53 protein-coding genes and 4 pseudogenes (1 of these 57 running past the window's edge) are annotated in these 57,671 nt (G+C 54.3%); 27 read left to right on the forward strand and 30 right to left on the reverse strand.

Annotated elements, in window-relative coordinates; genetic code table 11:
- The 4 genes from RA27_RS17110 to RA27_RS17130 all read right to left on the reverse strand — a co-directional run.
- Positions 1-1,136 (reverse strand): hypothetical protein (locus RA27_RS17110; protein WP_039541876.1); only part of this gene is annotated, 1,136 nt, incomplete at its 3' end.
- 16 nt (positions 1,137-1,152) lie between these two features.
- Positions 1,153-1,572, reverse strand: a complete 420-nt coding sequence (locus tag RA27_RS17115) for a hypothetical protein (protein ID WP_039541878.1) — start codon at positions 1,570-1,572, stop codon at positions 1,153-1,155.
- A gap of 212 nt (positions 1,573-1,784) precedes the next feature.
- Complete coding sequence (locus RA27_RS17120; RefSeq protein ID WP_152610724.1) at positions 1,785-2,261, reverse strand: hypothetical protein; 477 nt, start codon at positions 2,259-2,261, stop codon at positions 1,785-1,787.
- A gap of 1,189 nt (positions 2,262-3,450) precedes the next feature.
- A complete protein-coding gene (locus RA27_RS17130) occupies positions 3,451-4,383 on the reverse strand; it encodes an IS5 family transposase (RefSeq protein WP_039542028.1) in 933 nt (310 codons plus the stop codon).
- A gap of 201 nt (positions 4,384-4,584) precedes the next feature.
- Between RA27_RS17130 and RA27_RS17135 the strand changes: the two genes are divergently transcribed.
- Entirely contained in the window at positions 4,585-5,700 is a 1,116-nt protein-coding gene (locus RA27_RS17135) for a hypothetical protein (protein ID WP_039541888.1), read from the forward strand.
- Positions 5,701-6,420: 720 nt separating this feature from the next.
- Here RA27_RS17135 and RA27_RS17140 read toward each other — a convergent pair.
- The gene (locus tag RA27_RS17140; RefSeq protein WP_039541891.1) at positions 6,421-6,948 is read right to left on the reverse strand and encodes an ATPase AAA; all 528 of its coding nucleotides are present in this window, start codon (positions 6,946-6,948) and stop codon (positions 6,421-6,423) included.
- A gap of 49 nt (positions 6,949-6,997) precedes the next feature.
- Here RA27_RS17140 and RA27_RS23765 point away from each other — a divergent pair.
- Positions 6,998-7,755 (forward strand): IS5 family transposase gene (locus RA27_RS23765; RefSeq protein WP_152610725.1). Its coding sequence is split into 2 segments (ribosomal slippage): positions 6,998-7,319 and positions 7,319-7,755, totalling 759 coding nucleotides; the frame shifts between segments, so codons are not numbered across the junction.
- Between the two features lie 102 nt (positions 7,756-7,857).
- Positions 7,858-8,886: pseudogene (locus RA27_RS17155) on the forward strand (IS110 family transposase).
- Between the two features lie 1,535 nt (positions 8,887-10,421).
- Here RA27_RS17155 and RA27_RS17160 read toward each other — a convergent pair.
- From RA27_RS17160 to RA27_RS17230, 15 genes are all read right to left on the reverse strand, one after another.
- A complete protein-coding gene (locus RA27_RS17160) occupies positions 10,422-11,411 on the reverse strand; it encodes an NAD-dependent epimerase/dehydratase family protein (RefSeq protein WP_039541900.1) in 990 nt (329 codons plus the stop codon).
- 9 nt (positions 11,412-11,420) lie between these two features.
- Positions 11,421-12,665, reverse strand: coding sequence for a beta-ketoacyl-ACP synthase (locus RA27_RS17165; RefSeq protein WP_206539998.1), 1,245 nt, complete (start codon positions 12,663-12,665; stop codon positions 11,421-11,423).
- Positions 12,662-13,387: a 3-oxoacyl-ACP reductase FabG gene (fabG, locus tag RA27_RS17170; protein ID WP_039541903.1), complete on the reverse strand. Its 726-nt coding sequence runs from the start codon at positions 13,385-13,387 to the stop codon at positions 12,662-12,664. Before fabG ends, RA27_RS17165 begins: the two co-directional genes overlap by 4 nt.
- Positions 13,380-13,850, reverse strand: coding sequence for a hypothetical protein (locus RA27_RS17175; RefSeq protein WP_052265338.1), 471 nt, complete (start codon positions 13,848-13,850; stop codon positions 13,380-13,382). The genes fabG and RA27_RS17175 overlap by 8 nt, the downstream gene beginning before the upstream one ends.
- A complete protein-coding gene (locus RA27_RS17180; protein ID WP_039541905.1) occupies positions 13,847-15,058 on the reverse strand; it encodes a beta-ketoacyl-ACP synthase in 1,212 nt (403 codons plus the stop codon). The genes RA27_RS17175 and RA27_RS17180 overlap by 4 nt, the downstream gene beginning before the upstream one ends.
- Entirely contained in the window at positions 15,055-15,666 is a 612-nt protein-coding gene (locus tag RA27_RS17185) for a DUF3261 domain-containing protein (RefSeq protein WP_039541908.1), read from the reverse strand. The genes RA27_RS17180 and RA27_RS17185 overlap by 4 nt, the downstream gene beginning before the upstream one ends.
- Positions 15,666-16,901, reverse strand: a complete 1,236-nt coding sequence (locus RA27_RS17190; RefSeq protein WP_039541910.1) for an NAD(P)/FAD-dependent oxidoreductase — start codon at positions 16,899-16,901, stop codon at positions 15,666-15,668. Before RA27_RS17190 ends, RA27_RS17185 begins: the two co-directional genes overlap by 1 nt.
- Positions 16,898-19,177 carry a hypothetical protein gene (locus RA27_RS17195; RefSeq protein ID WP_039541913.1) on the reverse strand — a complete coding sequence of 760 codons (2,280 nt, stop codon included), beginning with the start codon at positions 19,175-19,177 and terminating at the stop codon, positions 16,898-16,900. The genes RA27_RS17190 and RA27_RS17195 overlap by 4 nt, the downstream gene beginning before the upstream one ends.
- Positions 19,178-19,179: 2 nt before the next feature.
- Entirely contained in the window at positions 19,180-19,776 is a 597-nt protein-coding gene (locus tag RA27_RS23230) for a hypothetical protein (RefSeq protein WP_052265339.1), read from the reverse strand.
- On the reverse strand, positions 19,773-20,192 hold the full coding sequence (locus tag RA27_RS17205) for a thioesterase family protein (protein WP_039541915.1): 420 nt from the start codon (positions 20,190-20,192) through the stop codon (positions 19,773-19,775). Before RA27_RS17205 ends, RA27_RS23230 begins: the two co-directional genes overlap by 4 nt.
- 2 nt (positions 20,193-20,194) lie before the next feature.
- Positions 20,195-21,739: an aromatic amino acid ammonia-lyase gene (locus RA27_RS17210; RefSeq protein WP_039541918.1), complete on the reverse strand. Its 1,545-nt coding sequence runs from the start codon at positions 21,737-21,739 to the stop codon at positions 20,195-20,197.
- On the reverse strand, positions 21,736-23,409 hold the full coding sequence (locus RA27_RS17215) for a glycosyltransferase family 2 protein (RefSeq protein ID WP_039542038.1): 1,674 nt from the start codon (positions 23,407-23,409) through the stop codon (positions 21,736-21,738). Before RA27_RS17215 ends, RA27_RS17210 begins: the two co-directional genes overlap by 4 nt.
- The gene (locus tag RA27_RS17220; RefSeq protein WP_052265341.1) at positions 23,409-23,816 is read right to left on the reverse strand and encodes a hypothetical protein; all 408 of its coding nucleotides are present in this window, start codon (positions 23,814-23,816) and stop codon (positions 23,409-23,411) included. Before RA27_RS17220 ends, RA27_RS17215 begins: the two co-directional genes overlap by 1 nt.
- A gap of 2 nt (positions 23,817-23,818) precedes the next feature.
- The gene (locus RA27_RS17225) at positions 23,819-25,168 is read right to left on the reverse strand and encodes an AMP-binding protein (RefSeq protein ID WP_152610727.1); all 1,350 of its coding nucleotides are present in this window, start codon (positions 25,166-25,168) and stop codon (positions 23,819-23,821) included.
- A gap of 116 nt (positions 25,169-25,284) precedes the next feature.
- Entirely contained in the window at positions 25,285-25,848 is a 564-nt protein-coding gene (locus RA27_RS17230; protein ID WP_152610728.1) for a hypothetical protein, read from the reverse strand.
- Positions 25,849-26,004: 156 nt separating this feature from the next.
- Between RA27_RS17230 and RA27_RS17235 the strand changes: the two genes are divergently transcribed.
- From RA27_RS17235 to RA27_RS23240, 6 genes are read left to right on the forward strand one after another with little or no spacing between them, the layout of a single operon-like run.
- Positions 26,005-26,487, forward strand: coding sequence for a hypothetical protein (locus RA27_RS17235; protein ID WP_052265342.1), 483 nt, complete (start codon positions 26,005-26,007; stop codon positions 26,485-26,487).
- On the forward strand, positions 26,418-27,197 hold the full coding sequence (locus tag RA27_RS23235) for a beta-ketoacyl synthase chain length factor (protein ID WP_082025173.1): 780 nt from the start codon (positions 26,418-26,420) through the stop codon (positions 27,195-27,197). Before RA27_RS17235 ends, RA27_RS23235 begins: the two co-directional genes overlap by 70 nt.
- A gap of 55 nt (positions 27,198-27,252) precedes the next feature.
- The gene (locus RA27_RS17245) at positions 27,253-27,984 is read left to right on the forward strand and encodes a lysophospholipid acyltransferase family protein (RefSeq protein WP_193746538.1); all 732 of its coding nucleotides are present in this window, start codon (positions 27,253-27,255) and stop codon (positions 27,982-27,984) included.
- Positions 27,965-28,240 (forward strand): phosphopantetheine-binding protein, encoded by a 276-nt coding sequence (locus RA27_RS17250; RefSeq protein WP_241484098.1) that lies wholly within the window; start codon positions 27,965-27,967, stop codon positions 28,238-28,240. Before RA27_RS17245 ends, RA27_RS17250 begins: the two co-directional genes overlap by 20 nt.
- Positions 28,233-28,484: an acyl carrier protein gene (locus tag RA27_RS17255; RefSeq protein ID WP_039541926.1), complete on the forward strand. Its 252-nt coding sequence runs from the start codon at positions 28,233-28,235 to the stop codon at positions 28,482-28,484. The genes RA27_RS17250 and RA27_RS17255 overlap by 8 nt, the downstream gene beginning before the upstream one ends.
- Positions 28,485-28,506: 22 nt before the next feature.
- Positions 28,507-29,067, forward strand: a complete 561-nt coding sequence (locus tag RA27_RS23240) for a hypothetical protein (protein ID WP_052265345.1) — start codon at positions 28,507-28,509, stop codon at positions 29,065-29,067.
- Positions 29,068-29,320: 253 nt separating this feature from the next.
- Here the strand turns inward: RA27_RS23240 and RA27_RS23770 are convergent.
- Positions 29,321-30,109, reverse strand: a pseudogene (locus RA27_RS23770) (IS5 family transposase).
- 299 nt (positions 30,110-30,408) lie between these two features.
- On the opposite strand from RA27_RS23770, the gene RA27_RS23245 reads away from it, so the two are divergent.
- Positions 30,409-30,930 carry a transposase gene (locus tag RA27_RS23245; protein WP_052265346.1) on the forward strand — a complete coding sequence of 174 codons (522 nt, stop codon included), beginning with the start codon at positions 30,409-30,411 and terminating at the stop codon, positions 30,928-30,930.
- 557 nt (positions 30,931-31,487) lie between these two features.
- Positions 31,488-31,868: a hypothetical protein gene (locus RA27_RS23250; protein ID WP_052265347.1), complete on the forward strand. Its 381-nt coding sequence runs from the start codon at positions 31,488-31,490 to the stop codon at positions 31,866-31,868.
- A 631-nt stretch (positions 31,869-32,499) separates the two neighbouring features.
- On the opposite strand, the gene RA27_RS17290 is transcribed toward RA27_RS23250, so the two are convergent.
- A complete protein-coding gene (locus RA27_RS17290; RefSeq protein WP_039541934.1) occupies positions 32,500-32,724 on the reverse strand; it encodes a hypothetical protein in 225 nt (74 codons plus the stop codon).
- A 1,264-nt stretch (positions 32,725-33,988) separates the two neighbouring features.
- Here RA27_RS17290 and RA27_RS17300 point away from each other — a divergent pair.
- The 5 genes from RA27_RS17300 to RA27_RS24110 all read left to right on the forward strand — a co-directional run bounded on the left by RA27_RS17300 (position 33,989) and on the right by RA27_RS24110 (position 39,213).
- Positions 33,989-35,044 carry a tyrosine-type recombinase/integrase gene (locus RA27_RS17300; RefSeq protein ID WP_039541940.1) on the forward strand — a complete coding sequence of 352 codons (1,056 nt, stop codon included), beginning with the start codon at positions 33,989-33,991 and terminating at the stop codon, positions 35,042-35,044.
- A gap of 363 nt (positions 35,045-35,407) precedes the next feature.
- Complete coding sequence (repA, locus tag RA27_RS17305) at positions 35,408-36,592, forward strand: plasmid partitioning protein RepA (RefSeq protein ID WP_039541941.1); 1,185 nt, start codon at positions 35,408-35,410, stop codon at positions 36,590-36,592.
- Positions 36,592-37,560, forward strand: a complete 969-nt coding sequence (repB, locus tag RA27_RS17310) for a plasmid partitioning protein RepB (protein WP_039541943.1) — start codon at positions 36,592-36,594, stop codon at positions 37,558-37,560. The genes repA and repB overlap by 1 nt, the downstream gene beginning before the upstream one ends.
- Before the next feature lie 177 nt (positions 37,561-37,737).
- Positions 37,738-38,787, forward strand: a complete 1,050-nt coding sequence (locus RA27_RS17315; RefSeq protein WP_052265348.1) for a helix-turn-helix domain-containing protein — start codon at positions 37,738-37,740, stop codon at positions 38,785-38,787.
- A gap of 141 nt (positions 38,788-38,928) precedes the next feature.
- Positions 38,929-39,213, forward strand: coding sequence for a hypothetical protein (locus tag RA27_RS24110; RefSeq protein WP_152610730.1), 285 nt, complete (start codon positions 38,929-38,931; stop codon positions 39,211-39,213).
- Positions 39,214-40,086: 873 nt separating this feature from the next.
- Here RA27_RS24110 and RA27_RS17325 read toward each other — a convergent pair.
- Positions 40,087-40,809, reverse strand: a complete 723-nt coding sequence (locus tag RA27_RS17325) for a WYL domain-containing protein (RefSeq protein WP_039541951.1) — start codon at positions 40,807-40,809, stop codon at positions 40,087-40,089.
- Positions 40,810-40,897: 88 nt separating this feature from the next.
- Between RA27_RS17325 and RA27_RS17330 the strand changes: the two genes are divergently transcribed.
- The 4 genes and pseudogenes from RA27_RS17330 to RA27_RS17345 all read left to right on the forward strand — a co-directional run bounded on the left by RA27_RS17330 (position 40,898) and on the right by RA27_RS17345 (position 44,759).
- Entirely contained in the window at positions 40,898-41,293 is a 396-nt protein-coding gene (locus RA27_RS17330) for a RidA family protein (protein ID WP_039541953.1), read from the forward strand.
- 209 nt (positions 41,294-41,502) lie between these two features.
- Positions 41,503-42,123 (forward strand): recombinase family protein, encoded by a 621-nt coding sequence (locus tag RA27_RS17335; RefSeq protein ID WP_039541955.1) that lies wholly within the window; start codon positions 41,503-41,505, stop codon positions 42,121-42,123.
- A 14-nt stretch (positions 42,124-42,137) separates the two neighbouring features.
- A pseudogene (locus tag RA27_RS24750) lies at positions 42,138-43,783 on the forward strand (IS481 family transposase).
- Between the two features lies 1 nt (position 43,784).
- On the forward strand, positions 43,785-44,759 hold the full coding sequence (locus RA27_RS17345; protein ID WP_039541957.1) for an AAA family ATPase: 975 nt from the start codon (positions 43,785-43,787) through the stop codon (positions 44,757-44,759).
- A gap of 157 nt (positions 44,760-44,916) precedes the next feature.
- On the opposite strand, the gene RA27_RS17350 is transcribed toward RA27_RS17345, so the two are convergent.
- The 7 genes and pseudogenes from RA27_RS17350 to RA27_RS17375 form a co-directional block, all read right to left on the reverse strand.
- Positions 44,917-45,222, reverse strand: coding sequence for an AbiEi antitoxin N-terminal domain-containing protein (locus tag RA27_RS17350; RefSeq protein WP_039542070.1), 306 nt, complete (start codon positions 45,220-45,222; stop codon positions 44,917-44,919).
- A gap of 414 nt (positions 45,223-45,636) precedes the next feature.
- Positions 45,637-45,858, reverse strand: a pseudogene (locus RA27_RS24755) (IS5/IS1182 family transposase); the annotation flags it as partial.
- Between the two features lie 204 nt (positions 45,859-46,062).
- Positions 46,063-47,037 (reverse strand): hypothetical protein, encoded by a 975-nt coding sequence (locus RA27_RS17355; RefSeq protein ID WP_039541959.1) that lies wholly within the window; start codon positions 47,035-47,037, stop codon positions 46,063-46,065.
- A 59-nt stretch (positions 47,038-47,096) separates the two neighbouring features.
- Positions 47,097-49,127 (reverse strand): hypothetical protein, encoded by a 2,031-nt coding sequence (locus RA27_RS17360; RefSeq protein WP_039541961.1) that lies wholly within the window; start codon positions 49,125-49,127, stop codon positions 47,097-47,099.
- On the reverse strand, positions 49,124-49,612 hold the full coding sequence (locus tag RA27_RS17365; RefSeq protein ID WP_039541964.1) for a hypothetical protein: 489 nt from the start codon (positions 49,610-49,612) through the stop codon (positions 49,124-49,126). Before RA27_RS17365 ends, RA27_RS17360 begins: the two co-directional genes overlap by 4 nt.
- Before the next feature lie 24 nt (positions 49,613-49,636).
- Complete coding sequence (locus RA27_RS17370) at positions 49,637-50,128, reverse strand: hypothetical protein (RefSeq protein ID WP_039541967.1); 492 nt, start codon at positions 50,126-50,128, stop codon at positions 49,637-49,639.
- Entirely contained in the window at positions 50,125-51,333 is a 1,209-nt protein-coding gene (locus RA27_RS17375; protein ID WP_039541970.1) for a DNA cytosine methyltransferase, read from the reverse strand. Before RA27_RS17375 ends, RA27_RS17370 begins: the two co-directional genes overlap by 4 nt.
- Positions 51,334-52,000: 667 nt before the next feature.
- On the opposite strand from RA27_RS17375, the gene RA27_RS17380 reads away from it, so the two are divergent.
- From RA27_RS17380 to RA27_RS17410, 7 genes are all read left to right on the forward strand, one after another.
- Positions 52,001-52,924: a zincin-like metallopeptidase domain-containing protein gene (locus tag RA27_RS17380; RefSeq protein ID WP_039541972.1), complete on the forward strand. Its 924-nt coding sequence runs from the start codon at positions 52,001-52,003 to the stop codon at positions 52,922-52,924.
- 103 nt (positions 52,925-53,027) lie between these two features.
- Positions 53,028-53,417 (forward strand): DUF3768 domain-containing protein, encoded by a 390-nt coding sequence (locus RA27_RS17385; protein WP_039541974.1) that lies wholly within the window; start codon positions 53,028-53,030, stop codon positions 53,415-53,417.
- Positions 53,418-53,565: 148 nt separating this feature from the next.
- Entirely contained in the window at positions 53,566-55,539 is a 1,974-nt protein-coding gene (locus RA27_RS17390; RefSeq protein ID WP_039541977.1) for a ParB/RepB/Spo0J family partition protein, read from the forward strand.
- Positions 55,540-55,615: 76 nt separating this feature from the next.
- Positions 55,616-56,209, forward strand: coding sequence for a hypothetical protein (locus tag RA27_RS17395; RefSeq protein WP_039541980.1), 594 nt, complete (start codon positions 55,616-55,618; stop codon positions 56,207-56,209).
- Positions 56,210-56,310: 101 nt separating this feature from the next.
- Positions 56,311-56,967 (forward strand): hypothetical protein, encoded by a 657-nt coding sequence (locus RA27_RS17400; RefSeq protein ID WP_039541984.1) that lies wholly within the window; start codon positions 56,311-56,313, stop codon positions 56,965-56,967.
- A 97-nt stretch (positions 56,968-57,064) separates the two neighbouring features.
- The gene (locus tag RA27_RS17405; RefSeq protein ID WP_039541988.1) at positions 57,065-57,307 is read left to right on the forward strand and encodes a type II toxin-antitoxin system prevent-host-death family antitoxin; all 243 of its coding nucleotides are present in this window, start codon (positions 57,065-57,067) and stop codon (positions 57,305-57,307) included.
- Positions 57,297-57,671, forward strand: the 5' portion of a protein-coding gene (locus tag RA27_RS17410; protein ID WP_039541989.1) for a hypothetical protein. The gene runs 45 nt beyond the window's last position; the window shows 375 of its 420 coding nt (coding positions 1-375); it begins with the start codon at positions 57,297-57,299; its stop codon lies off the right edge, out of view. Before RA27_RS17405 ends, RA27_RS17410 begins: the two co-directional genes overlap by 11 nt.

A 57,671-nucleotide genomic window follows, 5' to 3' on the forward strand; every position in this document is an offset into this window, starting at 1 on the left:
AAACTGCCGTCTCGTTGGCTTAAACCTTCATTTTGCAAGTATCGCTCGTAAACGTGGTTAAAAATACCGCTAAAGCGCTCATAAGCGCCGTCAATATTTTCGCCAACTTCACTCAAATCAAAATGAAACAATCCGCCTGGAGCGAAGAGATTTCCGTCTTTATAAATAGTGTCAAGGAGTATCTGCTTTTGATCCTCTGAAAGTGGTAATTGAATTAAATCGGAGACAGAAAGGTTCTCAGATACCACACTTTCTGCGTACTCTTCAACGAGTGCCCCGCCAACAGAGAAGAGAGACAATACTGCAGCGGCGGCATCGCTGGCCGCATCTGCGGATTCAATTCCAGAAATTGCTAAACGTTCATAAGTCTCCACAGCATTTCCAAATCCATCTCCAATATACGGATTTAGTTCATCAAACTGACGGGACGCCAAATCAATTTGAGTTTGAAGCGACATAGAAAGCCGATTCGTGGCGGACTGAAGCTCCTCTAGGTTTTCACCGATGTATCTCGCCATTTGGGACATCGTGCTAAAACCGTCCCTAAGTTGACCGGCATTAACCACAATGGTGAGCGCGCGATCTAACTCTTCCCGGTTCTCAATGTTGAAGCTTGGATCGTCAATCAATTCTCTCAAAACACTAGCTGAATCATCTAAATTCCTAAACAATTGCCGCCGACTGAGTAACAGCGCCGTTTCTTCTTCAAAAGAGGGGATTGAAAAACTCGTTGAAACCGAACCGAAATCAACTTCCGCCAAAATATCTGTGTCAAATATGGGTTGTATTCCAGCTTCTTCTAATTGGTTATTCCTCAAGGTGCCCGCAGAATAATAGCTGAGTGAAGAACTCCAACTTGTAGCTACGGACGCCAAACTTGTGACGACTTTACCTAGCTTTCCGGTAGTTAATACAGTATTTTCTACGGTTTCAGCCAAAGTTGATACAACTGCGGAAGTAGTAGGGTCATTGACAAATCTTTGGTTAATTTGTTTTGCTAGTTTCTCTGTACCTAGTTCTATAGTTGCACCTGTGGCTTGGGCAACGTCGCTCAGTTTGCTAGCTACATAACCAACACCAGCAAGCGCCCTTTGGGTTATCGTGGTTTTCGGTATTTCTATTTCTTGTTGTGTCATTTTACATTCCAGTATTTCATCTTAAGATCTTGATTGTCTCTATAGCGGTCAAAGATGCCGCCCACGTAAGTAAAATGAACTGAAGTCCAATATTGACGCATACATCAGTATGAAACCCCGCCGCTTCAGTAAAATCTCCATAATCTAATGATTTTGGATCCACCAAAATGATCGTAAACGCCAAAATAGTGAAAATAAGGGCTATTATCTTTTTGGCGCTGAACTGGTGGTATCTAACGACGATGAAAAATAGGGGAATGCTCACCATAATAATCAATAAGCGCTGGGTTGAAAAAATATTCTGGTAACATTGGCCCGGGGCGTCGCCAAATGATGAAATAAAAATCCCTGATGCCAATAAGACTAATGCCGATGCAAACAATAGATACATTGGCATGGCCAGTACCCTTACGGTAAGTTTCAATAGAAGGAACATCAGTTAATTCATATTATGAGTTGGCGCCAGGTAAGAGTACACTGGCAGTTTATTCGAGAATTGAGGGTCTAGAAGCAAAGCACACCATTTCTGTATCGGCTTCCTAAGTGACCACAACACCAAATCCATATTGTGATAAGGTGTCGAGAGTACCAATTTCCCTGATGCGTAGAGCGAAAATGCCGCTGAGTTATTTAATATGCCAAATTCCACTATCTAACCCTTATTTTCACGGTTCTCACTGCCAGCAACTCGCCCTCAACATTCTCTTCGGAAGGCTCGAAGCCGCGTTCAAAATACAGACCAATCATGTGTTGTTGGATGTCATGCAAGAAGGTCCCGCCATCATTGCTAATGTTATATTTAAGGCTAAACCAACCTCTAAAACGCCGGGTCAATTCAAACGGAGCAAAGGGGTAGTCTTCTGCTTCTTTTGGAAGCAAAAGCTCTACGTCTGGTCGGCTAAACCAATCTTGCAGCCACTGTCCTTGTTCAAGCGCAGCTTGAAAAACCTCGTCGGTGTTAAACAAGAGAAAGACAAAATGCTCAGCAACATCTAGATCAATGGATCTTTCTCGGTACGGCTTGATATCGGTTAAAGGAACTATGGGCGCGTCGTTAGCGAGATGTTCATACTCAGCCTTCCAGTTCACAGGCGCGGAGTGTGAGTTATTACCCTGACCAGTCACAATGATCGTCCAACCTCATCTTGTAATTGTCGATATTCTTTCAGAAGTAATCAGAACACCCAATGAAGCGCTGACAGGTTGCTTTAGCTCTGAGCACCAAATTGAAGGCGACCATGCCAATCGCTACATCACAGCGGGAGCGCCTGTGCACTTGCGCCTTTCGTGCCACGTTAGAACTGGAAACTGGAGCGTCAACGCAAATCGCATCACGCCAATAGCGACCAAGCAACGCCGGGAAAATTCCGCCCGCGTTCAGGTTGGAACAATAAGCCTCGTCGATTCCCAGCCTTGTATCGTGCCTGTAAAACACCCCAATGAATGCAGCGGTCAACCTGCGAGATTGTAACTTCACTATATAAACCCTGTAACTTACTGCTTTTCCTTGTTAAACAACGTGTTTCCAAATGGTCAACAATAAAGTGAACCTCTCAGAATGCACCACCCAGCTTTTGTGCCCTTAGATTTCTGAAAGCCGCAGCGCAACAACTGCTACCCCACATGAGTTCGGCGATGGATTCAAAGGGTCGCCGTATCGGTTCACGTCTGACTGACGCGCAAAGTACCCCCAGCTTTCACATTTCCGTTATTGAGGCACGGCCTGCAATCAAGGAATCGGTTTACAGGTGGTTTTACTCCTCGTGTTTGAACTAGCGCCCTACAGTTAAGAGTTCCGTGACACAGACACCTTCAAGTTGTCTATGAAGAGCTTCCTTGGGAAAGACTTGGTATGCGAAGAATTTCCGGACGCTGGATGCCAGTTGCACCGGGCTGAAGAAACTGCCGACGAGGCAGATGCTCTACAATTCGATACTGCGGGATTTATATTCAAAAAAGTGACAACGCCGGATGCCGTGCAGAAGGCAGTGTTACTTCTGACGAAGGTTTTTCAGGTGAGCAGGTCAGGATCGTTAGGCAAGGCATGCGCAATGCCACGGAGGTGGTCACCGAGAAACATCGCTGGTTAAATTGTCGGAGGCCGCATGTTATGATCGAACCTCAGGACCGCCAAGTGAACCACAGGAATTTCCGGCGGGCATGTCACAAAGAGAAGCTCCAACCGCCACGCAGGGGCAGCAGAAAGCGGGCTCGACAACTTCGAACTTATTGGTCGCTTTCGTCATTTCCAGGTACCGGTGGCTCTGTTGCACGAAACGGGTGAAGATCGAGCTTCCCCTTTCCCCGGAGGTACTTATCCTGCGGGCTCTGTGACGGGTATGCCAAGAGCTGTGTAGCGGTTGAGAACCGCGATCGGGACCTGCAGCTCAGCAACTTGCCGACCGAAGTCCCTCGCCATGAGGCCTTGGCCAAGTCGTTCGACGCAATTCATCTTTGCCTCTGCGCGGCTCCGGCGGTGATAGCCGGTCAGCTTTCGCCATAGGGCCCGTCCGAGATACTTGCAGGCTCTCACGGCTTCGTTACGCGCGACGGCACCTTCTGTGGTTGGCCTCCAAGGTTGGGCATTTTTGCGCGACGGAATGATGGCGGCGGCTTCCCGAGCGGCGATCACGTTGTGGCACCTGCGTGTGTCATAAGCCCCATCGGCCGTGACTGTGGCAATCTCCTGATCGGGTGGGATCTGTTCCAGCAGATCGGGCAGCATTGGGGCGTCGCCGACGTTGCTTGTTGTGACCCCAACCGCGCGGATCTCCAGTGTTTCCTCGTCCATTCCGAGATGGAGCTTGCGCCAAAGGCGTTTCTTTGGCCCGCCATGCTTGCGGGCGTTCCACTCACCTTCACCTTCCGCCTTGATCCCGGTCGCACCGATCAGCAGATGGAGCGGCCCGGACCCACTACGGGAGGGAATAGCGAGGTTCAGTGTCTTCTGGCGGCGGCACAGAGTGCTGAAGTTCGGCACTTTCCAGTCGATCCCCGCCAGACGCAGCAGGCTCTCGACAAAACCGGTCGTCTGGCGAAAGGGCATGTCGAAAAGCACCTTGATCGTCAGGCAAACCTGAATTGCAGCATCGCTGAGCTCGGGCTGGCGACTGCGCTTGCCGGTCGGGGCCGCATGCCAGGGCATCGCAGGATCAAACCAGATCGATAGCGAACCATGCTGCCTCCGCGCAGTGTTATACGACCGCCAGTTCTTTGTCTTGTACTTCGTGGGAGACCAGCTGCTCATGACCATCAGCTACCACCCTGGATGCAAACAGTGAATCCCTCACGCCCTTTGTGCAAAAAGGCCCAGAAAACAACCAAAGTGATCTGACCGAAGCGTATTCCGTGTCTCGTCCAACTGTCTACAGGTCCCTCAACCGGCATCAGACTTGATTATCGTGGCACGATAATCGAACTGGAAAGGCGCGGGGCAAAGCGGGAATTGATGTTCTTAGAATTACAGCGCATCAATAATAGCATGAGAATATTCAAGTACCTAGGCTTCATTGCGATTCTAACAGGTTTAGCGTTGTTGGAGCAGTGTTCTACGATAGATGTTTCAAATCCCGAAGCATTCCGAAGCAGCCGCTTGAGCAACGCCCCATTGTTGAGCCAAGTCAAAGGGAGCAACAACTATGAGTTTCACTTCATCGCCGGAACAAGGCACCCCACCATAACATTTCATCCCAATGGAAGTTTCTATCTCGTTTCAGAAGGTATCGATACGTCGACCGGAACAACGACAATACACCGGTATGATGCGGCCGGGCGTCGAACTGACTCTATGGAGCTGCCTGAAGATGCAGAACTGGTTCCGTTCTCTCACTACGTTGTATCGCCAGAATTTGTCTACGACCTTTCACAACGCAGCTTCAACGCAAGCCCTGTACTGGAAATTCTGAACAATGAGGAGACTCGGGTTCTTACTCAGAGTTCATGGGGGAAATACATTGAGAAATTTGCCCAGGATGCAGAAGTTATTCTACACGCTAATTCAATACATTACTATGACAGGCAAGCCAGCTTTATCAAGATTCACGGCAGTTGGCTTAGGTTCCATACTCCCCGCCGCAGCGCAGAAATTAAGACGAACTGGGATTATGACGTGAGAATTTCGGGTTTCCCTGATCGTTTTGATAGAGCTATTCCGCTCAAAGCCGTTGGTGCTCCAGAGTTCGCACTAGGTTATTATGACGGCACTCACAAAGAACCAGATCACTACCCTGATCCACAAAACGACAAAGCAATTAACTTCCTGCGCTTTGACAAGACAAGTTACATCACCTACGCCTATTCATACATCCCAAGCTATTTGATTGGGACTGCGTTTTATGAGCTCGACATCAACGGCGATGCAATTCTGTTCAAGGAAAAAAGTGCTCGACCCTCTACCGCATTTGATCATCTTGAAAGTATTTCGGTTTTTCAACCTCCGCCAAAGTTCCCGAACGCCGATGACATCAGGTTCCTCTTGTTTCACCCATTCTGCAGTTGTGCGAGCGAGGGGAGTGATGGCCTTTATTTGATCCGCCCTCGGAACCTCAATGAAGTAGGATTCTGAATTATTTTCCGAAATTCGCAATAACGAACAGCCATCTCGCCAAAATATTTGCTTAAAGGTAGATCGTGGCAGGTTGGTTCGAGAAGGCAGCCCGCGCAACTGGCTGGCGCGTAGCAAGCAGTTCGGGAACTGGACGCCCCGCGGCCAGGTTCCGGATTTGCCCAACTACACCCGATCATTGATCGTTTGTACAACAGCCATTGGTGAGCAATGAGCTATAAATACTTATATCTTAATTTGAAAAGCGCCCACCAAGGCATTCCATTAGGAAGTAACAAGAACCGGGCTGCCGTGGCGGGCGTTGAGTGATCAGCTTCAAAAGGGTGATCGAAGCTTACGGTCAATCTATGTGTTGGCGGCGGGTTTACCAAGCGCAGGGAGTGGATCAAACGCAGTTGTGACCACCTGTGAGCGGTTGTTGGCTGGATAGGTGGAAGGGGCGGTAGTACCGCCCCCTTCTGCGTCAGGTCTGCGGTGACGGTTTCGTCACCCTCTCAAAATCGACGAACTTCTCGTTCACGCTATGACAAAACAATCGGCTTTGCTCGATACGTCCCAAAGGCGAGAAGTAACTGACCAATGAGAACGACCGTTCGGTGTCTCTGTTGGGCTCACAGAAGTTTTCCGGTCGTGTAGTGAGGATCACAAAAAGGAACGTGACCCGCGCTCCTGTGCAAAAGGTGAAGGGGATGGGCGTCTTAGTCTGGCATTTCGGCTTTTTTAAACATCTAGCAATGCAGGGAATTCGCTCCGCTTCGAAATCGTTGCGACAGGAACGTGTGGGCCGAAGCGATCAATGGCACTCACCAAGCGAGGCGCAACTCTTGTCTCAAATGTCCAGATAAAGGTCAGGAACTCGCGATCAGGCAATTGCTCGGGACATCCTTCAGCCATGTCGATCCGAACCCTGCCGTAGTTTGCAAGAACTCTTCGCGCAACGCCGCCCAGTGCGACGTGTCTTGGAACTCGAACCCATATCAAAAGATCGGCGCGAGGAAGAAGCAGGTCGAATGTAGATACAGTTGTGCCGTCCATGACCCACCGATCCCTTCGCACCAAATCGGCAACAATTTGGCGCTGCTCCTCGCGGTCGCGAACTTGCCAGCCGGGCAACCAGCGGACGTCGCGGTCATACGATAGATATTCCAGATTGAAGCGCTCAGATATTTTGAGAGAAAGCGTGCTTTTTCCACCTCCTGAACACCCCACCACGAGCACACGTTTCGCCCTTCTAGGGTCAGGACCCATTGATTTCCATTTTGCGGCGTGATTCACGGCTCAAAAACGAGCGGTGAACATGTCTGATCTCTTCTGGCTTACGGATGCGCAAATGGCGCGTCTGGAGCCCTTCTTTCCGAAGCCCCACGGCAAGCCGCGCGTCGATGACAGGCGTGTGTTGAGCGGGATTATCTTCATCAATCGCAATGGTTTGCGGTGGCGGGATGCCCCTGCTGCCTATGGACCGCACAAGACGCTGTACAATCGATGGAAACGGTGGAGCGACAAGGGTATCTTCGCGCGAATGATGGCTGGCCTGGCCGCCGAGCACGGCGAACAGAAGACTGTGATGATCGACGCGACCTATCTGAAGTCTCACCGGACAGCGACCAGCATGGGCGTCAAAAAGGGGGGCGTGGACGCCTGATTGGCCGAACCAAGGGCGGCATGAACACCAAACTGCACGCCATCTGCGACAGTCTGGGACGCCCGCTGAACCTGTTTATAGCCGCAGGACAGGTCAGTGACTACATCGGTGCTCGGGCTCTGTTTAGCGGCATACCGAATGTCGATTGGCTACTCGGAGATCGCGGATACGATGCCGATTGGTTCCGAGAAGCGTTGCAAGACAAAGGGATACACGCTTGTATCCCCGGTCGGAAGCAGCGCAAAACAACGGTGAAGTACGACAAGCGCCGATACAAACGCCGCAACCGGATCGAGATCATGTTTGGCAGGCTCAAGGATTGGCACCGTGTGGCAACCCGATACGACAGGTGTCCGAAGGTCTTCCTCTCTGCAATCGCCCTCGCAGCTCTCGTCATCTATTGGCTATGAGATGCTGTAACGGGGCCTGCGTCACGCACGTCCGTTGCCACTTGCCAGGTCAGCACCGCGCTGTCGCCATTCCCGTATTGTGCCCACATGGACGATGACGGGATGGAATTATTTGTTGGATTGGATGTATCGCTTGCGAAGACCTCTATTTGCGTGATCAGCGAACACGGCCAGATTAGCTAAGAAGCAGAGACTGAAAGTGAACCCGAAGTTCTGGCGCGTTGGTTTGATGAACTTGACGGCAGCATCGCTGCGATTGGCCTGGAGGCCGGGCCACTGTCGCAATGGCTGCACCGTGGGCTGACCGAAGCTGGCCTTGATGCGGTACTCATGGAAACGCGCCAAATGAAAGGCGCATTGAAGGCCATGCCGATCAAGACGGATCGGCGCGATGCCGAGGGGATCACTCGGCTGCTTCACCTTGGCTGGTTCCGCCCGGTTCACTGCAAATCGGTCTCGGCTCAAGAAACCCGCGCCGTTCTCGGTGCCCGCAAAGCCATTCAACAAAACATGATCGCCCTGGAAATGTCGCTGAGAGGACTGCTGCGGAACTTTGGCCTCAAGGTGGGCGCGATCTCTTGCGGCAGATTCGAGGCCCGCATTCGGGAATTGGCAGATGGAAATCCCATGCTGGAAACCGCGACAGCACCAATGCTGCGTGCCAGAGCATCTCTGCGACAGGAACTGGCCGGTCTCGAAAAGCGCGTGCGCCAGTTGGCTGGGGATGATCCAGTATGCCTACGCCTTATGTCGATGCCTGGGATCGGTGCAGTAGTAGCGTTGACATTCCGTGCTGCGGTCGATGATCCGGCTCGCTTTCGGTCGTCAAAGAGAGTTGATCCCTGGGTGGGTTTGACGCCTTCGCGCAATCAGTCCGGTGAACGGGACGTGTCAGGCGGTATCACCAAAGCTGGTGACGTGAATCTGAGGCGGGCGTTGTGCCAAGCCGCAACCGTCATGATGAACCGTGGCCGGTCGACTTGGTTGCGAACATGGGGCGCCCAATTGGCTCAACGTCGCGGTCGCAAAATCGCAATGGTTGCTCTCGCGCGCCGCATCGCTGTTATACTTCATCGGATTTGGATCGACGGCACCGAGTTCCAGCCCGATGAGGCACCGAAAATGACCTGACTTTGTCATTGCCTTACCCGTTGCCTGCTTGAGCGCGGGCTTTCGAGGTCCCCCAGGGACGTGGTTCCGATGATGCCGTGGTCAGGACTGTCGCTGTTCTTTGCCAAGCACGCCTATGAGATGGACACATCGGAATTACATCGAACCAGCATCATGTTGGCAGCCATCGCGCTGACCACGAACCGAAGCAAGTACCCGAAGGATCTCAGCCGAAAGCCGCGAGAAAAGGCGGAACGGACACTAACAATACCAAGGTACCCGCTCCGGCGGATCAATTGTTATATCCAAAACCGCTTGACTGAAGCGACCCCGTTACCGAAGTCCTGACCCTAACAATCAATTTGGACAAGTCAGATGAGGCTGCTCACGTGCAATGCTGCAACGGCCAATATGCATGTGGTAAGAGCGATGCGCATTTTTCTTTTCAATACTTCACTACATTTGAACAATCACCACATGCACTCCTCGCATAAATATTGAGGGCAATCATCTATAACGAATTGTATTTCCGTTAGCCGCGCTCTGAAACCCGATTTTCCGGTCATTTGTGATTAGGGTTTCCCCCGACGAATCCCTGGTTGGGAGCAGCGCACAATACGTAAAGCTCTTTGCCCAAGTGGCACAAGATTGTGTATCATAACAAGTTTGATCAAACTTAATGCCAGAACGAAGAACGTCTGCCACTCACACACGCTGTTGCGACGCTCATCTGAAATGTACCTATTAGGCCGCCTGAGAAATACAGTTTCTAGACCCTGCAGGAAGTGATTGAAAAAGCGTTGCTTCGCGCTCTTTGACACCGATAGTACTGCAACGACCACTCTGTTTGCGGCTACATTATCCACTGACGTTTAGCCCGATGCATCATGAACCGCTGCCGATTGGCAAGATTTCTTTGAAGGGGGCGGCGTAGGCATCATAGACTTCAACTTGGTCATCGTTATTGCTACGCTCAAGAATTTCATACTCAACGCTGACCTGAGCCTTTGAAGCTGAGAGGGCATGTTGTGTAGAGACACAGCGCCTTCAGGTCCTGCTTCACCACTTCCATTGTCACAACATCACCGGAATTCTTGGTTTGCAAAGGCGTAGCCAAGCACCTGCAACCTCAACCCGATCTGTAAACATTTACCGCAGTCCCGACTGCCGCGGGCCGCGTTGTCGATCGATAGCGCAACCGGGCGCGCTCTACGGCTGCGGGCCAGCCGCCTCTGTTGGAACGTCGCTATGACCCTGCAATTGCACTTGCCACCCAAGCATTTTGCATCTCAAGTACTCATCTATTCCAAATTCCCGGAGGAAGGGTATTTTTCGCGCTAAAACTTGGACGACAAAGCGCTTAAGTTGGTGCTTCTGCAAGAAATTCAAAGATACAAGTGCTTGCACTTGTATGGGGATCTACGATCGTCAATGTTATCAATAAAATACTCGCTGAGGTCTGGATAATAGGCAATAAGTGCATTCCCGGTACGATCCATCTCAGACTGATTAAGAATGACGTGCCTCGCGCAGAACAGTTGGCGGCGCGTTATTCTTTACGAAGAATTCGAAATAGAAACCAGAATCCTGTCAAGCTCGCTGTTTACTGGCTCCCATCCCGTGGCAAGTTTAAGAGCGCTGATGTCCGCACAGATCTTTGCAATGTCACCATTACGTCTGGGCGCGTAGACCGGTGTGATCGACGGTGCATGCCTGTCCCGAAACCGGTGCACAATTTGTTTCACGGAGCGACTTGTCCCGCTGCCACAATTGACGACGAGGTTTTTGCCGGTCTCAGAGATGTACTGAAGGCTGCGCCAGAACGCCTCGGTAGCGTCGTCAATATGTATAAGGTCGCGCTCGCAGGTGCCATCTTCCGTGTCATAATCATTGCCCAAAATCTGGAATTCGACGTTGCCGGCATTGACCGCCCGCACCCGACACGCGGCCAACGCGTCCAGAAGGCTGGGTTCACTTCCAGCACTAACTTCGTGGGTCATGAACGTCCCGCGGCCTGCGACATTGAACAGGCGCAAAATGGCGCAGGTCATCCCGTAATGCTCGACCGAAGACAGAAGCACGTCTTCGAACATCTTCTTGGATAAGCCATAGGGGGATTTGGGCAAAAGGATGGCGTCCTCGGCCACGATCCCTCCGGGCACATCGCCGTAAACAGCCGCTGAAGACGCGAACAGGAACTGACGGATATCTGCTGCTGCACTGGCCTCCATCAGCGCAACACTGTGGGACAGGTTATTACGATAGTGAACCAGAGGATCGCGCACCGACTCGGCGACGGATTTCGATGCTGCCAAATGCACCACCGTGCGGCAGTGATGCTTGTTAAGAATCCGCGCAATCTCGTCTACCCGGCTGATGCAGGTTTCATAAACTGGCACGTCACCAGGTAGGCGCGCGCGCCGACCGTTGGACAGGTCGTCCACCACCACGACGTCGCAGTTGCGGGACTGAAGATGCCGGACCAGATGAGCCCCAACAAAACCCGCTCCTCCTGTCACCAGAATCGGTGAGAGTGCATCTTGCATGAGTTCCGATCAAACCTTCTTGAAAATAAGGGACGTGTTGATCCCGCCAAAGGCAAAGTTGTTGGACATCACAAATTGGGGTTGGATGTCACGCGCCACGCCAATCAGGAAGTCGGGCGTCGCAGCGCTGACTGCCAGGCATCTTGGATCAGTATCTGAGAGATTTGCGGTCGCCGGGAACCAGCCATCATTCATCATTTCAATCGCCAGCCAGGCTTCGATGGCGCCACAGGCACCAAGCGAGTGTCCGAAATGCCCCTTGAGCGAGTGCATGGGAACGGCACGGTCAAAAACGGCCGAGGTCGCATGAACTTCGGCAATGTCACCGGCATCCGTTGCGGTTCCGTGACCGCTGACGAAACCGATACTTTCAGGTTCCAGCCCGGCGTCTTGCAAGGCCAGTCGCAGGGCGATCTGCATCGTGTCGGATTGCGGTCGTGTCGCGTGACTGCCATCCGAATTGGTGCCAAAACCGACGATTTCAGCAACGACGGGTGCGTCGCGGGCGGCGGCGTGTTCAAATTCTTCAAGAATCAGTGTCCCAGCACCCTCGCCGATCACCAGACCGTCTCGGGCGCTGTCGTAAGGCCGGGGAGTCTGACCCGGGTGGTCATTCATCGCGCTGGTGGAAAACAGCGTATCAAAGACGGCACTCATGCCGACGCTCATTTCCTCGGCCCCGCCGGCCAGCATGATGTCCTGCTGCCCATCCCGAATCGCCTCATAAGCAAACCCGATACCCATACTGCCCGAGGTGCACGCCGATGATGTCGGCAGTACCCGCCCGGTCAGCCCCAGATGGATGCCGATATTGACGGCCGAGGTGTGGCTCATCATACGTACATAGCTTGCCGCATTCAGGTTGCGCGCCGTGCGATCCGTCAGAAGGCGAGCAAAATCGATAACCGGATCAACGTTGCCGAAGGATGAGCCATAGGCGACCCCGGCACGCCCTGTGTGCAGGCGCTCCGGGTCGTCCTTCAGACCTGCCATCTCAAGTGCTCTCTCCGACGCATACATCGACAGCGCGGCCACCCGCCCGGCAGTTCTGAGAGCCTTGCGGTTATAGTGGTCGCGCGGCTCGAACGTGTCGATCGGCCCGCCCAGCCGGGTGTTCAGATCCTGACAGTCATCCCATTCGTGCATGTACCGGATACCGGTCTGCCCCTGCTCCATCCGCTGCCGAATTTCGCCCCATGTCTCGCCCAGAGACGTGACGCCAGACATGCCTGTTACGACGACCCTGCGCATCATTGCAGACCTCCGTCCACGGCAATCACCTGCCGCGTGATGTACGAGGCACCGTCGGAACACAGGAAAGACACCAGATTTGCCACCTCTTCCGGCAGACCCGCGCGCTGCATCGGAATCAGGGTTTTGACCATATCGCCGGGCAGTTCCGAGGTCATGGCAGTCTCGATGACACCCGGCGCCACGCAGTTCACAGTGATTCTGCGCTTGGCCAATTCAATGGCCAGAGACTTGGACGCCCCAATCAAGCCGGCCTTTGAAGCAGCATAATTGGTCTGCCCCCGGTTGCCGATAATTCCCGAAACCGACGTCATCGTGACAATTCGTCCGGGCTTGCGGCGCTGGATCATCGGCATCAACAGGGGATGCAGCACGTTGTAAAAACCATTCAGGTTGGTATCAACGACCCCATCCCAATCCTCACCGGTGAGGGCGGGGAAGGCACCGTCCCGCGTCACTCCAGCATTCAGAATGGCCCCGAAATAGGCCCCGTTTTGCGCGATATCCTGTTCGATGATTTTCCGACATTGGTCGCGATTAGAGACATCGAATGACAGTAAATTGCAAGTGCCACTCTGACTTTGTATCACTTCGGCCTGAGCTTCTGCACCAGCGAGGTCGCGCCCGTAGTGCAATGCGATTTCGAATCCGTCGCCCGCCAGCTTTTGGGCTATCGAAGCCCCCAGCCCTTTGCTCGCGCCTGTGACCAGAATACGTTCAGGCATCCCCGGCCTCCTTCGTCACTTCGGTCCCGTCCGGGCTGTATACATTCAACGTGGCAGAGGCGACGGTCTCGGCTCCACTGTCTATACGCCCGTCGAAAGACGCCATGTTTCCGTCATTGAATCGTTCTTCAACGGTCACGGTCAGCACTTCTCCGACGTCAAAAAAGGGCCGAGACAAGGACATCGCACGGGTTCCCAGCAAAAAGCCGATGGCTGGCGCACAGCCGCGCTGTGCCTTCCAGAAACCATCCAATGCCGCAACCGCTTGGGCCATGTATTCCAGCGACAGATAGCTCGGCACGCCTTCGTCTGGCCGACAGAACATTGTATCCGAGTCAATCCGAACCTCAGCCTTAAGGCGGCCGTTTTGGGCCTCGACCAGTCGATCCAACAGCGCCATTGGCCGGTCATGCGGCATGAACTGAACGATATCCTCGGACGTATCAGGTGCCGCGCTTGTCATGACTGCTCGCTTCTGCCCAGAACAAGGCTGCAATTATTGCCTCCGAAAGCGAATGAGTTGCTGATCATCGCCGAGGCCTGCTGCATGGTGCGGCCAGGATCACCGGGGGCCACGAAATTCAACGGTTCGCAATCCATTCCCAATTTCCCATCCCATAGGTGTGGCGGCAGCTCTGTATCCGACGCAGAGCGGGACAGCAACAACCACAAAAAACCGGCCTCAATAGCGCCAGCCGCCCCAAGCGTGTGACCGGTCATGGGCTTTGTCGAACTGACCGGGACGCCCTGCCCAAGCGCCTGAGCAACTGCCAGAGACTCCATCGCGTCGTTAGCTCGCGTTCCGGTTCCGTGCAGATTGACATAAGCGATATCACCGACATCGCAACCGGCCATATCCATCGCAATATTGATAGCGTCTATCGCCCCCTGCCCTGACGGGTCCGGCGCGTTCATGTGATAACCGTCCGAAGTTTCACCCCATCCCAAAAGCGCCACGTTTGAATGCTGGCGCGTCATAAGGAAGACCGCCGCACCTTCTCCGATATTGATGCCGTTACGATTGACCGAGAACGGGTTAGACAGCCCCGGTGCAATCGACGATAGCGCGTCAAACCCGTTCAGAGTCAGACTGGTCAGCGCGTCGACCCCACCGACGACAACTGCGTCACACTGCCCGGTCGCCAGTAAGCGCGCGCCGCTGGCCAGTGCATTGCCCCCTGATGAACAAGCGTTTGACACCGTGAAGGACGGACCCTGAAGCTGGTAAAGCGTGGAAACGAAGTCCGATGGGTTGCCCAGTTCCTGCATTTCCAACCGAAAATCGGACGCAAACGCACCATCAGCATGGGCAGTTGCAAGAGCTAAACGGCCTTCTTCAATTCCGCTTGTCGTTGCGCCGATTACAACGCCTACACGCTCTGGCCCGTAGCGTTCGACCGCGCTGGCAATCGAGTCCTCGACCTCCATCAACGCACCACACAGGATGCGGTTGCTGCGCGTTGCGAACTTGTCCGACTGCGGCAAGGGGGGCAAGTCCTCGGGCAGGTCCGGCACGATGCCAACAACCGCCTCTCCGCGCTGCAAGTAACCCGGATCTGGTTGCATTCCGGATTGATCCCCGGCCAAAAGCGCCGCCCGCACGACCTGCTTCCCCTGCCCCAATGCGCAGGAGATTCCCAGATCGTTCAGGAAGTACGGTTGTGCGGTCATGACAATTCTACAGAAGAGATTCTTAGGGTGTAGCCGTGTTGTTGGTCCTTGATCGTCAGCTCAGTCGAGTCAGACGGTTTGCTATAGGTGACGGTGACCAGAGGCTGCAACCCTTCACTGACCTTGCGGTCATGGCTGGTCACCTTCAAATCCAGATCTCGCCGCATCAAGGGCCCTAGAGCTTCCGTCGGCCAAAAGGCCAGAACAATGTCATCCAGGATATGGCGGTCCGATATCTGGGCGGGCAGAAATTTCGCGCCATTCGGCTCAGCCTGACCGTTCACCCATTTCAACGACCCAATCGGCAATCCAAGCGGGTCAAACAGCTGTATTTCGACCACCTCCCCCGACAGGCTGAGAAAAGCCATCGCCTGCCGCGTCTGCCCATCGACCTCCAGCGTCAGTTTTTGCTGAAGCTTCAGTGGCGGTTTCGGCCAGACCAACTGGTTCACCGTGATCACCTGCGTGCTCTCAGGCTGCGGTTGCTTTGATGCAACTTGAGGTTCATCCGGCAGAACGGACACCGGCGCGCCCTGCTGCACTTCAGTCTCCGGACCCCCGCAGGCTGCCAGAACCAATGCAACTAGGCCTGCCAGAAAACGGCGCATCAGGCGACCATCTTTCTGATCGCAGCCAAACCACTTGCCGGTTTTTTGACCAGAGGATTGTCGCGGTTCCAGGCGTATCCAGCCAAAATCGACGTAACCATCCGGGTGACATTGTTGATCTCAGCGGGGTGGTTGAAGATCACCTCTTGTAGGCTTTGATCGTACCAACCGGTCACAAAGGTTCGGAAAACATCCACTCCGGATCGCAAGGGGACCGCGAAATCGCGATCCCAATCCACTTCAGCGCCTTCGAGTTGTCGCAGCAGAACATCGCAGGCCAGATCGGCCGAATGCAGCGCGATTGTTACGCCGCTTGAGAAAACCGGGTCCAGAAACTCGGCCGCATTGCCAAGCAAGGCGAAGCACTGGCCATGCAAGGATTTGACATTCTTGGAATATCCCCGAATACACCCCGTCGGTCGAACCGCGCGTGCATCCTTTAGTAAACGTCCCAAATCGGTATCGTTGACCCATTTCCACATCAGGCGCGTATGGTCATCACCGCCCTCCCCCAAGTCGTGTTCTTCCCCAAGCACAACACCAACCGAACTGGTCCCGTCAGAAAAACAGATCAGCCAGAACCAGACCTCGGGGTGCTGCGGATGCACGGTGATCACGATCTTGCTGCGGTCAAAATCCGGATCGGTGATGCCATCCTCGATGTGGGTGAACAACGCCCCCCTGAACGGCAAGTCCGACGGGGTCTCAAGCCCCAGAAGCCGGGGTAAAACCCGCCCGAAGCCGCTTCCGTCCAGTACAAAATCGGCATTGAGGTACGTGATTTGACCACCCTCATCGCGCAGCGTCAGCGATGCATTCTGTGCTGAGATATCGGCGTCCACCACTTGCGTATCATAGAGCATCTCTGCCCCCGCACGTTCGGCCGCTTCTGCCAGAATTTGGTCAAATCGGGCGCGCTGTACCTGAAATGTAGTCCCCCAGCCTGGTTCGTATTTCTGACGGAAGTCGATGTCTGTCGTCTGCACACCCCGCACGAACCGCGCCCCGGTTTTAATCTGAAATCCGGCCTCTTCAATCTCGGGCAACAGCCCTGCACGTACCAATGGGATCATCGAAAAGGGCAGAAGACTCTCACCGATTGAAAACCGTGGGTGACGAGCGGATTCAACCACTGTCACCCGGTGCCCGGCATCAACCAACCGCTTGGCCGCCAGCGAGCCCGCAGGCCCCGCTCCAATGATCGCAACACCGGTGGTTGTCGAATTCTGCGTCATTTATTTGTTCCTATGACATGTGTTGAAAATGGTGAAAGAAGCCACGCGACGGTCAGACCAGCACATAATACGGAGCCAATCTGGTGGATGGCAGGAAGGCTGCTGCTCCCGAGGATCGCGAACGCACCCACCGAACTCAGAGCGGATAGGGACACGGCGCGATAGGTCTCGGGATGCGATCCAATATCCGGGTCGCCAAGGAAAATCGCATAATCCGCACCGATCGCCAGCACCAGAAACAGAGACATCACGGTCAGCAGGTTCAACGGCACCCCGACCAGCGCGGCCAAGGCCGGGGCCGCCACAACCGCCGCAGCAGGCACCAACGCCAGCCGTGTGCCGTGCGCCACACCGTCGCGCATACAGAACAACGTCCAGAGCAGAACCAACGCCGCCAGCAAAGCGTATTGGGCGCCCCTACGGGACTGTTCAAAGGCTCGGTTCGCACCGTCGACCGGGTCCATCAAATACACGCCCTCAAAACGCTGCGCCAATTCAGAGACAGCGGTAGTGGTTCCTCCGACAATCGGGACAGCTGCCCAGACACGCCCGTCGTGCGTATGATGCACGACCTGCAGGGCGCGATGCTGTGGCGCGACCGCCTGAACGCTCTCAATAGTAAGCAGCTCTGGCTTCGGTACGACAAATGGCAGGCCCGTTACTCTTGCCCAGCGTGGCGCCAGTCCATTCTTCACAAGCGCGGCGGTTTCAGACTGCTGAGACAGGCTGGGGATCAGGTCCGAAATCACAAAAGCCGAGGTAATCTGACCTAACTGCTGAAGACCGCGCAAGGCAGGAGCGATGCTTTCAAGCTGTTCCAGCAATTCTTGGCTGTCATCCGCCTCGACCACAAGAAATCGGCTGATCTGAGTTGAGGGGAACAGTTCAGCCCCCAATTCGGCATCACGCAACAACGCCTCGGGTGCGTGGCCCAACGTTCGGACATCATCGGAAGGTGGTTGTAGACTAAGAAAACCACCGGCCAGCAGCGCCAAACCCATGACCGAGTACCCCAAGAAACCGGCAATTCGGATGTGCTGCCTCCGTAACTTCGCGCTGAACAACGCCTGTTGCTGATTTGTCGGGATGGGCAGCAAGCCAATTGCAGGAAACAGGATCAGGATCGTCGTCATTGCCGCAGCGATACCAGCACAGGCAATCACGGCGATTTGTGCCAACAGATCGAACGAAGCGAACAGCAAACTGGCGAACCCCACAGCAGAACTGAGGGCTCCGAACAGCAAGGCTTTGCGCGTGGCCAATGCCACGCACTTGTCGCAATCTGGTCGCGCCAGAAAATAGTGAAAGATGTAGTCTGCCACCACGCCCAGCAATCCCCCGGCAAAGCCAAGCGCGACGGTGTTCACACTGCCCCAGATCAGCGCGGCAGCAGCCCCGCCCCAGAGTAACCCGAGGCCAAGAACCAAAGCAGTTGCAATCAGGATTCGAACCGATCGCATGGATGCAACAATTACGGCCAGCACCCACAAGGCGGACAGCAGCGTCAGGCGTTCGGTCTCGGCCCGCGACGCTTTGGCGATATCGGCGGAAAAGAAAACGCCGCCCAGAAAGTGGACTTGGACCTGTGGCCGGTCCTGCAGCGTTTCAGCAACGACCGCACGAACTGCTGCGGCTAAATCGCTTTCACCTTCCAGATCGTTGACACCATCAGCCTGAAACGGGACCCGCACGTGGGATACGCCATCCGCAGATCGAAAAACCGGCACGCCACCAATCAATTGGTCCGGAATTGCTGGATCAAAAGCCGAAATCAACGCTAGCCCGGTCAGGTTGAATGGGTCGCGCGCTGGATCTGTAAAAGACAAGGCCATGCCCGGTATCGTCAATCCGGCTAACGCGCGGGCCAGAATTCCCTCGCCTTCCGACTGCTCAAGATCCTGACGATCCTTACGGCTCACAACGCCCGGGAAAGCCTGCAACAACAGCTCGGATAATTGCTGGTCCTCTGGGTTTTGTCCCGTCAGCTCCGCTGAGAAAAGACCAGGATGAGCCATCAAGGCAGCCTTTAGCGCAAGCGCCGCACCCACGGCGCGATCCGGGTCCTGATGCGACAGAAGTACACTTCCTTGCCCAGTTTGCTGGCCGCGCAACTCGGTCCAAACTGCGTCAAGTTCCGAACCTTCACTGTTGCTGTGCTCAAAGGTCGAGATGTCACCCCGGATTTGAAACCGCCCGTCGGCAATGCCCATAAAAAGGACAACGGCACACACCGCCTGCGCAACGATCCACAGTAGAACCCGGCGATCAGGAATCACAGTCAGCGCGCCTCTTGAAACTGCTGCCACAGGGTCAAAAGCTCGGCCCGGTCAGAACTGTCCACTTCCAGTCGCACAGCATTGGCCTCATAAGATTGCCCTTGCGCATCTTTCGCCCAGAACACGATTTCTCGAAGCACCGGATCTGCCCCACCCGAAACGCGCAGCGTGACCGGTTCGGATTTGCCGGACGGTGTTTTCATGACGCCGCGTATCTGCGTATCACCGTTAGGCATCTGCCTTTCGTCGCTGAGCGTAAATATTCCTGTCTTGACCAGCGCCTGCGGATCGCCCGAGAGCATCCGGTCGAGTATAGTCAACTCCAGCGCCCCACGCCCTTCGTCAAGCGCAGAAAAATCACCGGCGGGGTTCAATTGATACAACCCATCCCGCACCACGATCAGCGTTGTTTCAAACGGAGTTCGGGTCGCCCAGATCAGCCCCTCACCGGGTAACAGGGCAAATGAACCAGTTGTTTCAAGCGTCACGTCATGCTCGGGCAAGTAACGCGACTGATGGAACGTCCCACCCAAAGGCGCTGCTGCCGCCAGACCAGCAACCAGACACATCAAAAGGACCAGAACAACACGTATCATCATGCGGCCCGGTCGCCGTGTTTTTCGACTTTGGCGTGGAAGGAGGCCGGAGTTTCAAACTGCATGACACCGGTGTCCGCTGCAACACAAACCATCGTCGTCTGGCCCTTGGTCAGGCGCGCATCGGTATCGAAATCAACAACCTGATAATCAATGACCATGCGGTTGAGGTACTCCCGCAGCGTCGCCGTTACCCGAATCCGCATCCCGAACCGCGCAGGTGCCACATATTTCACCCGGAGATCGACCACCGGCCAGCCAAAGCCGTCCTCTCGCATCTGCGGAAAGTTGTATTCCAGCTTGTCCAACAGAGCGCAGCGTGCCTCTTCGAACAGTTTTACATAGTTGCCGTGCCACATGATCTCCATCGGATCGAGATCGTAGAACTGCACGCGGGTCTCGATGCTGGCCGAGATCATCGTCAAATCTCCCACACGCGTTTGTGGATGTCGTCGGTCAGCTGGCGCAAAACAGCGTCCAACGGGTGATCTTCATCAATCCGCGGGATCGTTTCGCCCAATTGGTCCAAGAATGTCCGGGTTTCTGGCGTCAGCTGATCTTTCCGCAATTCTCCACATTCCAATCGCAACAAGACGGCCTGATGGACCGAAATCAGCAAGGCGGCTGCCACCTGCTCGGTCAGCGTGCAGACCCGCAGCGCGTCCCGCGAGGCGATGGTTCCCATACTGACCTTGTCCTGGTTGTGACACTCGGTTGAACGTGAAAACACGCTGGCGGGCATCGTGTTCTTGAGCGCCTCTGCCGTCCAGGCCGAGGCTCCGATCTGCAAGGCTTTCAGACCGTGGTTAATCGATGCGCGCGCCTGCTCTGCACCGGACAGGTTCGAGGGCAGACCGTGGTTAAACTTGGTGTCCACCAGCAACGCCATCTGGCGGTCCATCAGGTCGGCCAGATTGGCCACGAGGTTCTTGAGCGAGTCGGCAACAAACGTCATGTGACCGCCATAGAAGTGACCGCCATGCAAGATACGGTGGTCATCCGGGTCGATCAGCGGATTGTCGTTGGTGCTGTTGATCTCGGTCTCTACCATTTGCGTAAACTGCGGCAGCATGTCGAACAGCACACCGATCACATGTGGCGCACAGCGGATTGAGTACCGGTCCTGCAAGCGTGCAGGTTCGTAATCAGCGCCCAGATTGACCAGGTCCGCACGAATACGGGCCGCTGCTTCGGCCTGACCGGGATGGGGTTTCGCCTCGAACAAGCGGGCGTCGAAATGGGCGGGATTACCAATCAGGGCGATCGCCGCCAGCGACGTGATACGTGTTGCCAATCGGCCCAGATAAGTCGCCCTCTCCATCGCAAGGGCGGTCAGCGCCGTCATCACCGCGGTCCCGTTCATGATCGCCAACGCCTCTTTCGGGCGCAGAGTGATCGGATGCAGGCCAGCCTTGTCCAAAGCCTGTGCCGCAGGCATCACTTCGCCCTGATAGGTGACGTCCCGCTCGCCGATCAGGGCCGCAGCAACATAGGACAAGGGCGTCAGGTCACCGCTGGCCCCCACCGACCCTTCAGAGGGAATACGGGGCAGAATGTCATGGTTTAGCAACCCGGCCAGTAGATCCACCAGCTCTTCGCTGACACCTGAAAACCCGTGGGTCAAGGAGCTGAGCCGAACGGCCAGTACGGCGCGGGTCTGTTCCGGCGTCAACATCTCACCCAGACCGCAACCATGGAACCGGCTCAGATGCAGGGGCAGTTCGGGGACCAGAGCGGGAGGGACGGCCCGGATAACACTGTCTCCATACCCGGTTGTCACACCGTAAATTTCACCGTCTTCTTCCAGCAAGCGGTCCAGATAAGCAGTGCTGCCCCGCAGCTTGCCGCGATAGGTAGGGCTGGTGTTGACCACCGCGGTCACCGCAGGCTGGCGCGCGATGCGAACGATGTCCGAACAAGAGATGTTCCGGTCGCCAAAAGTGATGCTCGCTATTGGGAAATTCATTTTGCTTTCTGCTCCGATGCCCAGAAGTTGAAAAAGTTGAACCACTGATAGGGTGCTTTGCGGATCTGTTCCTCAAGAAAGGCAGCGTAGCGGCCCGCATAATCCCTAAGCCCCTGCCCCCGTTTCGCCCGTGGCAGATGCACCCGGTCGGCCAGCTTTTCCCAGCTGACTTCGAAGCGCCCATCACGCCGGTGGCACCCCATCATGTAGACCGGGCATTCCAGCAAATGTGATATCAGAAACGGCCCGGTGGGAAAGGCAGCCTCATCGCCCAAAAATGGAATGCGAACCAAATTGTCGCGCGCCTCGACGGGCGTCCTATCCGCCGCGATGACCAGCCATTCCCCCCGTTGTACACGGTCATAAAGCTCACCCGCGACCACAGGGTTCAGCGCAGTTACCTCGATCAACCGGGCCTGAGAACCGGGGTCCAGCTTTCTGAGAACGCTGTTGAAGTTTTCGGCGTGTTTGGTGTGGGCAAAGATATTGACCACAAAGGATTTCTGTTTCGACGCCACCGCCCGTAAGACCTCGGGGTTGCCCTGATGCGATACCAGAACGACGATACCCTGCCCCGCCCCGACCTGATCGCGCAATGATGCAACCCCGTCGCCCAGCCACACATCTTCGGCCCCGATATCGCCATTCCAGGCGCTGGCCTTGTCCAAAGCCGCGCGGCCGAAATTCAGAAATTGCCAGAGGCTGTGATACCACGCGCTGCCACAGCTAATCCCCGCCTGCCGTGCCCGGGCCAAGTACTGGCCCGACGCCCGGCGCGCGTCGCCCGAGCACAGGAAAGCCACGGCAACAACCGGAGCGATCAGCACCATCGCTGCCCGTGCGCCCAGCAAGCGATATATGGTGGCCACGCAGCGAATGCCCCAATAGGTTCCGCGTTCCCTTTGATCCGCCCAATGCGCCGATCTGACCGGTCGCAGCCACCCGAACAACCGTCGGTACAGCATCGAGAGTACAAGCCGTGTGTGCATCTTCGAGATCGCGATATTGTCACGCAACGCATCGAAATTCGAATGGTTCTCAGCTGGGTAATTCACTTTTACCGGAATTTGGCGCACCGGTGTTCCGTTCCAGAACATGCGCACCATCACCTCGATGTCGAAATCCATCCGGCGGCCCTGAACCTCGGCCTCGCAAACTTCAAGTGTTCGGGACACAGGATAAACACGCAGGCCGCACATCGTATCCTTGATCTGAAAGGACAGCGTTTCCACCCAGACCCAAAAATGCGTGATATAGCGCCCGATCCGGCGACCCCAAGGGGCGTCACTTTCATAAATAGGGCGACCGCTCCATAACATTTCGGGCTCGACGCGCGCATTGTCCAGCAACTCCTCTACCGCATCCAGATCATGCTGTCCGTCAGCATCCACCTGAACAGTGTGCGTGAACCCAAGGGCCTGAGCCTCTTGCAAGCCACGAATGACCGCTGCCCCTTTGCCGCCGTTTTGCGAGTTGCGAAACACGCGTACCGAACCGTCAGATTGAGCCACCTGTGCAATCGCCGAGGCCGCCGGTTCCGCTGACCCGTCATCCACAACAATCACCGGCAGGGCAAGCTGCGTCAGACGTTCCACAATTGTTGGCAACCCTTTGTAATGATTGAAGCTGGGAACCAGCGCACAGGGTTTGAACTCGGAAATAGAAGCCATCATGCAGACACCAGTTCGACAATACCGCTGGCATGTTCACCAAACGCCGACGCAATGGTGAATTTGACTCGGTCTCGTTCAGGATGGTGTTCTAGTGTCAGCTCTAGTTGCGTCTGCGGTTCAACCACCTTTTTGAATTTCAGGTTCCGCGTACCGGCGACCGCACGGCCACAGCCAAAAACCTGATCGGCCAGTTGAACCGCCCAATCAAGCAAGGCAATACCCGGAACGATCGGCTTTTCTGGGAAATGCCCTTGTAGGCATGTCAGCTCCGGCACCACATCCAGCCACAAAACCGCCTGCGGGCCTTCAGATTTGACAATCCTGAACGACGGCAAAACGGTGGCGCGAGGGTCCTGTCCACTCACATCCAAGTCGTAGATATCTTTGTGATTGAGCGTTGCCATCTTCACCCCGAAAATAGTGCAGCCAAGGCTGCAGCCTGTCTTTTTCCGCGCTCATTGGTCGGAATTTCTCGGACAAACCGCCACAGCTTTGGCGCGGATGCAGCGTTTTCCGCCGTCCTGATCGCGGTTGAAAGGTCGCGTTCGAGGCGGAACTTGCCTTTGCTTTGCAGCAAATGCTCGCCCTCGGGCGTGAGGGTTGCCACCATTGCCAGCTTTTGGCCCTTGTCCGTATCCAGACCAAGTGCGGCGGCTTCCAGAACACATGAGTTTGCTTGCGCAAGCACCTCAATCCGAGGCAATGAGACGCGTACCCCTTCGATTTTGAGGACACGGTCATTTCGCCCACCCAATTCGAAACTGCGGGTGTCATCTGACAAGGTGCATAAATCTGACGTCTCGAACCAATCACCACCGGGCGTCACCGCCGACCGGACGGCCAGACAACCTGAAGACGTTTGCCTAGTATCAACCCCGGGGAACACGGTCCACTGCTGCCCCAAGACAGCCTGGGTTCGAAAGCCAATGCCGCCGGTTTCCGTGCTGCCGTAAACTTCAACCGGAAAGGAGCCGGAAATCTTGGCCATAGCCCTTGCACTGTCCGGCATCAGCGGCGCGCCAGAGGAAAACACCATCATCGGTCCCCTTTCTGATACCGGTCTGGACCCAAGGCGCATCATATGCGCCGGGCAGGAGACGATGACGGTTGGGCATTGCTCGGCGTAGTCCAGCGCCGCATCGACGGATATCTGGCGCGGTACAAACAACGCTCGCCCGGTGCTCAAGGGCCAGACAAGGTTAAACAGGATGCCATAGATATGGTGATGTGGAACCGTGGCCACGACCCGAGTCCCGGCAACGTCGGACCCAAACTGCTGGTGCAGGATTTCGGCCTCAGCCTCAATCTGCCGCCAGGATTTCGGAATTGGCTGCGGTGCGGCAGTTGAACCGCTTGTGAAGAATACCAGGTTGCACGCGGCCGCCTCAGGCAGACTTAGCGCGCCATCTGGAATCTGAGCGGCAGAACTCAGGCGCGAAATTTCGGCATCGGTAACCAATTGATCGAACTGATCGGCACGGTCTGCCAGGCCATCGGGTGACGTAATTCCGGGCAGGATCGCAATTCCCCTACACGCAAAACACGCCAGCAAGGCCGCCAGAAAGCTCGATGGGTCTTCGCAGGCAATCGCAATTCGGTCGACATTCCTCTTGCGTCTTTGCTCAGCGATGTCCCGGACCAGCGCATGCATCAAATTCAGAACATCGCCCACGGTCGCGGCGACAGCGCTCTCCTGAAACAGCACCTCGTCTTTCGGCCAATTCGGCAAGTCGCACAGTGATCTGAATAGGGTCAACGTTTTCCAGCTCGTTAAATATCGACACGGCGACCGCTTCTGTGACGACTGCGCCCAATAAGAAAACTCAAATACTCATTCCAGACAAACCGGCCTGAGAGACGGTTTCCTCTGTCTCAAACCGGGTGCTGCACTACCGCACGCACCGTTTGAGCGTCAATACAAAAGGCATACCTGAGCCTATCGACATGTCCCTCAACCCAAGCGGATGTGACGGTTTGGGCACACTTGGTTGCTATTTCCGCAAATCGGTTTTCTACTCCGCATTTCAAGCAAGCTTCCCACAGGGTCCAGAACAGATAAAACCGAATCTGATCCGTTGGCTGCACCCCATCCGGCCAGGCCACCTGCGCAAGCTCGGCCCAGTTCTGCCGGTCTTGCAGAACTTCCAGATCCAGACCAACCGGTCCTGTCTCAGATAACGCGGCCCCGACAAACCCGCGGCGATGCGTTACCGACGTCCAAAGCCGTGTGTTTTCAGGTCCATAGGTCAATGGACCGTCCCTCGGATCGCTGAGCAACGCATTCCGCATGTCGTCCCGGTCTTGAACCGCCCCGGCCAACAAAGCCCGTGCAGCCTGCGATTGCGCGACCCGATGCTTTGACCGGTTCTGGGGGTCTCCCACCAGTTTCGCGGTCAGAACAGTGCAACTCTGCCCGAACAGCAGGTGCGGTTTCATGGGACAAAAAGAAACCATCCGAGATGCAGTTAAGCCCTGTGCCCAGAAACGTCATTGCGACTAAACGTCGTCCTTGAATGTTTCGAGCGGTCCTGACATTGCTGCACCAATTCGAGCAATTTTTCCGAAGCTAGACAATATTGGTCCAAAAGACGCATGGCAGCCAACAAACGACTTTCAGCAGCCCTCTTCCTGACACTCGCAATCACGGGCTGCACGAGTGACGTGCAAAGTCTGGACGCCAACCGGACAACATCTTCAGGCCAGTCATACACACCTCCGCTGATTGAACGTGTTGTGCCGGTCTTCACCCCGGTCATCAATGTCCCGCAAGGCCCAAAGCGCTTGTCTTCATCGGATGTGGAACAAGCCATCCTGCGCGGAGCGGGCGCCCGCGATCAGTGGTTTGTGACCAACAAGCAACCCGGCCAGGTGGACCTGACCGTCGTTGTCCGGTCGCATCAGGCGCGGGTCAAGGTTCTATATAACACCAATACGGTCAGTATTAATCTGGTCGACAGCACAAACCTGATGCAGTCCGTGGACAAGATTCACCGAAACTACAACAAATGGGTCATCCTGCTGCAGCGCGAGATCGAAACCGAGCTGCTGAAAAAGGCCGGGGGGAGCAACAGCTGACCCTTTTTGAGCAGACCTTTTTTGCTGGGCCCTGCAGGTATTGGGGTAAACGGGGCGGAGATGCTCCGGGTTTCGTAGACGCGCCGCAAAAGAACGTACCCCCGAATATCCGCAGGCGTCTGAGCGACTTTGCCCGGACCGCCTTGGGCACCTATCTGGCCGCCGAGGACCCCGAGGATTCAGACCTGATCTTTGCGTCCAGATATTCGGACATGCAGGAATCACTTAAGCTGCTGACCGAACTCAATCGGCGGGAGCTTTTATCACCGACAGCCTTTTCAACCTCGGTACACAATGCGGTACCCGGGTTTGCAACCTTGATCAGGGCGTCACGCTCACCTCATTCCGGTGTCTCGGCTGGTGTCGACAGCTTCGTTATGGGCCTAACCGAAGCGCTGACCCGTACCGCCTTTGACCCGGCACGCCCGGTCACGTACCTGTTTCACGAGGCTGCGCTACCCCACGAATATCGCGCGCATGCCCTTGAAGGCTCGGATTGTTTCACTCTTTGTGTGTCGCTTTCAGCCCGCCCGACGACGCTTCACGATCGTGCATTCATACTGTCTCATGCAGAACCGGAAGAGACGCACGCACACCCTAGGGGTCTGGAAAATGCCCGCGCATTTGTACGATTGCTGGGTGATGAAACCACCGAGGCCCGATTGATCGGAACCCGCAGCAATCTTTGGGTGAGACGCGTCAATGCGTAAGTTGAACTACTATTGGCGCGTTCTGGCCACCGGCATCTCGTTTTCAACCTTCGGGTTGGGCAGCCTTGTCCTGGGTGGCATTTGGTTTCGCCTGCTGGCCCGCATCGAACACGACCCGGCCGAACTTGAGAGACGAAGTCAACGCGGCATCAGCCTGACCTTCAACGCCTTTTTGCGGGTGATGACCGTTTTGGGAGTGGCCCAGTTTCATTACCGTGATATGCATAATCTGACGACAGCACCATCGGCAGATGGCAAAGGCCGGCTGATCATCGCAAATCATCCAACGCTGATTGACGTCATTGCCTTGATTTCCCGCATGCCGAATGTGCAATGCATCGTGAAACACGAGCTTTTTTCGAACTTTTTCATCTCGCCCGCGGTTACCGGTGCGAATTACATCCGGAACGATGAAGATCCGGAAAAGCTGACCCAGGACTGCATCGACGCGATCAATTCGGGCAAATCCATTGTTGTTTTCCCCGAAGGCACACGAACGCCCGCCAGCAACTTATTGAAGTTTCACCGGGGGTTCGCCGCCGTTGCTTGCGCCACGCAATGCGAGATCGTCCCAATCACGATAACCGTTAATCATCGGACGCTGATGAAGGGCGTGCCATGGTATCGTGTGCCCCCTGAGCGACTTTCGATGACGCTGACCGCCTTGCCCATTGTATCAACAAGAGATCTGTGTGATACGACCCTGCCCGTGCCTACGCGCAAGCGGCATCTTTCAAGAAATGCACAGAAGATTTTGGAGGTATCCCTTGGATATCCAAACGCTTGAACAACGACTTAAGACACTGATTATCGAGGCACTTGCCCTGGAAGACGTGTCCGAAGCGGACATTTCATCCTCAGAACCGCTGTTTGATGGTGGGCTTGAGCTGGATTCGATTGACGCGCTGGAAGTCGGTGTTGCCATTCAAAAGACATATGGTGTCAAACTTGACGCAAATTCGGATGATGTGAAGCAGGCGTTTTACTCGGTTGCCACGCTGGCGCAGAAAATCTTTTCCGAACGCGGAGATGCCAATGTCTAAGCCAACTAATTTTGATGAGGTTCTGGACCTGCTGAAGAAGTATCTGGAAGAAGACTTCGAGGTGCCACCGCCGGACGTACAGCCTGACGCCCGGCTGTATGAGGATCTGGACCTCGACAGCATTGATGCGGTCGACCTGATTGTCCGCTTTCAGCGGGATATAGGAAGACGCTTCTCTGCCGAAGAGTTCAAGTCAGCCCGTACAGTCAAGGACGTCGTAGACGTGGTCGTAGCGAACCTTTGAAGTCGCCGCAGCCCGTAAGACGATGACCCTCATTCGCGCCTCACTTTCCTTTCTTCTGGCCGCTTGCCTTGTCGCATTCCCGTTTGCGGCCTTCTGGTTCTCGTCCTTTGAGCATCCTTATTGGTTGTTTGCTGCTGCGGTCGCGCTCAGCATTCTTCGTTTTGCCACGGCGGGACGCGTGGCAACTGATCTTCTAGTTCCGCAACTGGTCTTCTATCTTGGTGTCATGGCCATGGCTTTTCTAGCGGCAAAAGATCAGGCCTACCTGCTACACCCGTTTGCAATGAGTGGATCCTTCGCGTTGATTTTCGGCATCAGCCTTTCAAAAGAGCAATCCCTGATCGAAACGTTCGCGCGGTTGCGTGAACCCGATCTACCTGCCTCCGGAGTGGTTTTTACACGGAAATTGACTCGTATCTGGTTCGTTTTCCTGATCCTGAACTCGATTGTAGCTGCAATAACGGCCCTGTTTGCACCGATAGAAGTCTGGGTCTTCTACAACGGCATTCTGTTTTATTGTCTGTCCGGTGTGTTGATGGTGTCAGATTTTTTGTACCGCGGCATCTTCGCAGCCCGAGCATAGATGCATATCTTTCCGACCCAAACTCATTCCGGGCACTTACCAAAACTCGGAACTCAAGTTGGAAAACAGTCATTTGGTGCACCTTGTCGAAGTGTATTGTGCCGACGGTCCCGAGCTCACATCGCAAATGAACGGTATTTCTTGTTTCCACAAAATCGGATCCCATCTTATACATCAATATGATGAAGTCATTTTGACTGCTCGATTGCTTTGTTCACGCCACGCAACTGTAAGCAAAATTGGGTTAACTAGGTCATGTTGACAAATGGCGGAGCCATATGCGGATTGAGGTGATTTTGACAAAGCCGACGAAGCTTTCAGCGGTCTTGCCGCTACGTGTCGCGACACGGCGGGCATTCTTCAGCTTGTTGAAGCAAGTTCTCAACCAGGTTCCGTAGTCGATACAGTGGGCGATCAATGCCGACACGCTTCGTTCGCGACTTCTGCATTGGGATCATAGGTTGGATTTATCGGCTGCGTTTTTGGTCACGAATGCCGTCGGCATCGGACGCCTTGCCCTGCCAGCAGTACCAAAAGTTCCGGCAGATTTTCATCCATGATGAGATCGAAGCCAAGATAATCGGACGTCTGGCCGGGCGTGATGCCAGTTCTCTTCGGCAGACAACCGCCGTCACCCGAAGATGGATCTCGGTCATGAAGCCACCCTTTGAGCGGCCAATACCCTGTCGCGGAGTCCCGCTTTAGCGCCCGCTGCATGATGATGGGCGCGAACCACGGTGCTGTTGACCATTTGCAGGGCATCTGGAACGATCCTGCTCTTGGTCAGCGCCGATAGGATCTGTTCCCAGAGGCCGACAAGTGTCCAACGCCGGAACTGCCGATAGACACTCGACCATTTCCCGAACCCTTCAGGAAGGTCCCGCCACAGTGCGCCGGAAAATGCTATCCAGAAAACGCCGTCAAGAACAAGGCGGTGGTTGGTGGGTTTTTTCCCATTCGGGGCGCGAACGGAAAGAATGAACTGTTCAAAGAACGCCCATTCCTCGTCCGACATCAAGTCTCGGGCCGAGTTGGTCTCCATCGCGGATGCCAGCTTGAATCATGCTCGAAGCCAGATGTGAATCCCTTTTGTCAACACGACCTAAGCAAACCGGCAGCATGAGGTACTGATACATTATTCGGCATTTCAGCGGGGTCCACTCTAGCACAACACTCTTCGTATAGCGATCATTCGCGACGGATGCAGCATTCGGCAAATTGGGCTCGAAGCGGCCGTCCGGTGGTTTAGTGAGGGGCAGCTTTGCCGTCCCTTTCTGTTTCAGATCTGCGGTGGCGGTTTTGTCAGTCTCCCAGCAAGACGGTGCGCCATGTTTGTATCACGTGATCCGGCCGCCTGACCGCAACCTTCGCGAGAACCTCAGCGCTTGGGTGCCAGATCCGGACGGATACAAAGAAGTTCACTCTTTCAAAGTTCAAGGCGTTTTGGAACAGGCCGCGGACAGGCTTGGTCGCCATAGAAGCTTGTGTCACAAGCACTGCTGGGCGCGTGCACTACAACCATTCGGGCACGATGTGCGACCAATCCTGTCCATCTACCTGAAGCCCTTCGTCCAACGACACAAGGATGACGCAGCCATCGCGAAAACGGTCACCGAAGCGGCGCTGCGCCCTGATATGTCATTTTTTCCAGAAACCTATGAGACGCAGGCAGTGACGATGATGGCCTCCCGGCTCCGACAGACTATGCCTGGGATTGGGCCATTCGGCGTGTGGGCCCTTGAGACCATTGCCCCCGACATGATGAACTTCAAGACGGTGCGCGACTTCGCAGTCGGACTTGAGCTGATACCTTTGCAGCGCTCGACCGGAGGCAAGACCGAGCTTCGGCAATCTAGTAAATAGGCCAGAAGATTATACGGCATACAGGTTGTACGCGACAGCAGAGTCTCGTCGCGCCCTGGTTAAGGGACAAGCTTGAGTGTAAATTCAAGAAAGTCGCAGCCGTCGGGTTTGCGAAAATAGATGGCGCATCAAAACTGGGCGATGATTACACACGAGGAAACATATCAGCCGATACAAAAGACGACCTAAAATTCTGTTTGCGGGATACGGCGCCAGACCCCAAGGAGTGCATCGAGAAGAGTAGATGTCGACTGACCAAATCCTGAATTGAGAGCCAACCACAGGTCGGGGCTAAAAACCCACGCACTCGATTTGGAGCCGTTCAGCGAACGGACCATTTTGATCCGCGGCAGGTCAAAAGCCGCAGCCCGAGGACGAACGCACTACCGCAACCATTCGATGAATTCGGCTCAGAAAATTCTCGGATAACCAAGGACATCCATAAATGACCCCAAACAAGACCTCACGCCTCAATGATAAAAGGCAAATAAGGATTGTAGGCCGTAGCAATTAGATTTAGCCATCAATTCCAGTAACCTTTCCAATAGAGTCTAACCATGATTAAACAGATTGCCTTGATCTGCTCTGCCTCGGCCATTTTGAGTGCATGTGGCAGCTCCTGGTCAACTTCAAATGTCAGCACAAACAAGCTTGAAGTTGCGTCAGCATCGATCTCGCCCGACGATGTAACCATCACGTCGGCAGGCGATCCCGGTCGCCAATACACGAAGATCACCGACCTAAAAGTGACCGTAAATAAAACCACCGCTTTCCATCCAAGCCCGACGCCTGAGTTGGTGATAGCTAAATTGAAGGAAGAAGCCGCAGCGGTTGGTGCGAACGCGGTCATTAATACAAAGATCAGCGAGGTGCATATCACTCCGCTGAGTTGGGGGTCACGTACAGGCACTGGAGAAGCCGTAAAGTTTATCAACTAAACCAGAATTAGAATAGGGCTTGAACGCCTATGGTTGTGACGTTCCGAGCCCGTCAGCCAGGCTGGTCCGCAGCGGTGCCCCGGATGCGGTGGCGTTCTGCCCGATGATAGGGAGCAACTTTCCTATCTCGTCTTGATTCCACGGTAAGACCACCCGGAACAGAGGCTTGTGGATCTCGGTAAACATCCCTGCGATGTGAGCCAGCGCAGCGTTTCGCGCGATGCATCTTTGAACTCCAGCCTCAAGTTCCCAGCGAGTCGCCGCCGTGTCAGCGTCGGACCATTGCTCAGTTCCACGGCACAGTCCGTCCCGGTAGTCAGACTCTGCAGAGTCTCCGGGGCTACGTCGATATCCATGAACTTACCCGCAAGGCTGCGGCCCGCAGGTCATCAAACATACGGATCAGAAGACCAGGTCCAAATTCCAGCTTTTCCGGGAAATCCGAATGTTATTGCCCGGACATCGGCGTCGCCAGTGGCATCGTTCATGCACTGACCCAAATTGCGTGTTTCAATCGCGTTGGTAGCGGTCGGGTGTTTGAAAATTGTGATGGGGCGACGGGCTTGGTCAACCGAGATCATCTGTTTGTTCTTTTTCATGAAATGAAAAAAGACAAACAAAAAGCCTTCTCTTACTTTTGTGATTTTGGCTTGCCCCGGAACGGTCTGCGGTTGGCCCCGGTATCATAAACCCAGCTCTGTTCCCGCATGTCATGAAGATTGATGTCCTGAGAAGGATAAGCTCGTTTCAGCCGAACCTGAGCCGCCTCCCAGTCGTCTGCCAGGATCAGGTGTTTTCGTTTTCCAATCGCCGCCGTGGAAAATGTGACCTCGAAAATCGTGCGCTCAAGTTGCATTGATAAACCGCTTCTTAAATAGTTCTTTCAACCGGCCCCGGTTGGACCGGGAATACAGATTCTCAGCCTGCTTTGGCGTTCGTTGTCAAGGTGGGGTTGCACAAGATTAGTTGAATGCGAGGGCTTATCCTGCAGAGCGGGACCATCCCTGCCCTTCGGGGCCCTGGCATTACAGAGGAACCTCGCCCCACTTTTGACATCCTCACCGTTGACACAGCGATGTTCCAGATTGGGCGCACCCGATCGGTTATCGGCGACATTGAACAGTTGCCCGGTTCCCTTGAGATCGGATGGGCTGCTATCAAATTGCCAAATCGCGTTCGATGCATCGGCCACTATCCGCACTGCCATCTGTGCCCGCGTCACGCGGGCATGGCCATATCGCCCAAAAGCAAAGATGAAGATTAACTCTTGCCGGACGCAGCATACTTTCTAGCGCTTTGACCCAGCCATCTGGAGTCCCAACTTTGAGGTCGTCCAGCAGTTCAATCGCCCGAGCGACCTGCAGCTTGCGCTCCTGTCTTGTTGGATCTGTGAGTCTTCAGCGCCGCAATTATTTCATAATACCGCAGCATTCCAGCACGCCACGTTTTAAGCTTCCATCGCCATTCACTTACTCTTGAACGCGGTAGTTGTACCCCCCCGAGCCGATTGGCCGTGTCGGACACATGGGTCACTCGATCAGCTTGCGCTCTTATCGCCACAGGCAACATAATGAAATCCATTTTACGCGGACTTCCCACCTTGCGGTCTTGCGCACGCGGCGCGGTAAGTCCGGCAGGTGAGCGCACGGAAATCAACTCGCTTTCAAACTCTACCAGGCTGGCAAAGATGCCAAAAACTCCTGCCCGGGGGCCTTTGCCGTATCAATCTCAGCGTCACCCCAGGCGGCACGCGCAGACCGACTCCTCGGTCGCGCAATTCCTTGACCGTCGATGCAAGTTGCTTGTGGTAGCAGTCCGACCAGTCGAACTTCCAAGCCGCAATCGGGCTCCCTGGCTGACGCGCCTTGAGACAGGCATCAAAGCCGGGACGATGATCCTCTCGCCCAGTGTCTTGTGTTCATAGATGCAGTCCGCCGCGACACCAGCATTTTACAGCCCGTCGAACAGGGATGTGTTTCAAGCTGCTACCCTTGTTACGCGCAAAAATAAGCAGTTATGCTCGTTACATTTGCTATATCTTCAATTCCTCATCACAATCGATAAGTATCGCTTATCATGTTTGATAGGTTTTCCGCGAGTTCCGACGCAAAATAGGCCTCATGAAGCCCCCTGCGCCCTACCTGCCCGCCGCCTCCCCTGCCCTCTCCGCTGAAGATCAGGCGGCGCTGACCGATCTCTATATCCGCGGCACACCGGCCAATACGCTGCGCGCCTATGAGCGCGACCTGCTCTATGTGACGGCGTGGAAGTCTGCTCGGTTTGGTACCGCGCTCGCCTGGCCGGAAACGGAGGCGACGGCGCTGGCCTTCATTCTCGATCACGCCCGCGATCTTGGTGACGCGCCGGACGAGGACGTGGCACGTCAGACGGCGGAGGCGCTGATCGCGCAAGGGCTGCGCAAATCCCTCACCTGCCCGGCGCCGTCAACGCTGGACCGGCGCATCGCCTCCTGGCTGGCCTTCCACCGGATGAAGAACCTCGCCTCCCCGTTTGACATGGCGCAGGTGAAACAGGCCCGCGCCAAGGCCCGCCGCGCCGCCGCCCGGCCCCCTGTCCCGAAATCCGCCCATCCGATCACCCGCGATATTCTCGAACAGCTGCTGGCCACCTGCCGGGGGTCGCGCCGCGATTGCCGCGACCGCGCCATCCTGATGCTGGGCTGGGCCTCGGGCGGCCGGCGCCGATCGGAGATCACCGGGCTGCGGCGCGAGGATGTGGCGCTGAAGGACTTTGATAAGACCGGCCTGATCCGGATCTCGCTGCTGCAGACCAAGACGACAACCAAAGGTGAAACGCCCCGGCTGGTGCTGAAGACCCGCGCCGCGCAGGCGCTGGTGCATTGGATCGAGGTGGGAGAGATCAGGGACGGGCCGTTGTTCCGCCCCGTGTCCAAGGCCGATCGCGTATTGAACCGCGGCCTGACTCCGGATGCCATCTATCAGATCGTCAAACACAGGCTGAGGCTGGCCGGGCTGCCGGAAGGTTTTGCCTCGCCCCACGGGTTGCGCTCAGGGTTCCTGACCCAGGCTGCTCTCGACGGTGCGCCGATCCAAGCCGCCATGCGCCTGTCCCTGCATCGCTCGATGGCCCAGGCGCAGAAGTATTATGACGACGTCGATATTGCGGAGAACCCGGCAACGGACTTGTTGGGGTGAAATTACACTCATTTGCTTCAGGTAACCCCTGCCCTTTCCCTCTGCCTGTCGTGTAACGCGGGCCGCTACTTTTTTGTACCAACTGCTCGCTATGAAAGCTCAACTCGAGGCGGAGCATTCAGAAGAGTTCTGTGCGCGTGCCTACTTTTTTCGCGGCAGTACTTCGTCGGCTATAGTGGCTCGAAAACTGCATCAATAAGGTTTACAGTTGTAAACCACTTTGCTCTGACGCAAAGCGTATGTAGTTTGAAGCTTTGCAGAACCCACAATATAAGCGAAAACCCTTGACTTAGGGCAGTGAATCACGGCTGTTTGTCTCAAGTGGCGCGAAAATGACCACATTCTTTAATTTGAGGCAACTACATGATTCCCGTGACACCACTTACGGCAGATCGACCATCGGCACTCGCCACGGAAATTTCCGAGAGATTGAACTCGGCTATCCGAGAGCATCTTCTTGCTGCCTTTGCACCTGACAACACCAAATCGTTACGCACATTCGCAGCACCAGAAGCGGCCGAACTTTTGGGCGTCTCAGGTCAATTCATGCGCAAGGTCCACTCAGAAGGTACAATTCCTGAACCAAAAGACGTGCGCAGCGGTCGACGTTACTATACCGCCCAAGAGCTTTGGGAGGCACGCGAAACGCTCGAGAAGACGTCGCGCAAACAAGGACGCTACATCCCTCGTCGGACGGAAGGAGAAAAACTTCAAGTCTGGCAATTGATGAACTTCAAAGGTGGCAGCAGCAAAAGCACTACAACGATTCATCTGGCTCATTTTTTCGCGCTTCGCGGGTACCGTGTGCTGGCCGTTGACCTAGACCCCCAAGGCTCGCTTACATCCATGTGCGGCATTAGCCCCGAAATCGAGTTCGATGGGCTAACGATATACGATGCCATTCGCTATGAAGACCCAGTTAATTTGGCAGATGTCGTTCTTCCGACATACTTTCCCGGATTGTCTGTGGCACCGTCACGGCTTGTTCTTTCTGAATTTGAGACGGAATCCGCCGTCCACTCAAACCCCGACCATCCGTTTTTTACTAGAATACGGAATGCCTTGGCCCAAGTGGAAGACGATTTTGATCTTGTACTGATTGATAGCCCACCTCAACTCGGATTCCTGACCATCGCGGGAATGGCTGCCGCCAGTTCGTTGCTCGTGCCACTAACACCTTCGATGTTGGACGTGTCTTCGACAGCTCAATTTCTCGAACTTGCTGGTGCTTATATGGCTGTCATTGAAGACGCCGGTGCCACTCTCGAATACGACAGCTTCAAGTTCCTGATAACACGTGACGAACCTACGGACGTTCCGTCACAACAGCTTGCCTCGTTTATGCGAGCGCTATTCCAGGACCGCGTTATGTCAGCAACAGCTCTGAAGAGCACTGCAATTAGTGACGCCACAATGCTCAAGCAATCGATCTACGAGGTTGTACGTTCGGAAATGACACGCGCTACCTATGACCGGGCAAAGAACTCAATGGATGCGATCGGCTCTGAGGTAGAGCAAATGATCCACCAAGCATGGGGACGTAGCTAATGGCTAGAAAATCGCTTCAAGAGATGTCTGGTATTGCGAACACGATTGCGCGTTCTGGAGTTAAGACTGTAGACAAGCCGGTAAAGGCAAACGCCCCTGCCCTCGGCGCGCTTCAAGGATCCCTTGCCGCAATTAGAGAAATTGATCCGGCTCTTATAGACGATTGGGGGCCGATTGATCGGCTTAGTGAGTTTACAGCTGTAAACCCTGATGAAGATGACGATAGTTTTGAAAGCTTGATGTCGAGCATACAAGACGGTGGCCAACAAGTTCCCATTCTTGTCAGAAAATCGAAATCCGACGGTCGATACGAGGCAATTTATGGGAGGAGAAGACTCAAAGCCTGTCGTGAACTCGGTATTAAAGTCCGCGCTAACGTTCAGGATATCGACGATGCTTCAGCGCTTCTCGCCAAGGGGCTGGAGAATGCTGCGAGACGCAATCTTTCCTTCTACGAGAAAGCACGTTTCGCCGAGGCGATCCTGACTTCAGGGCATGACACTGCAAAGGTACGGCAAGTATTGAACCTTTCGAAATCAGGGCTGTCCCACCTGACAAAAGTTACGCAACATGTTCCTGCAACGATTGGTGACATGATAGGCGCGGCCCCAAAATCTGGCCGCCCAAAATGGACCGTGCTTGCAGAACACTTCATTGCAGGCAAGCTGGCGGAAGATGAAGCGGCAAACCTGCTTGAAACCATTGAGCCATCGATGTCGTCAGATGATCGGCTGGAAATGCTCCTTAAAGCAGCTGCCAAACGTGGTGCACGACAAAGAGAAGGTGCAGCCGAAATCAGCCCAATCGAAGGCGTTACAATCAAATCCTCCAACGGATCACTAACTGTTTCGGTCAAAAGGACCGGAGCTAACGCTGGCTTCGCTAGCTGGTTGGACAAAAACATGGCTAAAATCATCAAGCGCTCACACGCTGAGTTTACAGCTGTAAACGCCAAGAAAAAGAACTGAGGACGAGCAGAAAGGAGGAAGGCAAACAAACAAAACCCCCGAAACCGGAGCTTCGAGGGCTGCTGCGCAAAGCGCAATTCTTAGATTAGACACCTAGAATCTAGCAGCACCCGAATCGCCACACAAGAAAAAACGCTCTTGAGCGAACGGGTAATTTTTGTCTGCCGATAGATAATCATGAAAACAGTAACAGCATTAGCTCCAATTGGAGCGACCTTGTCGGCAACAGCAGGGCAGGGGAGTAGTACGCCCCAAAAATGGAACCTTCTTCGCGCCGTTGAAGAGGCCAGAGAACCTCTTGGGTTAAAATCCACTACTCTCAATGTCCTGAGAGCGATGATTTCCTTTGTGGGCAGTGATCAGATTGCTGCGGACCAAGATGATCATCACATCTGCTTCGCTTCCAACGCGGCGATCGCCAAACGAACGCATGTCAGCGTGCAGACAGTTGAGCGTCATATCTCGACGCTGGTTGAGCTTGGACTTATCCGCCGCGTAATGAGCGCAAACGGCAAACGATGGGCGCGTCGGGATCGACAGGGCAGGGTGGTCGCCGCAACTGGGCTCTCCTTGATGCCATTGTCTGAACGGCACGCTTTGTTCATTCAGGAAGCCCAGAAGCATGCTGATCGAGTTCTGGAGTTCACAGTACTCCGCGACAAGGTTTCCGCCGCTCTGGCGCGCCTTAGGGACCTGGTGGCAGACGACACCACAATCTCTGATTTGATGGTCACCGTACGCAATGCTCTGCGTCGCAAACCAGATGCAATTGTATTAGGTGAACTCCTGGCAGAAATCTCTGTGGAAATTTCCCAGATAACACAGGCAGATACAGAAGATTTGAGGGCCAATGACCATGAAAATGAGGGGCACAAAGAGGACTCTTTGAATCCGATAGTTAAGAAAGAAAAACACTCTCAGGTTCAAGTTTCTCCAGATCAAATGGAGCGCAGCTTTCCACGTTTGTGCTCTGAACTTCGCTTTGCCCGGGACCAGGCACATTGTGACCGTCTTATGGACGATATCGCCGAATACCTACGACTTGGTCAGACTTGGTATGCTATGAAATCGACACATGGCCCAGCTCTCCGTTTCATGGTTTTGGGATATATTTTCCAACGAGCGGAGAACATAAAATCTCACCAGGCCTATTTGATTTCTCTGACGTCAAAGATCGATCGGGGAGACATGCAGCCAACCGCATTGTTGACGCAAAATTCAAAATAACCGCGGACGAGCAGGCCGTACTTATGAATTCACATCTCGCTTATGAGTTCAGAGCAACAGATGTAGTTCATGCCATCGCTCTATTGTGATTAGAATGCCAATGTATTACATTGTACTACAAAGCGGATACAGGTGATTGCAATGAGTACCAGCCCATATTCTATTCGTCTCGATGAAGACTTGAGAAAGTCCCTCGAACGAGAAGCTGCGTTAGAAGATCGGCCGCCTGCACAACTCGCCGTGCGGGCAATTAGAATGATGTTGGAATCCAAGGCCGCAAAACGTGCAGCCATTGATGCAGCTGTTGAAAAAGCAGATCTAGGTAAGTTCATCACGGCAGACGAAATGAATGCCTGGATAGACAGCTGGGATACCGAGAATGAGCTCTCGGCTCCGGTCGCAAGCGGGCAATCCAATAGCCAATGAAAATCGTATTTCTCGAAGATGCAACGCGGGACATTCAATGGTTCCGTTACTACTACACGTCAGTTTTTCCTGAAGGCAGCGAAAGGGCACGAGCTCAGCTCAAAGCCATTCAGCTTACTCTCGCAGCGAACCCGTATGCTGGTCACCCAAGTGACACACGCCAAGACGTACGGGAGATTTCAGTACCGCGAACCCCATTCACGCTAATCTATCGTGTAATGCCCACTCAGATAGAAATTCTGCGTCTCTGGGATACCCGGCAGGGCGCAGACTATTAAAACCCGGAGTCTAAACTGGCGGCATCAGGAGGGCAGGGTAGGGGGTAAGAAATCGAACTTATTCTGCTATTCGACCTCTAGCTTCTGCACAGATCGGGCGGAGAGCCGACATTCGCCGCAAGCATGAAATAGCATTCTCTTAAGCTCACAAGCGGACATTGGATCAAGGGTATTTTTGTCCGCGGTTCTCAAATGCAGGTTTTGTTCCCTCAAGAACATTGACGACCGTTTCGTTTATGATCTTAATTTCAAAGGTACCAGGTTGGTACGCGGCGTTGTGCTGCCCAAGTAGCTTAACAGGTCATACTCACGCTCTACGGGTCAGGTTTATCGGACGAGCACAGAAGAACGGTTCTGTCGCAAATTTCGTCCCTACCTGTAGCGGATTGAGATTATCCGCGCTTGGAATTGATATCATCGGCGATTTAGGATCAGATTAATTGAGACTGTAGCGCGCTTCGAGATCACAATACCTGAGACTGAAATCGGATTACTTGCGACGGGATCGCACTGCTGAGATTGAAGCCAGTGAGATGCGAATGGCGGGATCGAGACTACCTTGCCCAATTCTTTGATGCTTACGAAAAACTGTGCATCATTGCTTCATCATCTCGCTATACGGGCAGACATCATCTTCGAATGGCACGTGGCGGCGGCGGAACTGCGTCTCTTCCATGGCTTCAGGAGCGCTAATCCGGTCCATTCTGAAATGGCGAAAACCTTCTCGCATCGGGTCCCACCCTACAAGATACCACAAGGGAGGGAGGATCAGCATGGCTTGGGGTTCGACTTCGCGTTGCGACAACTGACCTTTTGCGTCACGGTATTTGAAACGAATGAGTTGGCGCTTAAGGAATGTAGTTTCGAAAGCCTGGAGCAACGTTGGTTCCATTTTTCTCATGTCTGACAGATCCTGCAATGGTGACAGTTGGCCAATATGCAAACAGTCAAGAAACGCGCGCAGGTCTTTGACTTTGTCAGCCGGGAGAGCCTTTTCGATCTTGGCGAGGCCTGAGTCTGCGAGCTCGGAGAAGGGCAAGTTCCCCGCTGCGCGCATGGCAGCGACGCTGATCAGCAATGCGAACACCTCTGATACCGCCAACTTCGCCGTCGTCTGCATCGACCGTGGATCGAGTTGCAAGCCGCCGCCTCGACCAACATCTGAATAAATCACATAGCCCTCATCGCGCAGCGCAGAGATGTCCCGCAGTATGGTTCGGCGCGAGGCCCCGACCTCTTCGGCAAGGGCATCAACGGTAGACGTGCCGTTCCGGCGGAGGGTCCGAACGATGGCGTCCTGTCTGAGACGAATATTCATACGAGCACTCTATCATTAATGATGTCAGTTTTTGGCACTGTTTTATTCTACGCCGTTTCCATCAACAAAAAACCACGGAGATAGCGATATGGAACGTACAGCAGTGAACCCTTGGGATTGGTCGATTAAGCTTGGCTACAATCAGGCCGAAACCATCGGCGGGACTACACGCCAGGTGGTTTGCGCGGGGCAAACGGCGATGGACGAAGAAGGCAATCCACAGCACCCCGGCGATATGCGAGCACAGATCAGCTTGGCGCTCGACAATCTGGAAGCGGTTCTCAAAGCGGCGGAGATGGACCTAAGCAATGTTATCAAGCTCGGAGTCTATGCAACTGACGTAGACGAGGCGCTCAAGAATTTCGACCTGATGGGGATGCGGTTTGGACAGCATCAGGTTGCACCGCCTATGACTCTTTTAGGCGTGACACGTCTCGCAATCCCTGGGCTGCTCTTCGAGATTGAGGCTACGGCAGCGGCCTGATTGAACTCAATGCGGCCATCTGGGGTACACTCTCAGGTGGTCGAAACATCCCGCATTTTTGTAGGTCGTGTCACCCGGAAAACGAGCGTTTTCCGGGTGGGGGCGACGTTAGCGATGTCCCCATCAATTATCCACCAGAAAAACCGTTGCGGAAAACTTCATTAGCTTGCAGGGTGTGGCTTATCTAATCTGGTGGAGCTAACGTACAAATGCTCATTGGCTATGCAAGGGTGTCGAAAGCGGATGGGAGCCAGCTTCTCGATTTGCAGCGCGATGCTCTGGTTGATGCTGGTGTCGCTGCGGATCGCATCTATGAAGACAAGGCGTCCGGACGAAAGGATCACAGGCCTGGACTTGATGCTTGTCTCAAAGCGCTTCAGCCGGGGAATACGTTTGTAGTCTGGAAACTCGACCGGTTGGGTCGCGATCTCAAGCACCTGGTCGCAACGGTCGATGAATTGCGCGACCGGGGTGTCGGCCTCCGCGTGCTGGCCGGGGCCGGTGCTGAGATTGATACGACGACGGCCAACGGGCGGCTGGTCTTTGGCATCTTTGCCAGTTTGGCTGAGTTTGAACGTGAGTTGATCGCCGAGCGCACCCGAGCCGGTCTTGCTGCCGCGCGTGCCAGAGGCCGCAAAGGTGGGCGGCCGCGCAAGATGGATGTCACCATGTTGCGCATGGCGATGACGGCGATGGCTGACCGGGAAACCCACGCGTCCGACTTGGCCAAACGGCTCGGAATTACAACAACCACGCTTTACGAGTACGTCAATGGCGATGGAAGCGTGAAAGCGCCAGGTCAGAAATTGTTGGATGCGGACGCCTCATGAGCAAAGGCGGCGTCATACCGGCAGAGGCTTTGCTCGACTTGCGCCGAAGACTGGACGATCTTGCACCGCGCGATCCGGGGAGGCGGATTATCATTGAAGGTGCCGCCAATATGTACGGCGTATCACGCGCAACTGTTTACCGGGCTTTGGCCGGTCAATTACGCCCCAAAGGGTTGCGCAGGGTTGATCGGGGCGAACCTCGCAAAACCCCGCGTGCAGACATGGAGCGGTATTGTGAAATCATCGCGGCCCTGAAGATCCGCACTTCCAACAAGAAGGGGCGCAAGCTATCGACCGCTCGGGCGATTGAGTTGCTGGAAAGCTTCGGTGTCGAGACACCGGAAGGTTTGGTCAAAGCACCGGAGGGGACGCTGCATCCGGTAACAGTCAATCGCTATCTTCGCCTTTGGGGGTATGATCATGCCCGCATGACGCGGGCCCCGGCGGCAGTGCGGTTTGAAGCGCGGACATCGAACGCGCTTTGGCAATTCGATATCAGCCCATCTGATCTCAAGGGAATCGAGCAGCCGTCCTGGATCGACCCAAACCGTAAGGGGCTGCCAGTACCGATGCTGTTCAGCGTGGTCAATGATCGATCAGGCACGTCCATCAGGAATATCGCTGTGTCTATGGTGAGGATGTCGAAAGTGGGCTGAGGTTCCTCTTCAATGCCATGGCTCCGAAGGACGGAGGCGGACCCGCCCTGCAGGGCATCCCCGAAGCCATTTATCTGGACAACGGGCCTATTGCCAAAAGCGGCGTGTTCCACACGGTTATGGAACGACTGGGAGTACGCGTCATGACCCATGACCCTGCCGGTTCCGATGGCCGTCGTCCCACGGCGCGCTCAAAGGGCAAGGTCGAGCGTCCGTTCCGAACAATCAAGGAAGCCCACGAGACGCTATACCACTTCCATAAACCGGAGACTGAAACTGAAGCAAACGCCTGGCTCTGACGGTTCATTGAGCAATACAATGCCAAACCTCATCGGCGAGAACCACACAGCCGGATTGAGGATTGGGTCCGCAACCTGCCTGCAACCGGCATCCGTCAGATGTGTTCCTGGGACCGGTTTTGTGCCTTCGCGCGGGAACCGGAAACCCGCAAAGTCGCCGGCGATGCTCGTATCCGAATTGATGGCACATTCTACGAGGTCGACCCCGATCTTGCTGGTGAAAGCGTCACTCTCTGGTGGGGCCTGTTTGATCATGAGCTGTTCGTTGAATGGAATGATAAGCGGTTCGGCCCCTATCTTCCGTCAGGTGGGCCAATTCCGCTGCATCGCTATCGCAAGCCCCGGAAAACGCAGACACAGGCACGCGCTGATCGGATAGGTGATCTGGCGCAGAAAATCTCTGTCCCAAGGGCGGCGCTCAGCGGTGCTGAAAGCGGCTTGGCACGTTCCGCCGAAGTTCTGTCTTTTGATAGCCAGCCTTTTGTTGATCCCGACCCTTATGGTCAGTTCACCTTTCAAAGCCGTCTGGATGCGCTACGCGGTATAGCTGATTTGCTGTGTAAACCGCTTGCGCGATTGGCCGAAGACGATCTGGCGTTCGTCAATGCGCTCGTTGACCGAACACTCGACAAAGCAATCATCAAACAAGAAGTGACTGCCCGGCTCTCAGGCAAAAGACCGGCCACCAAAGAGGAGAGCAATTGACATGCTGAACGCCGAGATTATGGCCCGATACGGGCTCGCCAAGGATTGGCGTACTGTCGGATTCTTTGAAACCGAAAACCATCGGCGTATTACGCATGCTGTCCGCTCGGGTCTTGGTTCGGGCCGACTGGTTGCCATTACCGGCCCCGTTGGTATTGGCAAGACCGTGTTCCTGCATCGTCTGCAGGACGAGATTGCCCGCGAAAAGAAAGTGACTGTGGCTGAAAGCCTGTCCGTGGACAAAACCCGCACAACGGTTCCAACACTGATCGCAGCCTTGTTCTATGATCTGTCGCGGGAGAAGGAGCCTAAAATCCCCACGCAAGGCGAGAAGCGGGAGCGCGAGTTGCAAAAACTCGTTGCCCGTTCCGGCAAACCCGTCGCTCTCTTCGTGGACGAAGCTCATGACCTCCATAGCAAAACCCTTGTTGGCCTGAAGCGGTTGATGGAAGTGATTGCGCGCGGCGGCGGCAATCTATCTGTCATCCTGGTCGGCCACCCGAAGTTACGTAATGACCTGCGCCGCCCCACCATGGAAGAAATCGGCCATCGCACAGACATCCTGCCCTTCGAAGGCTTGGGTGAAGATGTGCGCAAATATCTCGACTGGCTGCTGGAGGAGTGCTCTGAGGATGGCGCAGACGTGAGCGACGCCATCGAACCCGCAGCGCTTGATCTCATGGCAGAGCGATTGACTACGCCCCTGCAGTTCGCAGAGTATTTGAACCACGCTTTCGAGGCCGGGTTCCAGATCGGTCAGAAACCCGTCACTTCGGACATCGTGTCAGCATCCCTGGCTCCTGACTTTGACGACCTCGAACCACGCCTCACGCGTCAAGGCTATTCGGTGAAGGTATTGGCAGATCAGTTCCAGGCCAAACCAACAGAAATCCGGCGCTTCCTGAGTGGCCAGCTCGATACCTCGCGTACCCGAGAACTGGCCGATCAAATGCGCATGGCAGGGTTGTCGATATGATCTCGTGTCTGCGATCCCAATCTCAGCAATGCGATCCCGTCGCAAGTAATCCGATCTCAGTCTCAAATATTGTGATCTCAAGACATGCTACAGTCTCAAATAATCCGATCCAAAATCGGCGATAATCTCAATTCCAAGCGCGGATGATCTCAATCCGCTACAGGTAGTGGTCGTAGCCCTGTTGCGAGAGAGCGGTTTTGCCGCCGACATGAATATCATAGTCCATGATATTTTGCATCGAGATCAGGCAGGCCTTCCAGTCAACGGTGTTTGATGCGGGCGGATTGGGAACAGGTCGGCGGAAAACGCCGCGGTGAACGCGTTCGAGCCAGCCCCGTTTTACATAGTCGCGAAAGGTTTCGTAGGCTATGCCATGGGCGATGAGCCAGTTGGCATCGACGAGATATCCCGCGGGCACTGAGTCGAGAACTTTCTTCAGATTTTGCGATCTTCCAGCGTTCATAACGCCCTAAATCATATAAATTCAAAGAAAAGGCAAGAGGATCTCTTTGAAAAATACATCTTTAAAGCGTCTATAGCGCTGAAAATAACACATTATTAAAAACACAGCGCCACGCGGGAACCCACCGGAATAGCCGGTATAAATGGAAGATTCCGGCACCAAGAGCGGGAAGCTGACTTTCGCTGCAGATGCCACAATCAACAGCACAACGAACAAGCGGACATTCGATCAACTGATTTGTGATCAGCAAGTCCGCGGTTCGAGTCCGTGTGAAGACACATCTAAGCATCTGAAAATAAAAACCTTTAGTAAATCAGCGTGGTTATCCGTCCGAACGTCCGAGTCGGACGCCGGCTTTCGATGCTTAATTTGGCCGACTAGTAGGTTCAGAAAACGGGCATCCATCTCGCTGCCTTTCATCGCTTTTTTGAACCAGTCGACATTGCTATCACCGAGACGTGCAACCATTCGACTTTTAGGAGGCCGCTCAACTAAGCGCATGCGCCGATTCAGTCGCTGAACTGACCAACGGCGACGAACAGGTTTAGCGGGCACCCTTGGCTGTCGCAGACGGCGTGCAGTTTCGTGTTCGGCCGCCTTTGTTCGGAAAATCAGGCGGCCACGCTCCCTTTTTTCGTGCCCAGCTTCGACGCTGGGCGCAGGTCAGTCGTTCTTTGTTAAGTCTGATATTGGTGAAAGGCAGTTGGACGCGACAGAATCCGCGAGAAGGGTAGAGGCGACAACAAGCATCGACACTCTTTGCGAAAAAAGCCGAATTAGTTAGGCCCTGAGTTTTTCTGGCGACTTAATGTTTGTAGTTTTGTGGCGTCTATTTCACCCTCAATAAAGCATGTGGCTATTAAGCTTGACACAGTAAGCATTTAGAGTTGCCTCGCCGTCTATCTGCTTGATGCCATAAGAGTAGTTTGGATTGTAGTATGTTGGCTGTGTGTAGTAGACGCCAGTTTGTGTCGGAGCGTGCGAATTTCTGGCAGCGTATAATGCCATTGCAAGTGAGACGGGTTTGGGACCAAACGGTGCCAGAGTCATACCATGCTGACCGGCTTCCCCGATACCAGAGATGGCTTGATAGACTTCTGGAACGTTGATGCCATCGACCCGTTTGATGGATAACCGGTTTGAGTCCGCGTTCGGAAAAATACCCCGAATGAAGCGCCAATTCCTAACAACACGGTCTGCTTGCGCGGGGAAGGGGAACAAGAAAGTCATTTGAGCTTCGTCGTACTTGCCCGAATCAACTAGGTCGGGAAGACCAAGCGGCTCATAGCCGATACCGACAACTACACTTCGACCATTTTCATATCGCGGTGAAACGCGGAAACCCGGTAACGCCTCCCAAGGGTCAGGGTTTGCGGCCAGCGGTTGGTCAGAATAGCGTTCTGGTTCTGCATACGTGAAAACTACATTTTCCGGTTGATGAAACTCTTGGAAAAGCAACTTCGTTAGAAAGAAATAGACTTTCTTAGGCAGAGAAGTGATGTCAATGATGAGGTTCCGTGAGCCAACAGCGTTTAAGAACTCTCTGAGAGCCCGCTCATAGCCTTGAAATGTCTCCATGAGCTTTATGCGAACGAACGATTGATCCACAAAACCCAGATCCTCTATAGCTGTGCGATTCTCGAGAGTCTTCGTTTCAATTTCTTGTGTCGAAATTGAAAGTGGATCTTCGATTTCAAAGATTAGCTGGGGGCCAGTTATGTTGAGTTTTCGTAGACATTCAAAAACTGCGGTGCACCTCGCCTCAGGTGACGAGCAGGAGATCAATGCCCATTCCCCTTCCTGTTGCGACCGCATAATTTTCTCAAATCGGCCCCATGGCCTAAACTGCCCATTACCTCCGAACATCTAGCTATTTAATCTCCAAACAGAAAATTGAGCTGATTGGCATTATCATTTCTCTTGCGTTTCCGCCTGTTGCTTCTAGCTTCAGCACTTATCCCAGCAGTTACGACACCGGCCTTTTTCATCCAGTCTGCCACCTCTTCAATAGTCGTATACTGCGGTTCTTTTATGTGGGCGGCCGGTATTTGGAAATGAGGCGACAATATCGGCGAGAGATACCATTTTTCGCTTTGCCCTCGTGAACGGGACTTTGGGGTATGAGGGCGACTTTCGAGCACCCCGAATGCAACGCAATCTGACAAAAAGTTCTCGATAACTGGTTCTTCTTCTACCAAGTTCAAAGGCAGTGAAAACCCGTTGTTTCCGGGGTATGACATATTCCGGTCGTTCAATAAGTTGGTGCGAAACAAGTTGCCTACTTCGTTAGCGAAACGATTTCTGTCATCTCCTCCTTTAGGTTCGGCTTTGATTTTTCGGAACCAATAATCACTAGCAGAATTGATACCCAAGGTTTGCACAATCGGGTCAATGTCGGTGGGTAGATTGATTGGGCCGTCCTCGAAGGTCCGCAAGAGTTCGGCCCATATAAATTGGCAAATGCTCAAAAAGGTGAGGATGTTTCGACCTGATAGGCCGACAACATCGGACGCGCCATACCAAACCAACTTCTGTCCGCAAGACGAGAACACTTGAAGGAGCGCTTGTTGCTTTCTCTCTTTTTTCCACCATTGGCGAGACGACCACGGCTCTTCTCTAACTATGTCGCCGTCGATCTTTACTTTTTTGGCGTTCTGTCGGACCCACGCTTCACCCATTTTTGCTGAGATTGGGTCTTTCTGAGCAATTTCTTTGAGCGCGATTGCAACCGATGAATCAAACGGCAGGTTTTTGGCAACGACGTTTGACCTACTCTTTGTAATGAATGCAGCGACCTTTTGCTCCGGCGTTACTCGACCACCGAACAATTGCTTAGTCGCTTTCTCGTCAACATCACTGTAGCCAGCTTCGAGTAGTCTCTTTCTGAGAACATCATCGCAAAAATCCGGAAACAGGGATTTTCTGTTTTCACGGCCTTGAAGTAGGTCATCAATATTGACGACATTAACTTCTCGCATCTCCTCGACCGTGGCATTGCCGCTGAGGCCTTGAACACCTTTGTCCAATGAGTAGAGACGAGCCCCTACGCGATATGAGACGCGATCGTCTCTATTTCCAAGCATCTTCCAAATCACGCTTCGAAAAATAGGTCTGTCATTCTCCGAAACGTCGCGTTCCAAGTCCATCAGATCTTCAAACTGATCTATTGTGACCAGTAAAGGGACACTTTCTGGAAGAATCCCGCACTTCCTTAGGCAATCGGCTGCGACGGCAATTGGCTCGCCAGCCGACGTTTTGGTTCGTGCAACCACCGACGGGAAATCTGAGTTGTAGTTCAGGAAGTTCTCGTAGCTTTGGATTCTATTCTCGATGCGTTTCTGCAGTTCTTCGAACGTCTCTGATCCTTCAAGTATTCCGTGCCAGCAAGGAGCCGAACTCAACTGAGTTGCAAACTCGTCAAGACGCTTTGTTTCAGTCGATAGACCAACTTTCTCGGCCAACAGGCGGCCCTCATCGGAGAAGAGTAAGCTGACTTTCTCAAGGAGATCAGAAACAATCCAATAGTTTAGAAAATCCGCAAAATACAAGCCAATCACACGCTCGTTTTCGGCTGGAGCGTCTTCGATGGCTCGTTGCCCAAACAACAGGGCACCACTCGATCTCAAAGTGATGCTCGCCGAAATGAAACTTGAGCAATGCGCTGGCAGAGGCCATTGTCGGTCACTCTTTAGAAACTCAATCAACACATCAGGTTCAAGTAAGTTTAGTAGTGCTGACTTTCCAGAACCTTGAAGACCGCAAAGAATGACATTGCCCGGCTCGAAAAGCCTGTGAACGAGGCTCTCTTTGAGCAGCACAGTGCTAAACAAGTCAACAAAAGCATCTGCTGAAATAAGCTCAGTACGGTACAGGCTAGTGAATGGGTTCAGAGAAGATTGTTTCATATCGGTAACCTAGACGTCCGAAGAAACAATGGTTCCCAGGAGTCGTCCTTCTTTCTATGAAGAGCAGGCACTGTGTTGTCGGGGCAGTTAGTATACGGAACGACGAAACCGCCGGTCTGGCGATAGCCAAACGGTCCATACTCTTGTTGCTCACCTTCAATCTTATGGTGAATCTTAACAAGAAGCTGGCGAACCCTATCATAGTCGGGGTTCTCATTAGCTTTCTGAGCTGGGGAAACAAAAAACCTCTCTTCAAGTGCCAAAACCGGACTGAAAGTGAAGTTTTCAACGGCTCTGCTCAGTTCTTCTGCTGCAGCCGCTCCCTCTGGACAAATGAAGATGGGGCAGAGGAGGACGTTGACGTCATTGCCGAGAGATGCTGCCAAATGCACCGCATCAAGCATTTGAGAGCCCGAACCCACAAAATCTTCAAAAAGGACAATGTTCTTTCTGAACACTTCGCCTTGGCGGTTCTCTCGAAGCACATCTTGTCTGAATTGTTGCTCAGCCTAGTTGTCGATATTACCTTCCCATTTATACCTAACATCTTCGCCTTGAATTCCATTGATTAAACAGAAGTTTCGGATGCCAAAGCTATCTGTGACTTCTGTAAACCTTGTCGCGTGCAACTCCTGACTTATCCGCTCCTGAGAATCCGGAGAGAAGGGATCTATGTCCGATACCTGCATCAGCCATTGCAAAACGTGCTTGCTATATGCTGTTCGGTAAGCAGCTTCTTGTTCGCTCTTACCAATAAAAAACAGATGGGCGAGCAGCCGGTAGAGGTGTTGCCGGTCGTCGTCGGAGTCCAAGTTGCCGATCCATCGCGCCAGCCTAGAGCCGAATGAGCCGTGGGCTCCGTGTGCTGTGACCGTGTACTCGTGAAATAGTTCGCGCTCCAAGAACTCTATGTCTCTCTTAAGTTCTTCTATGCCTTTCTTACCATCAAAGTCCTCGATGCACCATCTTTGGAGAACTTTTCTGAAGTCTGCTCGATTCATATGTCGCCCCAATTTGCGACAATGTTCTCTGCTACCAACTTGGCAAATCTGGGTGGTACTGCGTTGCCTATCATTCTGTATTTCACCGCGTGCGAACCTGAAAACTTAAAATCGTCTGAAAAACTTTGGATTCTTGCCGCTTCTCGCACGGTAAAACCACGATCTTCGACTGGATGTAAAAAGTAGCGGGGCTGTCCAAAGCGTGTGTCGACAGTTGGAGAGACATCGTCCCACTTTAGCCTGCGAAATTTGCCGTTGAATGTGTTGGTCAGATCAATGTGGTCGTCTATGAGCCGAAGGTAGTTCTTATGGACAAGCGATCCAACCAAATCTCGCGCGGAGGATTGGAAGTATTTTTCGATTACACCCATCGCGACAGGGTCAGCATCCCCAAAGTCCCTTTTCCGGTTCTGCCGTCTAAGCTTCACAATAGTTTCCAGAAGATTCGCTTCCTGACGTGTCACTGCGCCATAGACCTCGGGGATTTCCCACGTATGAACGGCCGATAAGCCGCTCCGAACATTCGATAGCTTCTGGCCGGGCTGTATTTTACGCGCGATTAGTTTCTCGTCAGATGTCTCTCCAAGGAATTTTGGATCGAAGTCACTTACGTTGCACACGTCTTCTAGAGCGCATTCAAGCGGCTGTCTCTCCTGACAGGGAATTTGAAGCCGAAAGCTTGTATCCGCTAGGACAGCGACAATGAGTACTCGTACCCTTCTTTGAGCAATTCCATAGTCAGTCAAGTTATAGGTCGACCAACTCACTGAGTAGCCGTTCTCGCGCAATACCGAGAGCGTTTTATCAAAGTGCTTCGAGTTTTTTGGATTTAGTAAACCTCTAACATTCTCAATTAAAACAACTTTTGGCTTTGTCATTGCAGCAATCCGAGCCACGTTCCATACATGATCATTGCGATGATCATTTGGGTCGTTCCGGCCTGCTGTAGAGAACCCTTGGCATGGTGGGCCAGCGGCAATAATGTCAGCCCCTTTCAGAAGGGACACATGTTGTTCGCTAAATGCGCCAAGATCCATACAAGTAGTTTTGGTGCCCAAGTTCGACGCCAAGGTGCTTAAGGCGGATTTGTCGAAATCGATGGCACATACGCCGTCTAGGCCAGCATCGAGAAAGCCTTGGTCTAATCCCCCGCAACCACTGTAAAGACTGGCAAATTTTATATTGTTGCTGCCGTTAATGCTCATTTGCCTTCAATGGATTTAAGTCAGATTAGTAGACCAATTTCAGGCAACATAACCTCCCGTACCGCCTTGATGAAGCATCAAAATCATTTTCATATAGGATTTCTTCCCGAGCGCCTGATGAGCAGAATTGCGGAAAACTTCATAAACTTTCCGTACATGACGGAGAGCATTGGGCATAGATCGCAATGTATGGAGCCATGGAGAAGGAATTGTCCGAGGCCTTCGAAAAAATTGTGGAGCTAGGGTTGAAAGGGCTCTTAAAGCGCTTGTGCTCAAATCGGGAAATTGGCCCAAGGCTACTAACCAGGTTTCGTTTTCACGAAGAGTGCGCTGTCACGAAGCGGCAATTTGTGGTTCCATTGCCGTTGGCAACAAAGTCTGCGAACTTCCGGTTCGCAGAGTGCTCAACTTCGCGCTTGCGGCGAATGTTTCCTCTGACGGGCCGCACCCTAGCGACAGCTAACGTATGTGTCCCGGCGTCACCTCTCGTTCAGTTCCCGATCTTTTTGAAAGTGAAAGTTGGCTTTGGGTTTTCTGGATCCGGAGTTTGCGGGAGGGGGCCGGCAGGGTTCCAGACGGTGCCGTCAATGCCCTTGGAGATGACCCCCAAAAGTACGTTCCGATCCGTGCGTGACTGTTCGCGCATGTTCATATTTCGGAGAAACCCATGGCCAAATCACCCAAGCTCAAATTCGACGCTGCCGCGTCTATTACAAACGAATTCATCGACATTATTGACCGGGGCGTTTTGCCCTGGCGCAAACCCTGGCGCGTCGGTGGCAGTTCCCTACCGCTCCGACAGAACGGCGAGCCCTATCAGGGCATCAACAATTTCCTGCTGACCATGCGTACACTGATGGCGGGATATACCTCGCCTTATTGGATGACCCTGAAACAGGCCAATGATCTGGAGGCCAGGATCATCAAAGGGTCTCGGTCTTCGGTGGTTGTCTACTACAGTAAGGCTGAGCGAAAACGTGACGAAACCGCAATTGAGGAGGATATTAAGGGCGACGACCCCAGAACCATCCCTTTCATGAAATCCTATCGCGTCTTCAACGCAGATCAGATCGAAGGGCTTGATGTCCGATTCCATCCTGCACCGGCCGCCGACCTGACCTATCCGGAATGCGCCCCGATCCCGCATATGCAGGATTTCTTTGAGGTCATCGATGCGACGGTCAGCTTTACCGGGCGAGAAGCCTGCTATGTTCCTAACCTCGACAAGATTTACCTGCCGCCCATCGAAGTCTTCAACGACCCGCGCAATTTCTATTCCGTTTGGGGGCATGAGCTGGCCCACTGGACCAAGGCGCGGCACAGGCTGAACCGAAGTTATGGTGACGCGAAGTTTGGAAATATGCCCTACGCGCGCGAGGAGATCGTAGCGGAGCTTTGCACGGTGTTTCTGGGTCAGAAACTGGGGTTTTCAGCGCATACGCTGGAACTGAGTGCGGCCTATATCGACAACTGGGTGCGTGTACTGCGGAGCGACAAGCGCGCCATCTTCAAACATGCCGCGGATGCGCAAAGAGCCTGTGACTATCTCGTCGCCGCATCACAGGCCGGGCGGTCGGGGCAGGCGGCGTGATGCCCGAGGGGATGTAGGTCGGTTTTGGGGCCTAGTGCGGATCGGAAAAGAAAAAGAGGGCTTTGGGTTTGGAGATTTTGACATCTGCAGAAAGGACAGACCCATGGCCCAACCAGAAACCCCCTCAACCGACCAACCTGATCCCGCAATCATTGCCGCACAGAATGACGCCTTTCGCAGGCTCGCCTGTCTTGGCGTCGCTCCGGACAAACCGATCCCGGGCCGCATGCATGTGACCAGTTCGCTGGTTGAGGCCGGTGACGGCTTCATGGATGAGGCGGTGAAAGCCACGGGAGCGTTTGAGGTGTTCGAACCCGACAACGATCCGGAGGGCTGGCATGATTTCGGATCCGTCGAAATTCGCGGCGAGACAGTGTTCTGGAAAATCGATCTCTATGAAGCGAACTCCGATTTCCGCCATGGCGCAGAAACACCCGAAAATCCCGAAACGACTATCCGCGTGTTGACCATCATGATGGCCCGCGACTGGTAGGACAAGAAGCTCTTCCTCTTCAAACTTCAGCAGGCCCACGGCCCCTCAAAAGGGAAAGTGGGCCTTTTGTCCATGTGGTCCCCGATCCCGGGGATTGGCCTGTCGCCGGGAAGATCCGGGCGGCGCTCATTCTAGAGAAGGACATCACATGACACGCAGTTTCAAACCCGTTTCCGTGGCCATCGGCGATCTCGTTGCCCATCCGGCCAACGTGCGCAGCAATTCCCCCGAATGCTACGCATCTGAGAATATCGCACATCTCAAAGCCAGTATTGCCGTGCTGGGCATTCTCCAGCCGCTTCTCGTGCAGAAGATCGACGGTAAGTTTGGTGTTCTCGCCGGTGGCCGTCGCCATGCCGCTTTGCGGGAGCTGGCCGCCGACAAGAGCGTGAAGGGCTTTACCAACAAGACCAAGATCGACTGCCGTCTGGTCCCCGACGATTGCGATGTCACGACCGCCCTGTCACTTGCGGAGAATATCACCCAAGAGCCGATGAATGCGATTGATGAGTTCGAGGCCTTCGCCCGCATGATGGAGGTTGATGGACAGACCCCTGACACCATCGCGATGACATTTGGCACGAGTGTTTCGGCGGTGAAGGGGCGTCTGCGCTATGGTCTCATCCATCCGGATATCCGCGCGGCGGCCCGCGCCAAATCGATCACGCTCGATACGATGAAGGCCTTTGCGGACCATCCCAGTCAGGAGGTTCAGAAGGAGGTGTTCGAGGCGCTGACAAAGGAGGGTGGCTATCTTCAGGCCTACACGGTGCGGCAGGCGCTCAAGACCCGAGGTGTTCAGGTCAGCGATGATATCGGAGCCTTTGTGCGCGAGGACTATGAGGCGCGTGGCGGTGCCGTCGCGGCCGATCTTTTAGAAGAGCATTCGGTGCTGGAAGACGCCGCTTTGGTAGAGACGATCCTGCTCGAAAAACTGCACGCGGCTGCTGAGACGGCCCGCGACAAGATGGGGTTCGCCTGGGCCGAGGCCGTTGTCCGCTACGACTATTCCGAGATGGCCGACTATGGGCGGGTCTATCCTGGCCCGATCGAACCGGATGAACAGGCCCAGAAACGCATCGACGAAATCACCGCCGAGTTGGAAAAACTGCAACTCGAGATGGAAGACGAGTCCCTCGAAGACGATGCTTACAATTCGCTCTTTGATCGCGTCGATGATCTGGAAAGCGAGGCGCGCGAACTGCAGGAGGCTTACAGCGAAGAGGATCTGGCGCGCGCTGGTGTGATCGCATCCTGGTCAAACGGGCAGGTGTCCCTGCATGTGGGTCTCGTCCGTCCCGAGGACAGGACCGAGACCGCTGGTAAGAACTCCAGTATGTCAGGCGGGGAGAGTGCCAAAGACAGTGACGAGATCGTCTACTCCGCATCCCTGTCCGAGGACCTCAAAACCGAGCGGGCAATGGCGCTTAGCGCGGCCATGGCGACGCATCCCGAGGCCACGCTCGACCTGACGCTTTTCAAGCTGGTCAGCGATGTCGTGTGCGGCGGCATGGGTGCCACGCATGCGATCAAGGTCAATGCGCGCAAGGAATACCGCAATCACGCGAAGATGAATGAGATCGATGGCACCTCGCTCGAACAGGTGGCCACGGTCTACGAGCAGCTCGATCTCTCCTGGGCGGACGAGGCCCGTTCGCCAGCGGACCAGTTTGACGCATTCCGCGCGCTCGCGCCGGGCGAGAAAGCCAAGCTCGTCGCCTATGCCACCGCGAGCACCACACAATCCTGCTTCGCACGGGACCGGCAGCGCGACAGCCTGATGCATAACTTCGAGATCGAGGTCATGCCCGACATTCGAGCGCATTGGACACCGAACGCGGCCCTGTTCAATCGCTTCAAGAAGGCCTGGCTCCTCAAAATTCTGAGTGAGGATCTGGGGCTTGCACAGGAGGCGCTGACGCTCGCATCTTCCAGCAAGAAGGAGATCGTGGCCTTCTGCGACAAGCTCTTTGCCGAACCTTTCGCTACGTTGACGGATGAGCAACGGATGGCTGTTGCAACCTGGTGTCCGCCCCTGATGCAAACGGTTGGGATCGAGCACGCTGAGGTGCCTCAGGCGGAGGTCTCAGAGGATGAACCCACCACGGCCAAAGCCGCCTGAGTGTCATAACGACCTGCGTCGAATTCCAACCGGCGCTGGTCGATTTCCGTCTCAACTTTTCACGAAAGACAAACCCATGACCATTCTTACCTTCCCGGCGACCGATGTCGCCGCCCAAATCGCGCATGCCCGCGCCTGCAACACCTTCCTGCCCAACTGGAACGGACCGGTTGGGAAACCGGCACTGATCCTGATCGTTGGCACTGGCGTGCATCTGCGTTCGAATGGAATCGACGGGACGACCACGCGGATCGTGACGACCAGACATACCGATCCATCCTTTACGTTTGCCGAAGGCATCAACCCCTTTCGGGACGAGGATTGGATGTCCCGCCGTCGGGAGGCTTTTGCCGACCTGACGGGACAGTTCTACACCGATATCCTTGATGACGTTCAAATGCTGATCGACCGCGGCCACAAGACGATACGGCTGGCCACCGATGGCCATAGAATCCGTGTCTTTGTCCAACGCGCGGACGACTACCTGATCGGTGGGGCCTATGATGTTCCGTCTGGTCTGGGTGGAACATTCCGCGTGATCCTCCAAGACGCCAATGACAGTTTTGCCATCGTTCAGAATTCCGGCAATTGCGAGGATTTCGACGAGATGCCGCCCTATCGTGTGCCGCTGGATGCGCTCAGGGAGATTGATGATCGGAGGGCGGCGTAGCGCGCCCTGCCTCAAAATTGTATCGCCAATACCCTGTCGGGCCAACGGCCCCCTCGGGGCATTGGCAATATACATTTCCTTCTGAGAGAAAGGAGTCTGGAATGGGCTGGCTGTTTTACACCGACCGGCGTGTCAAAACCTACGCTGATGAGAAAGCGGAGATCACACGCCTCTGCAGCTTCGAGACCGATATCCGCAAAACCGAGTTGATCAAGGCCAGAAAGGTCGGTTCAACCTGGTATGCTGCGGCGCGGGTTGCGAAGCTTGATGGATCGCCTGTTGAAGACGCGACCTATGTGACCGATGCGGATGGTTCGATCACGTTCGGTGCTGTTTTCCTCACCCGATATGACGACGGCTGCTGGGGCTACAAGGATATGGAGGAAAGTGCGGGCCCGGTTGGGTCCCGCGCCCCGCTCGGCATTCTGGCCCTGTTGTCCGATCTCAAGGACCCGGAAAGCTATGCCCATGCCTGGCGTCAGCGGTGCCGGGATTGGGCTGCGATCCCCGACTATGAGGAAGGCGACAGGATCAAGCTTGCAGCCCCGGTGAGACTGACCGATGGCAGCACCTGTCAGATCGTGACCGCCACCCACTATCGGCGCGGTCGACAAAAACGTCGCTGTTATCGCATCGAAGAAACCGGCGGCCTTGTGCGCCTGTCAAAAGCCACGCTCGCTGGCTCAACACGTCTCAGCTCCGCGAAGGGCGCGGCAAGCCCGGTGTTGGCGGAGTTCTACTCGGACAGGGATAGTTGAGGGGATGTATTTTGAGAATGCAGGTTTGGGGTTCTTGCAGAATATTTAGAAAACACGTATATTCTTAATAATTCAGGAAACACACGGAGCCTCCCGGATGAAACAATTCGCAGCAGGCGACCTGACACGCAACACCGGCGATCTCTTCGAGGCGGCAACGGTTGCGCCGGTCGCGATCACCAAGCACCGCAAACCGCGTTTTGTGGTCATGTCGATGGAACGGTTCGAGGCGCTTACAAAAGGGCGCGGAGCGCAGGTCGCGCTGGACGTGTCTGATATGCCGGATGATCTGGGCAACCTTCTCGACAAGGGCCTGGAGGATCATTTCCGTGGCCGCTGACTTTCCGGCTGCGGGACAGGTTTTCGATTATCACTACCTCTGGAAATGGCAGGCGGATCACGGCGAGACAGAAGGCCGCAAGAAACGACCGAGTTGCGTTGTGATCGTTGTCGCGAATGCGGCCGGGCAGCATGTGATGTTCATCGCACCAATCACCAGCAAAACCCCGGATCATGGGCGGGTCGCTCTGGAAATACCGGAGACCGAGGCGCGGCGGGCAAAACTGGATACCGATCTGCCTCTTTGGGTTATGCTTGACGAGTTGAACGCCGATATTCTCGAGACCTCATATGCCCTTGAGGATCGTGCGCCCCGGGGTGCATTCAGTCCGGCCTTTACTGATGCCATCCTGCGTGGTGTCCAG

This window comes from Ruegeria sp. ANG-R, from assembly GCF_000813985.1.
GTDB lineage: Bacteria > Pseudomonadota > Alphaproteobacteria > Rhodobacterales > Rhodobacteraceae > Ruegeria.

Coding starts and splice junctions, on each gene's coding strand:
- RA27_RS17115 (WP_039541878.1), bottom strand. CDS start 1,572: ATGTTCCTTCTATTGAAACTTACCGTAAGGGTACTGGCCATGCCAATG.
- RA27_RS17130 (WP_039542028.1), bottom strand. CDS start 4,383: ATGAGCAGCTGGTCTCCCACGAAGTACAAGACAAAGAACTGGCGGTCG.
- RA27_RS17135 (WP_039541888.1), top strand. CDS start 4,585: ATGTTCTTAGAATTACAGCGCATCAATAATAGCATGAGAATATTCAAG.
- RA27_RS17140 (WP_039541891.1), bottom strand. CDS start 6,948: ATGGGTCCTGACCCTAGAAGGGCGAAACGTGTGCTCGTGGTGGGGTGT.
- RA27_RS17160 (WP_039541900.1), bottom strand. CDS start 11,411: ATGCAAGATGCACTCTCACCGATTCTGGTGACAGGAGGAGCGGGTTTT.
- RA27_RS17165 (WP_206539998.1), bottom strand. CDS start 12,665: ATGATGCGCAGGGTCGTCGTAACAGGCATGTCTGGCGTCACGTCTCTG.
- fabG (WP_039541903.1), bottom strand. CDS start 13,387: ATGCCTGAACGTATTCTGGTCACAGGCGCGAGCAAAGGGCTGGGGGCT.
- RA27_RS17175 (WP_052265338.1), bottom strand. CDS start 13,850: ATGACAAGCGCGGCACCTGATACGTCCGAGGATATCGTTCAGTTCATG.
- RA27_RS17180 (WP_039541905.1), bottom strand. CDS start 15,058: ATGACCGCACAACCGTACTTCCTGAACGATCTGGGAATCTCCTGCGCA.
- RA27_RS17185 (WP_039541908.1), bottom strand. CDS start 15,666: ATGCGCCGTTTTCTGGCAGGCCTAGTTGCATTGGTTCTGGCAGCCTGC.
- RA27_RS17190 (WP_039541910.1), bottom strand. CDS start 16,901: ATGACGCAGAATTCGACAACCACCGGTGTTGCGATCATTGGAGCGGGG.
- RA27_RS23230 (WP_052265339.1), bottom strand. CDS start 19,776: ATGATGATACGTGTTGTTCTGGTCCTTTTGATGTGTCTGGTTGCTGGT.
- RA27_RS17205 (WP_039541915.1), bottom strand. CDS start 20,192: ATGATCTCGGCCAGCATCGAGACCCGCGTGCAGTTCTACGATCTCGAT.
- RA27_RS17210 (WP_039541918.1), bottom strand. CDS start 21,739: ATGAATTTCCCAATAGCGAGCATCACTTTTGGCGACCGGAACATCTCT.
- RA27_RS17215 (WP_039542038.1), bottom strand. CDS start 23,409: ATGGCTTCTATTTCCGAGTTCAAACCCTGTGCGCTGGTTCCCAGCTTC.
- RA27_RS17220 (WP_052265341.1), bottom strand. CDS start 23,816: ATGGCAACGCTCAATCACAAAGATATCTACGACTTGGATGTGAGTGGA.
- RA27_RS17230 (WP_152610728.1), bottom strand. CDS start 25,848: ATGAAACCGCACCTGCTGTTCGGGCAGAGTTGCACTGTTCTGACCGCG.
- RA27_RS17235 (WP_052265342.1), top strand. CDS start 26,005: ATGGCAGCCAACAAACGACTTTCAGCAGCCCTCTTCCTGACACTCGCA.
- RA27_RS23235 (WP_082025173.1), top strand. CDS start 26,418: ATGGGTCATCCTGCTGCAGCGCGAGATCGAAACCGAGCTGCTGAAAAA.
- RA27_RS17255 (WP_039541926.1), top strand. CDS start 28,233: ATGTCTAAGCCAACTAATTTTGATGAGGTTCTGGACCTGCTGAAGAAG.
- RA27_RS23240 (WP_052265345.1), top strand. CDS start 28,507: ATGACCCTCATTCGCGCCTCACTTTCCTTTCTTCTGGCCGCTTGCCTT.
- RA27_RS23250 (WP_052265347.1), top strand. CDS start 31,488: ATGATTAAACAGATTGCCTTGATCTGCTCTGCCTCGGCCATTTTGAGT.
- RA27_RS17290 (WP_039541934.1), bottom strand. CDS start 32,724: ATGCAACTTGAGCGCACGATTTTCGAGGTCACATTTTCCACGGCGGCG.
- RA27_RS17300 (WP_039541940.1), top strand. CDS start 33,989: ATGAAGCCCCCTGCGCCCTACCTGCCCGCCGCCTCCCCTGCCCTCTCC.
- repA (WP_039541941.1), top strand. CDS start 35,408: ATGATTCCCGTGACACCACTTACGGCAGATCGACCATCGGCACTCGCC.
- repB (WP_039541943.1), top strand. CDS start 36,592: ATGGCTAGAAAATCGCTTCAAGAGATGTCTGGTATTGCGAACACGATT.
- RA27_RS17315 (WP_052265348.1), top strand. CDS start 37,738: ATGAAAACAGTAACAGCATTAGCTCCAATTGGAGCGACCTTGTCGGCA.
- RA27_RS24110 (WP_152610730.1), top strand. CDS start 38,929: ATGAGTACCAGCCCATATTCTATTCGTCTCGATGAAGACTTGAGAAAG.
- RA27_RS17325 (WP_039541951.1), bottom strand. CDS start 40,809: ATGAATATTCGTCTCAGACAGGACGCCATCGTTCGGACCCTCCGCCGG.
- RA27_RS17330 (WP_039541953.1), top strand. CDS start 40,898: ATGGAACGTACAGCAGTGAACCCTTGGGATTGGTCGATTAAGCTTGGC.
- RA27_RS17335 (WP_039541955.1), top strand. CDS start 41,503: ATGCTCATTGGCTATGCAAGGGTGTCGAAAGCGGATGGGAGCCAGCTT.
- RA27_RS17345 (WP_039541957.1), top strand. CDS start 43,785: ATGCTGAACGCCGAGATTATGGCCCGATACGGGCTCGCCAAGGATTGG.
- RA27_RS17350 (WP_039542070.1), bottom strand. CDS start 45,222: ATGAACGCTGGAAGATCGCAAAATCTGAAGAAAGTTCTCGACTCAGTG.
- RA27_RS17355 (WP_039541959.1), bottom strand. CDS start 47,037: ATGCGGTCGCAACAGGAAGGGGAATGGGCATTGATCTCCTGCTCGTCA.
- RA27_RS17360 (WP_039541961.1), bottom strand. CDS start 49,127: ATGAAACAATCTTCTCTGAACCCATTCACTAGCCTGTACCGTACTGAG.
- RA27_RS17370 (WP_039541967.1), bottom strand. CDS start 50,128: ATGAATCGAGCAGACTTCAGAAAAGTTCTCCAAAGATGGTGCATCGAG.
- RA27_RS17375 (WP_039541970.1), bottom strand. CDS start 51,333: ATGAGCATTAACGGCAGCAACAATATAAAATTTGCCAGTCTTTACAGT.
- RA27_RS17380 (WP_039541972.1), top strand. CDS start 52,001: ATGGCCAAATCACCCAAGCTCAAATTCGACGCTGCCGCGTCTATTACA.
- RA27_RS17385 (WP_039541974.1), top strand. CDS start 53,028: ATGGCCCAACCAGAAACCCCCTCAACCGACCAACCTGATCCCGCAATC.
- RA27_RS17390 (WP_039541977.1), top strand. CDS start 53,566: ATGACACGCAGTTTCAAACCCGTTTCCGTGGCCATCGGCGATCTCGTT.
- RA27_RS17395 (WP_039541980.1), top strand. CDS start 55,616: ATGACCATTCTTACCTTCCCGGCGACCGATGTCGCCGCCCAAATCGCG.
- RA27_RS17400 (WP_039541984.1), top strand. CDS start 56,311: ATGGGCTGGCTGTTTTACACCGACCGGCGTGTCAAAACCTACGCTGAT.
- RA27_RS17405 (WP_039541988.1), top strand. CDS start 57,065: ATGAAACAATTCGCAGCAGGCGACCTGACACGCAACACCGGCGATCTC.